Genomic DNA, 57,671 nt, shown 5'->3' with positions numbered 1-57,671 from the left:
CAGGAGCCGCCGAGCCTCAAGCTTCAGCCGCTGCAGCCGGTGCATCGCCCGAAAGCCATCGGCCGCGCAGAACGCCACGCCTGCGCCGGAGCGTAAGATACCCTCCGTCACCGGCAAGGCCGCGCCCGGATGCGCCTCGATGAAGGCTCCGAGCCCTGCCCAGCGCTCGGCGACCCACGGGCCGCCGTACAAAATGTCGGCCGCCTCGGAGAACAGCCCGATATCGACGTACCCCACGGGCATTCCTAACGCCTCGAGCCGCGCCACCGACGCCTCCCATGCGCTGCGATACGCCTCCGCATATGGGCCGTAGAAGGCCAGCGGATGCTTCGGCACATACAGCTTACGCGGAAGCTCCGGCCTCACGGGCGGAACGGGCCGCGACCACGGATCCTCCGGGTCCTCGCCCCGGACCAGCCCGTCGACGACAAGCGCTTCGTCCAGTTCGCCGGCGAATACCGTCACGCAGTCGAGGCTGGCGCAGGCAGGGACGACACCCGCCGTCGGCCAGGCGCCGACGCTCGGCTTCCACCCGACCAGGCCGTTCAGCGCGGCCGGGACGCGGCCGGAGCCGGCAGTATCCGTGCCGAGCGCAAATACCGCCTGCCCCCTGGCGACGGCAACGGCCGAGCCGGAGCTGGAGCCGCCGCTGATCAGCTCGCTGCGCAGCGCGTTGTGCGTCTCGCCGTAAGGGCTGCGCGTGCCGACGAGACCGGTGGCGAACTGGTCCAGGTTCGTCTTGCCGACCGGGATGGCGCCGGCCGCCACCAGCCGCTCGACGACGGCGGCATGCCGCTGCGGCGTATAGGCGTACTCCGGGCAAGCGGCCGTCGTCGGCATGCCCGCCACGTCGATATTATCCTTCACGGCGAACGGTATCCCCCACAGCGGAGCATGCTCGGGATCGATATCCCGCAGCCGGTCCAAATAAGGCTGCAGCCGCTCCATCGCGGGCGGCAAAATCCAGATGTTCATCCCCCGGTCATCCTCGGCGCGGCGTATCACCTCCCGAATGACTTCCTCCGGCGTCAGCGCCCGCTGCAAATACATTTCCCTCAGCCTTGTCAACGACAGCTTGAACGGAATAGTCTGCTGCACTTAGTTCACCTTCTTTTCCTCATATCCTCCTGCCGCGAAGCCCGTTCCCGCTTCCTCGCGCTTGCCTTCGGCAGGCCGCATTTCCTCCAGCTTCACCGCCAAATGCAGCTGGAGCATCTCGTCGCCGCTCTCCGTGTCGATGCCCAGCAGCTCGCAAATCCGCTCGATCCGGTAATTGACTGTATTGTAGTGCGTGAACAGCTCCGCCGACGTTTTTTTCGCATTCCGGTTATGCTTGAAATACGTCTTCAGCGTGTCCAGCAGCGTCGTGCCATTCTTGCGGTCATAGTCGAGCAGCGGCAGGATATACCGGTCGCGAAACTCGCTGACCTCCTCCGATTCCGGCAGCAAATAGAGCAGTTGGAACGCGCCCAGCCGAGCATAATCGACGCACAGATCGCGCAGGTCGCAAATCGCGCTGATGTGATGTATTTTCCGGGCCTGCTGAAAGCTCGCGCTCACCTGATCGGCTCGCTCCACCCGGCTGCCCAGACAGACGGAACAGCCGCCGGACGCAGGCGTGGCTGCTTTCAATTCCGCCGCAATCGCCTCGACGATCCCCTTCACTTGATCCTGATACGGCACGGTAACAAGCAGCGCAAGCTCTCCCTCGACAATCGTCGCATAGACGCCCCGGCCCTTCAGACCGGAGCGAAGCCGCTTCACCAGCAGCTGCAGCTTCTTCAGCGGCGGCTTTCCGCTAATCCAGCGCACCAGACCCGCGTACAAATCCTGCCCTTCCTCAATCGGGCAGCCGCACGCCTCCGCCCGAATGTTCAAGTCCTCTAGCGTCACGATTCGGCCGGACAGCCAATCCTGCAGAAATTGGTCGATATACTTCGCTTCGACCTCCTTCCGTGCACTCGCATTGATCATCTCCAGCCCGACGAGCACGCCGACGCGATCGATCGTCAGCTGATCCACCACCGAATGCTCCTGATTCCATTCCAGCAGCAGAAGGAGAGAATTGCCGTAACGAGCGTTCACCGCTGAAATATAGACGCGGATGCGGCGCTCGCCGATCGTCAGAAAGCTGACGCCGAGGCCGCTGTCGTCCCGGAGCTGCGACCAGTTCATGGCGTATCCCATCTGCCGGACGGCCTGCTCGGCCTGCGGGGATAGAAGGACGTGATCCTCGTCGTCCAGCAAAATAACCGGATTGTTCAGCATGCGGTCCAGCGTCTGCAGAAATTCCTCGATGCCTTCGCCGTACAGCAGCTGCTGCGACAGCTTCTGAAACCGGCTTTGCAATAGGGACAGCTCCCGCGCCTCCTGGACGAGCACCCGCTCCATAATATCGCGCACCACGTCAGAGAAGACGGTCGACGCCGGCAGCTCGAATACCGGAAAATCGAGCTGCTCCGCAATCTCCAGCGCCCGCTTCGGAATGTGCTCGATATAGCGCTTCGTCTTGATCCCGAGCGCCGAGACGCCGCGGGCCGCCAGTTCGGGGATCATGACTGTGATGCCGTCCGGGTTGTCCCGGAACGGGAATCCGCTCGTGATCAGAAACTCCCCGGGCCGCACCCAATCGATCACGTCGGGCACTTCCATGACATTCACGCGGGAGATCGGGCGGTGCAGGCCGTTCGCTCCGGCAAGCACAACCGCTTCCTTGAAATCGGGAATCAGCAAAATGTCCCCGCAGGTAAAGCCGATCTTATTGCTGCTTGCCATGGTCATGACCGCCTGTCTTATTTATTGGCCGTATACACGTCTTCCACCAGCACCGTCCCGAAAAAGGCGTTGCGCGGCGCGGCCGGCTCGACCGGCACGAAAATGCTGATCTGCTCGCTCGGCGTATCCCCGTCGTTCGCTACCGAATGAACGACGCCAGCCGGCACGTGGAACGTATCCCCCGCCTGATACGACTTCCATTCGCCGTTGCAGAGCAGCTTGACCCGACCGACCGTAATATGAATGATTTCCGCGACGTCATGGTAGTGGGGCACGACCTGCCCTCCGACGCCGATCTTTTCCCACAGCACCGAGCTCATCCGAATGCCCAGCGCATCCGCCTGTGCGGCGGACACAATCTCCCGGTGATACAGCTCGATATGGTTCGGCATCAAATCCCAATTCATCGATTCGCCGGTAAGCACTTCCGTTCTTTTCGTCATCATCTATCCATCCTCCGGTTCAAAATATTCATTGTCTGCGAAACACGGCCGCAACAGGCCCGCCGCCGGCAGGCCCCTGATGCTCGGCGCCGCCCGACACATAGATCATCGGATCGCCGCATACGTAAGCGAGCACGCCGCCGACCACCGCGCGGGCATGCCGCGTATGGTTAATATCCGAGTCGTTCAGCATCGTATGCCGCCGCTCTCGCACAAGCCCGGACGGAGCCGCCTCCGCCTTGGCCATCACCTGCACCAGCTCCGCGTCCGGATGCGCCTGCAGCATGCGCCGCAGGGCGTCGCCGTCGATCGCATCCTGCATGACGCCGTGATCGATGAAGTACGGCCCTTCCGCCTCCGCCGAATTGCCGAACACAATGATCTCGCAGCAGGACAGCTCGCTGCCGGCCGACGTCGACGCTACCGCGCTGTACAGCTCCCACGAATGGCAAATATCTTCCTCGGTCAGCGCGGCGGCATCGATCTCGCCGAGCGCCGCCGCTACGCCAAGCGCGGACGCCCCGCGGGAGAAGCCCATCGACTTGTACGTATCTTCCGTGACAACATGCTTCCCGCGCCGGACCGCTTCATGAATCGCGTCCGTCGTCAGCAGCGGGCACTTGATCTGCACGAAATGCACATCTTCCGGCCCTGCGATACCCGCTTCCTTCACGGCGCTGCGCACGGCCTCTGCCACCGCTTCCACCTGCGCCATCCGCCCGAGCTCCTCCGGGAGAAAATCCCGCGTGTGCGCCACGCCGATCGCCAGCGACTTCCCGCCTGAAGCGGCTGACGATGCCGCCCGCCCGCTCCCGCTGCGGCTGATTACCGTCAGATGCGGGCTGAGCACCCCTTCGGTGCCGCCGGACATGACGTAGGAGATGCCGGAAGCGGCATCGCCGATCCGCCGGGTGAAATAATCCCTTAACGCGTGTACCGCGTAGCCGCGGGTAAAATCGTTCACGCAGCCGTTCCCCTCCGTCTTTCCCATCACCGCAACGACATCCTCCGGCACGATCCGGCCGGCCTTCACATATTCGTCCAGCGCCTGTGTATCGCTTGGCGAGCCGGTCGGCACCCGTACAACAGCACATTTCACAGCTCATCCACCCTTTGCCAAAAAATGATTTTTTTCTCGAGCCAGGCAATCGACCAGAACAGCAGCAGGCCGCACGCGGCGGAAGCGAAAATGGCCGAGAACATGATCGGCGTATCCATATGATAGGAAGAAACGAGAACGACGTACCCGAGGCCCTTGTTCGCCCCGACAAATTCGCCGACGATCGCGCCGACAATCGCCAGCGAGCTGGAAATTTTCAGCGCGGACAGCACATACGGTAGACTCGTCGGCAGCCGCAGCTTCCAGAACATATCCCATTTGGTCCCTTTGTAGGTGGAGAACAGCTCCCAGGCCTCGTATTCGATCGCCTTCAGCCCCTTGACGCTGTTGACCAGAATCGGAAAAAAGCAGATCAGCATCGAAGCGATGATCTTCGACGAATAGCCCGTGCCAAGCCAGACGACGAGTAGCGGCGCCAGGGCGACGAGCGGCGTCGTCTTGAGGGCGATCGCTAGCGGGAACGCCCCCTTCTCGATCGGCTTCGAATGAACGAAGATGACCGCTGTGACAAGCCCGAGAATGTTGGCGATAACGAAGCCGGCCAGCGCTTCCAGCAGCGTCACCATCATATGCGAGCCGAGCGTCCCGTCGATCGCCGCCAGCACGGCTGTCGGCGCCGGAAGCAAATAAACCGGAATTTCAAACAGTCGAACCGCCAGCTCCCACAGCACGACGAAGGCAGCGGCAAAACCTAACGGATAAAGGGCGTTTTTCAGCGGTTCTTTCATTGATGCTTCACCATCTTTCTCAGCTCGTTCACCGTCTGATAGAAGCCCGGATGCTCCTCCATCCCGACCTCGCGCGGACGGGGAAGCGGAACGTCAACGATCTTCTCGACGCCCGCCGGCCTTGGGGACATCATCACGACCCGGTCCGACATCATGACCGACTCCTGGATCGAATGAGTCACCATGACGACAGAGCTCAGGCTGTTGTCCGGGCTTTCCCACAAGCGCAGCAGCTCGAAATTCAGCCTCTCCCTCGTAAACTCGTCGAGCGCGCCGAACGGCTCGTCCATCAGCAGCACCGTCGGGTCGGCGGCGAGGGCCCGCGCGATGGCGACCCTCTGCTGCATCCCCCCGCTCAGCTGGTGCGGAAAGTGATTGCGGAAATCCTGCAGGCCGACGAGCTGCAAGGCGGACTCGGCTTTGTCCCGGCGCTCCTCCTTCGGCATCTCCCGGTTCGGACCCATGCTCAGCGTCAGCTCGATATTTTGAATGGCGGAGAGCCACGGCATGAGCACCGGCTTCTGGAACACGATGCCGATGGAGGGCTTCCCGGACGGGAAGACCACTTCTCCGCCGGCGTTCGGCGCAAGCAGCTCCAACATGAGCCTAAGCGTCGTCGACTTGCCGCAGCCGCTCGGTCCGAGAATCGAGACGAATTCGTTCTTGTAAACATCGAGCGACACATTGCTCAGCACCTTCACGTCGCCGAAGGAAAGGGAGCACCCCTTCAGCGACAGAGCGATCTCCCGCTGGTCAGGACGCGCCGCGCCCCGGACTCTGCTTTCCTGCAAATCGTTCGTCGTGAATAACATCCGAATCGCTCCCTTCTATTCCAAAAACTCGTTCGTGAACACATCCTTCAGCGACTGCTCTTTCTTCAGAAACTTCAGATCGATCAAGCTCTTCTGCAGCGTCTCCCACGCCGCGGAATCCATCTTGCCGAGCGGCAAATTGTCCGGCTGCAGCAGCGGAACGCTCGCCTTCATCATATTGACCTCATGCTCAAGCTTCAGATTGTCGGCGTATTCCAGACCGTAAGACGCCGCTTCCTCCGGGTGCTCCAGCGCGTAAGCCCATCCTTTCATCGAGGCTTGCACGAAGCTTTTGACGAGCTCCGGATCTTTATCGATCAATTCCTGCTTCGTAAACAGCGTATCGGCATAGAAGTTGATTCCATAGTCGGCGGGCTTGATCAGGTTGACCTCATGACCGAGCTCCTCTACTGCCAGCACTTCGTTGATGACATAGCCAGGCCATGCCTTCACTTGTCCGCTGAGCAGCGGGCTCAGATCGTATTTCACCGGCATCTCGTCGATCTTCGAGCCGTCGACGCCGGCGCCGGCCACCATCGAGCGGAACGTCAGCTCCTCGTTGCCGCCGAGCTTGACGCCGACCCTCTGTCCAGCCAGATCCTCCATCGAGGCGATTCCCGATTCTTTGAGGCTGAACAGCACGAACGGCGTTTCCCGGTAGATGGTAGAAACGGCCGTTACCGGGACGCCCTTCTCGCGCGCCAGCAAAATTTGGTCCGCCCCGGTCACGCCGAAGTCTTCGCTGCCGGAGGCGACCATTTGCACCGACGGAAAGTCCGAGCCGCCCGGCCGAATTTCGACGTCCAATCCCGCATCCTTGTAATACCCTTGCTTCGCGGCGGCATAGAAGCCGGCGAACTGCGCCTGATGCACCCATTTCAAGCGGAGCACGACCTTCTTCAGCGGCTTGTCGCCGCCGGAATCGCCGTTCCCTGCGGCCTGTTCCCCTCCGGATGAGCCGCTCGTGCCGCAGGCCGAAAGCAGCACCAGCATGATAGCGAACAATAACAGTATGGATTTCCCGGCTCTTTTTCTCATTGCTCCCACTCCGTTCGTTTATGTTTAGTGAGACGCCTACGACGAATGAATGCTTCATCGTCGGGCGTCGCCTTCGGCTGTTGAGGATTCGCCAACGGTCATCGTCAAATTCTCAGGCTAGGTGCCGGGCGCAAACGATTCAAGCGCCTGAAGCACCTGCTGCGAGCTGCTGACGCAGCCGAATACGCCTCCCTGCATCGTCACCATTTTCAAAGCGGCCATATGGTTTCCTTCGTCCGTCGCCCCCGTGCAATCTTCCAGAATGAGGCATTCGTAGCCCCGATCATTGGCTTCGCGCATCGTGGTATGGACGCAAACGTCCGTCGTAATGCCGGTCAAAATCAGATGGGTGATGCCTCTGTTTTTCAGAATGAGGTCCAGATCGGTCGCGTAAAAGCTACCTTTGCCCGGCTTGTCGATGATCGGCTCGCCCGGGAGTGGCGCAAGCTCCTCGATGATTTCCCACCCCGGCTCGCCCCGGACGAGAATGCGGCCTGCCGGTCCGTTCGAGCCGATCTCCGCCCCGGCCTGCTTGCTTCGCCACCGCTTGTTCGCCGGCAGGTCGGACAAGTCGGGTTTGTGCCCCTCCCTCGTATGAATGACCGTGAACCCGTCGATTTGCCTGACCCGCTGCAGCAGGGCCTGAATCGGCCGAATCGCCCTTCGAGTCAGCGAAATATTGTAGCCCATCTGCGCCACATATCCCCCGCTCCCGCAAAAATCCGTCTGCATGTCAATAATGAGCAGCGCCGTCCTGCGGGGATCGAGATTCCCGTCGTACGGCCAGCGGTACGGTACCGCTTCGATTTGAACCATGACGCTTGTCCCCTTTCGCCATCAATTATGTCATTTAACCTAACATAAATGGAGATTTAATTTTGTTATGTGTCACATTATATTACAATAAAACAAGATTGTCTTTGTATTTTTTATAAATAGAAGACTGTTTTTATTGGAATTTTCACAACTTCGAAATTTTATGTTATGTTTTATTACAAATCATCATTGGAAAGCGGCGTTTTTTGCTATAGATTCACATTACCGGAATCCAAAAATACAAGCAGCATCAACGACAAGCCGCTCGATTTGCACGAAAACGGCAAAGCAAAGAGCCCCCCTGCTTAGGGAAGGCTCTTTTTTCCGCTATCGCGGCCACTAGCATATTACTGCTTGAGAAGGCGTTCCGCCTCTTTCTTGAACGTGTCCAGCGTCGACTCGATATTGCTGTTATCGTACATGATCGCCTGAATCGCTTTGAAAAATTCCTGCATCACCTGCGGCCAGGCGACATGCTTGTTCGTGTCGACGGCATACTCCAGCTGATCGTAGGCTACCTTGCGGTTCGGCTCCTTCGTCCACAGCTCCTTCATCGGCGCGGATTCTACCATCGCCTTCGTAAACGGCAAATAGCCGGAATCCAGAATAAACTGCTGGCCGCCCTTCGGGTCCGTCATCATCCAGCGAACGAATTCCCACGCCGCCTCCTTGCTGCCGGAATTGGCCAGCATGGCGATGTTGGCGCCGCCGGTCGGCGTCGCATAGACCTGGTCCATCGGCAGATACGCTGTCACATAGTCGAAGTTGACGCTGCTTGCCAAGCCGCCGATCACGCCCGTCGACTGGAACATCATGCCAATCTTGCCGCTGGTGAACATCTGGTTGACGATATTGCCGGAGTCTTGCGCCGGCGGGTAATAGAGCGCTCCCGAATTTTGCAGGTCTTTCAGGAACTTGAACACCTTGACGCCTTCTCCGCCCGCGAACCCGATCGAGGTGCCTTCGTCGTTGAAAAACTTGCCCTTCGCCTGGCTGATCATCGCAATCGGGTACCACGTATCGTATGGCATGCTGAAGCCGTACCGTTTGAACTCGCCGTTCTCTTTCACCACCAGCGCCTCAGCCGTCTTCTTCAGCTCGTCCCATGTCTTGGGAATGGCCAGGCCCTGCTCATCCAACATCGTCTTGTTAATGTGCAGGATCGGCGTGGAACGGTTGAATGGCAGGGAAACGAGCTTGCCGTCAAAAACCGAGTGGCCCATCAGTCCAGCCGCAAAATCGTCCTGGCTCATATTGGACTGCTTCATATAAGGCGTCATATCTTCCAGCACTTCCGCATCCGCGAACATCTGGACGTAAGCCCGCTCGAGCATCGTGATATCGGGCCCTTTCTTGGCCGCGATCGCCTGCTGCAGCTTGGTCACCGTCTCGTCGTAAGAGCCCTGGAACTCGCCGACGACCTCGATCTTGTCCTGCGATTCGTTGAACCGCTGAATCATCGAGCTGATATATTCCCCGTTTTTGCCTCCCAGGGAATGCCAGAACAGCACTTTCGTCTTGCCCGATTGCCCCGAGGCCGACGGCTGGCTGCCGCTTTGCGAGGCGCTTCCCTGCTGCGATTCGCCCCCGGAACAGCCGGCCAACAGACCGGGAACAAGGGCGGCAGTGAGCATCATGGATGTAAGCTTCTTTTTCATGGAACCATCCTCCGTTTATGTTTGGTTTGCGCGGGCCGGCTGGCCGCATGGCTTTACTTGATGCCCGAGTACACGAACGCTTTGACGATTTGCCTGGAGGCAAACAGATAGACGATCAGAATCGGAACGACCAGCACGACGTTGCCGGCCATGATGATGTGCCAGTTGCTGATTCCTTCCGTCTCCCGAAGCATTGCGATGCCCATCGTCAGCGGCCGGACGGCGGCCGAGTCGGTCATGACGAGCGGCCAGAAATAATCGTTCCAATGGCTGACGAAGCTGAACAGGGCGATCGTGGCCAGCGCCGGCATCGACATCGGGATCATGATTTGGCGCATAATCTTGAATTCGCTGGCGTTGTCCAGGCGAGCCGACTCGATAATCTCCTGGGGAATCTGCATAAAATATTGCCGCAGCAGGAAGATGCCGAAGGCGTTGGACATGAACGGAATGATTTGCGGCCACAGCGATTGAATCAGCCCCCAGTCCGCCAGCATCAGATAGACCGGGATGAACGTCACCTGACCGGGAATCATGAACGCCAGCAGCACCATGGAGAACAGCAGCTTTTGGCCGGCAAACTTGTACTTCGCAAATGCGTAGGCGGCCGGGATCATCACCGCCATTTGCAGGACGATGATCGAGACGGTGACAATGACGGAATTTTTGGCATAGGTCACGAAAGGACCGGCGCTCATCGCCTCCGCAAAGTTGATCCACTGCGGAACGACGGGCAACCACGTCGGCGGGAAAGTCATCGTCTCCTCGAACGTTTGCAGCGACGTGGAAATCATCCATAAGAACGGGAAAACGAACAGTGCGAGGACGATGACCTTCAGCGCATAATTCAGAGTCCGCCGGACCGCACCGAATGCCATTCCCTCTCTCACCGCTTCCGTTTTCTTCACCTGCGGCGCAAGCATCAGACAGACACCTCCTTGTCATCATTGCTCAACAGCTTATTGATAATGGATTTTTTGAGACAGCAGCCGGAAATAGACGAAGGTCAGCAATGCGATGATCGCCATCAGGACAACGCCGGTCGCGGATGCGTAGCCGATGCTGTTCGTCCGGAATTCGTAAATGTAATACACGAGCGTCGTCGTCGAGCCGTTCGGGCCGCCGCCCGTCATCATTTTGACCGTATCGAATACCTTGAAGGAGCCGATCGTCATAATGATCAGGATGAAGAACAGCTGAGGCGAGATCAGCGGCAGCGTGATCTTGGTGAACACCTTGAACTTGCTGGCATTGTCGAGCGCGGCGGCCTCGTAAATGGTCGGCGGGATGCTCTTCAGCGCGGCGACAATGATCAGGGCGTAATACCCGACGTTCTGCCATACCGAGACCATGATGACAGACATCAGCGAGGTGCTTGAGCTTTGCAGCCAAGGCAAGCCGGGCAGCCCTACCGTCTTCAGCACGAAATTGAACAAGCCGTAATTCGGCTCCATCAGCCACATCCAGACGAGAGCGATCGAGACGATCGAGATGATGTGCGGCGTGAAAATGCCAGCCTGCACGATGGCGTTGATGCGGGTGTTTTTGCTCAGCCATACGGCGATCAGCAGCGACAGCGCCATTGTCAGAACGACGACGCCGACCGTGTAGATAACCGTGATGGAGAGCGCGTTATAGAAATCGTCCCGCGAGAAAATTTCCTTGAAATTGTTGAGGCCGACGAATTTGCTTTTGTCCTTGTTGAGCAGATTGTACTGATACAGGCTAAGCTTGACCAAGTAAAAAATCGGATACATGACGAACAGGATTATGCCCGTCATCGCCGGCAAAATCATGACATAGGGACGGACAGCTGGCCAAATAGACCGTTTAAACATAGACATTCCCTCGCAGCGCCCTCAAGTAATCGTCGACGCGCCGATCGCTCGGAGCGATGCGGCTGCCGTCCTCCCCGAAGAAGAACAGCTTGTCTGAATCGACGGAAAGGTACACTTCCCGATCGGCCGTGAACAAGTCTTCGGTGCATTTGATCATGAAAGCATGCGGTCCGGTCTTCACCTGATAAATCGTCTCGGAGCCGAGCATTTCCCGGGTCACGATCGTCCCCTTGACGCAATAATGCGCACCTGTCCGCTCGTCCGATAGGACGCCGCTCTCCGGCCGGAATCCGAAGCTTACGCCGTCTGTCCCGAGCTTCCCGATATTCATCGGAGGCACGCCGATAAACTGCGCGGCGAACAAATTGCTCGGCTGGCGGTATATCGTCTCCGGCGCGGCTTCCTGCTGGATGCGGCCTTCGTTCATGAGCACGATCGTATCCGCCATCGACATCGCCTCCACCTGATCGTGCGTGACGTACACGAACGTCGTGCCCAACTGCTTGTGCAGCTCGATCAGCTCGATGCGCATCTGCACCCGCAGTTTGGCATCCAGGTTGGACAGCGGTTCGTCCATCAGAAAGACGGACGGCTTCTTGACCATCGCCCTGGCCAGCGCCACTCGCTGCCGCTGCCCACCGGACAGCGTCGACGGCTTGCGGTCGAGGTAAGGACGCAGGCCTACAGTCTCGCTGATGCTCTCCACCAGGCGGGTGCGTTCCTCCTTCGGCACCTTGTTGTTTTTGAGGCCGAACTCGATGTTTTCCCGCACGGACATCGTCGGATAAATCGCGTAGTTCTGAAACACCATCGCCACGCCTCGTTGGCCTGGAGGAATGGAGGTGACATCCTTGCCGTCGATCAGCACCGAGCCCGACGTCTGGCGGTCCAGCCCCGCGATCATGCGCAGCAGCGTCGTCTTGCCGCAGCCCGAAGGACCGACCAGCACCGTAAACTTCCCGTCCTCGATGCGCAAATTCATGTCCTGAATAATGACGTTTTTATCAAAAGCTTGCGTGACGTTCACAAATTCGATGGATGCCAAAGGGTCTCTCCTCCCGTCGTCGTTGATTCTTTTTGTTTATTTTTGCCAAATTGGAGAAATGATTCGGCTCATAAATGCTCATTTGTGCACGAAGCTATTGTATAGATTCAATGTAATCGAAATGTTATGCGCATATTAATTGTTTGTAAAACAATGGTTGCGCTTTCAAATTTGCTTCGGAATAAACGGCTTCGTCGTCTTTAGTTATCGAACGATGTGCCGTTTATCAAGGTCTTGCCAAGCATATGAGCCATAGCGATATAAATTCGATGTGACCGGAGATGCGGAGGTAGGCTGTGCTTGCCGATCGGGCTCCATCCTCCGCTGGAAACCGGTTATATGTCATTTCATGATTCATGCCGAATGGCTTCGTCTTTTTCGCTTGCTTACCAATGGAATTCGAGGTACGTTTTTTTCCAGTCGCGATGAGCCAATGCCGCTTCAAGCGCGACGGCTAGGTCGTCCGCCTTGTTTACCGCGATATAAGCGTCGGGCACGAGCCGGCGCAGCGTATGCTGGCAATCAGCCTGCTCCATCACCTTCAGCACTTCGCGAAAATCGCTGTCCGAGCTGCGGCTGCTGCCGTACAGAGTGATCCCCTTCTCCAGCACATCGCGCGTATTGAGCGGAACAAGCTCCTCGCTTACCCCCATGGCAATCAGATGACCGCCGTACTTCAGCAGATCGATCCCTTGATTCAGGGCGCTTTCGCTGAACCGACCTCCCGTACATTCCACGACGATATCGGCCCTCTCGCCGGAGAGAAAGTCGTAGCTCTGCACCATCTCGGTTCTGGCAAACGCGAACTGGTCCAGCTTCTCGCGAATGGCGCCGAATACGGTCAGGCGATCGGACGACACCCCGAAGGCGTGATGGAGCATCGCCGCCGTCAAATAGCCTACCGGCCCGTCGCCGAACACGGCGACCCGAGCATGCGTTAGCTTATCAGCGACCGGCCGCAGCGCCCGATACGAGACGCTGCACAGTTCCGCCAGCACAGCGATGTCGTCCGGGATGGCATCCGGGATCGGGATAGCGCATTTCTCCGGAAGGACGAGCCGGCTCTGAGCGATCCCGTCCGTGCCGCTTCCGAGGAATCGGCCGCGGGAGCAGTAATTGTCCGGAATGTCCCCTCTGCAGGCGGGACAGCACTGCTCAGGCGGCACATCGTTCAGCAAATAGCCCGGCAGGTTAGGCACGATAACCACTCGCTGCCCTTTCGCCAAAGCGGCCGAATGGCCTCCGGTCACGGTTCCAATGCCTTCGTGAAGCAGGGCCATCGGCAGCTTCCTGGCGAGCACCTCCGGTCTCCGCTGGCCTCCGAAGTAACGCAGATCGGCATGGCATATGCTGGCCAGCGTCGGCTCAACGACGACAAACCCCCGGGGAACCTCCCTTTCGATCGTCTGCTCTTGTACGACATGAGGTTCAATCAGACGCATCGTGCGCGAATATACTTGTTCTGTTTCCGTTAGCGTGGTACTCACCAACAGAACACCTCCGTTTTCAGGGATAAATATATATGAACTCCAGACCGCGCGTGACGGCCGAAGAGCTTCGCCGGGGCTGCTTAACACCGGAATCGGCGGTTCGTTCGCGCACGTATGCGCGGTTATACACTCATATCAATCGGAATTATGTTCATTTGCGATCATTTTAACACGCGTTTTTGCGCATTACAATACATTTTTGCGCGAAAGTTTGCAAATAAAAAAACCGCTCAATGACTTGGTCAAAGTCACAAGCGGTTTCGCGTTTGGTCGGCCGTTCTCAGTTAAGCCTCATCAAGATTTCGTGTTGCTTTTCTTGTTCTTAAGAATCCCGTAGATTGCGTATGCAAGAAAAGCGAAGCTTACGGTAAGTCTTTTTATAAGTTGCCACATTATTTCGTCGTAATCCGGCCCGTTTCCAACCGGACCGACTCCGGGATTCGCTTTCGCATATGCACTCAAACATGCAGAAAGGATCATTCCCAATGCACCTACGAGCATGATGTAGAAACGAACCATAACACCCCTCCCTTTCCTACTATTTACATATATTAATTCAGCAAAGCATGTTTTTCCACAAAATTTCTGACTCAGAACCGCAATCAGTGCTTGGTAACATATACCGTGGGCTATTATGAAAATGGACCTTCTAGATCACAATATAATCTCTAACGCTTATGTTAGATGCTATTTTGATGAATCGCATGTATTTAAAATTGTAACGAAGCTGAGAAACGTTATTTTGCCGGAAACCCTGAATTTGATCGCCAAAAATGCAGATTAAGGTTTCTCATAAGCGTTAAAAAACCAAATCAGGCATTTCGAGACGAATAAGCTTTGTGACAAGCGTTAGCCCAGCAAAGCAAACTTCGAAGGCTAGCGAGCATAAAAAACACCGATTCGCACAGAATCGGTGTTCATTTAAAGTTTGTTATTTAATTTATGGCGCTTTGCGCGGAACACACCTCGCACCGAAGGCGAGGATACAGTCGGGGCGCTTGTGCGCGGTGCCGCGGCCTACCGGCCTACCCGGCCCAGCTTGAGCCAGTCGCCGCTGTCACCCGCGTTATCCCCGCGCTCTGACCGTCAGACAGTCGAACAGCACACGGGCCGCCATGCTGCTCGTAATGTTCTGCGGGTCGTACAGCGGGTTGACCTCCGCGATATCCATGGCGTGAATATGCGGGTACAATTCGTCCAGAATCGCGAAGCATTGCACCGGCGTCAGTCCGCCCGGCTCGTTCGCGCCGGAGCCCGGAGCGAACGCCGGATCGAGCACGTCGATGTCGAATGTCAGATAGATCTTGTCCACGCCCTTGCAGGCGTCGAGCGCGCGGCGGACGACTTCTCCCGCGGTCATCCCGTGCACCTCGCGAGCGGTCAACTGCACAATGCCGGTTTCCTGCAAATATTGGCCGTACCACGGATAGTTGTAGCTTCGAACGCCAATCTGGACGATATGCTCCGGCTGGACGCGGGGCAGCTCGAGCGCCCGGCGCATTTGGCTGCTTTGCGAAAACTTGCCCTGCACGGGCGAATCGTCAACGAGATCGAGATGGGCATCGAACTGGATAATGCCGATTTTGCCTTCCGTCCGGTCATGCAGCGCCTTGATCCCCGGATACGAGATCGAATGATCGCCGCCGAGAATGAACGGAAAGTCGCCGCGGTCCAGCACTTCGCCGATTTTCCGCTCGGCGCCTGCGAATGTCGCCTCCGTGCTGTAAGCCACGATATCGATGTCGCCGCAGTCGATCACTTGCGTGTCGCTGAGATCGATCAGCTCGCGCTTCTCGACATTGTATACTTTGCCGTCCTGAATCCGGTTGATCAGCCACTGCGCGTTCTCGCGAATCGCCTTGGGGGCGTACCGCGCGCCGGGCCTGCCGAGCGAGGCGCCGCCGTCCCATGGAAATCCGATGATGCCGAAGTTTTGTTTGCTCACTTCCATGCGCTTCCTTTCTTACATTTCCAAATATTTGTGAATGGCGAATTTCTTCTCGAGTACAAAAATGACGATGAACGAAAGCATGATCGTCAGTCCTGCCAGCGCCGTCACGACCGGATTGATGTCCAGCGAGACGAGCTGGTATATCCGCACCGGCAGCGTGATCGTATTCGCCTGGATCAAAAAGCTGGTGACCGTATACTCGTCGATCGAGACGAGAAACGCGAGCAGACCGCCGGAGATCATCGCCGGTACGAGCTGCGGCAGCACAACCGTCCGGAACGCGTAGCCTTCCTTCGCACCGTGCACGATCGCCGCCTCTTCCAGCACCGGGTCGAGCTGGCGCAGCGAAGCGGTCGCGATTCGGATCACGTACGGGCAGATCACGACGGAATGCGCTAAGGCGATGCTCACCGGCGAGCCGACGATGCCCATCGGCACGAAAATAATCAAAAACCCGATCCCTGTTGTGACGAGCGGCACGATCAGCGGGCCGAGGAAGAACGATTCGAGCATGCCCTTGAACGGAATGCCGCCGCGCGCGATGCCGACGGCCGCCAATACCCCGACCAGCACGGCGATCACGGTCGATGCCGCGCCGATGCCCAGGCTGAGCCCGATCGAAGACATGATGCGGTCGTCCGCAAACAGCTGGCCGTACCGTTCCAGGGAGAAGCCGCTCGGCGGGAACTGGAACATTCCCGAGGAACCGAACGAGACCGGCACAATGACGAGCATCGGACCTAATATGAACAGCAGCAGCAGCGCGATCGCCAGATAGCCTGCCGCGCGGAGAGCGCTACGCATGGTGCCCCCTCCTCTCCAGAACGCCCATCAGGACGAGCACGATGACGACGATCGCCAGCAGCACGATGGACAACGCCGAACCGAGCCCGAAATTCCCGATCGTAATCGTGGCGTCGTAGGCCATATTGGACAGCAGGTTCGTCTTCGGGCCGCCGAGCATGAGCGGAACGAGGAACGTATTGGCCGCCAGCGCGAAGGCGATCGACCCGCCGGCGAATACGCCCGGCAGCGACAGCGGGAACGTCACGCGCCAAAATGTCCGCGCGGACGACGCCCCGAGCATCATCGACGCTTCGAGCAGAGACGGGTTCAGCTTTTTCAGCGAGGTATAAATATTCAGCACGACGAACGGCAGCACGTAGTGGACGATGCCGACGATCACCGAGAAATTCGAGAACAGCAGCGACACCTCCTGGCTGAAGCGAAGCGCCCTGGAGACCGCGGCGACCGGCCCGTCGTTGCTGAGAATAATCAGCCAGCCGTACAGCCGGACCGTCAGGCTCATGAACATCGGCGAAATGATCAGCATCAGCCAAATGCCCTGCGAGCTCGGGCGCCGCGAAGCGATGAACCAGGCCAGCGCATAGCCGAGCACGAGCGAGATGACCGTGCTGACCGCGGCGATCCCCATGGTCCGCCCGAGCACCTTCATGTAGACGGCGGAAGAGAACACTTTCTCGTACTGCTCGAGCGAGAACGATCCCCCGGACTTCAGGCTCGTCGTCAGCACGTTCAAGAGCGGATAAAGAAACAAGGCCGCCATATACGCTATGGCGATCCATCCAAGCACACTATAAAATCGTTTCATTCTCGGCATCAAGCTCACCTACTATTCCTGAAAAAAAGCGATCGAATCCGGGATGAAACGAACCCGAACCTTCGCCCCTTCGGCCGGCAGCGGCTGGACAAGCCGCGGCACGACGGCCGATATATCGTCCGACGGGTACCCTTCCAGCTTGAGCCGGTATTCTGTCACGCCGCCGTAGTAGCGGCTGTCGACCACCGTCGCCTCCGCCGTATCGCCGGACACGCTATCCTCGGCGACCTGCACCGCGTTCGGCCTCATCAGCACGACGCCCCGGTCGCCGGGCTTGCCGCCGCTCGCGACATGCCCGACGGGCACTGCGACCGGTCCGATCTGTGCCCTGCCCTTCTCGCTCAACTGCGCACCCTCGAGCCGGTTCGTATAGCCGAAGAAATCGGCGACGAACGGCGTTGCCGGACGGATAATAATCTCCTCCGGCGAGCCGAACTGCTCGATATGGCCTTTGTTCAGCACGGCGATCTTGTCCGCGAGATACAGCGCTTCGTTCTGGTCGTGCGTAACGAAGACGGCGGTGAAGCCAAGCGTGCGGTGAAGCTCGCGGATCTCCTTGAGCATCAGCTCCTTGAGGCGGGCGTCCAGGTTGGACAGCGGCTCATCGAACAGCATCAGCACCGGCTCCACGGCAAGCGCCCGGGCCAGGCTGACCCGCTGCTGCTGGCCGCCGGAGAGCGCCTTCGGCTTGCGCTTCGCCAAATGCCCGAGATCGACCAGCTTCAAGTACTTCTCGACCTTCTCCTTGATCACCGCCGGCTTCTCGCCGCGCGCCTTCAGGCCGTAGGCGACGTTGTCCCACACGGTCATATGCGGGAACAAAGCGTACTGCTGAAAAACCATGCCGAAATTCCGCTTGTTCGCGGGTACGGAGACGATATCCTTCCCGTCCAGCAGCATCCGTCCTCCGTCCGGCTGGACGAGGCCGGCGATCATCCGCAGCAGCGTCGTCTTCCCCGAACCGCTCGGTCCAAGCAAGCAAAGGAATTGGCCTTCGGCCAATTCCAGATCGATGCTCTCCACGACGACGTTGTCCTGGTAGACTTTTTTAATTTGCTGGAGACTTAAACCTTTTACTGCATCGTTGCCTCTGTCCATTGGGTCAGCCAATCCTCTCTCATTGGTAGCAGCGAGTTCCAATCCGGGGTCAGCAGGCGATCCAGGCTTTCCTTTCCGTATACGACTTTCGTCTTCAGTTCTTCCGGCAGCTCGACCGTCTGGTTGGTCGGGCCATAGAACAATTCTTGGGCGAAGCCTTTCTGCGCCTCCGGCGTCAGACTGAAATCGATCAACTTTTGGGCGAGCTCCTGATTTTTGCTGTTCTTGAGGACGCCCAGCCCGCTGCGGATCAGAACGCCGCCTTCCTGCGGGATGACGAAATCGACGCTTTTGCCGGCTTCCTTGAGCGCCATGGCCCGTCCGTCAAACCAAGCCGCCATCGTAATTTCGCCGGTGCCAAACAGCGATTCCGGTGCCGAGAACGACGAATAGTATTGCGCCACCGAAGGAGTGATTTTCTTGAACGCGTCCCAGACCGGGGCCATGTTGTCATCGCTGGCGTTCACCGCCTTGGCGGTCAGCAAAATATCCGGGATCCACTGGCTCATCATCGCCACTTTGCCCTTCACTTCCGGCTTCCACAGATCGTTCCACGACGCCGGCTTGTCCACCTTCTCCGGGTTGTAAGCAATGCCCCAGGAGCCGAACACGTTCGTCAGGCCGTACGTTTCGTTGTCGGAGCCCTTCAGAAACGCCTGCTCATAGAGGTTGTCCCAATGGGTGAACGATTCTTTCTTCAGCGGCTGCAGCAGCTGCTTGTTGCCCGCTTCAATAAGATCGAAGTCGTCCAGCTGCACGATATCGATCGAGTCGCCGCCGCCCTGCGACAGCTTCGCGATGCCGGTATAAGGCGCCAGCGTTACTTTTACGCCGGGATTGGCCGCCTCGAACGGCTGCACGACATATTTATTGAACACTTCGTCATATTTGCCGCCAAACGATGTTACCACAAGCTTCGCGCTGTCCGATCCGCCTGACGCTCCCGATCCGGAGCCGGAACCGGCGCCGCCGCAGCCCGCAATCACTAAGATAAACGCTAAAACACTCGATAATATTGCCGTATGCTTCTTCTTGCCGCCTGCCCGCACCTTGCTGTTTCCTCCTCGCGAAATGCACATTTATTCTTTTTGCTGCATATTCATTAGCACTTATACCAGACTAAAGTATATGAAATGCATTGTCAATAATAGCGCAGCGAGAAAAGTCACAGTTTTGCGTATTAAATATCATGTATTTCAGGTAATTTATGTAAAACCATCCGATCACCTGCCCCGCCGCCGCTCCCGAATCGACGACGCAGCATACCTGCCGTGATTCAACAAAACGAACGTTCGTGTTTGTTGAGAATCTTTTCCTTATATATGTAGTCGGCTCGTCTCTCGCATCCCGCTGATTTTATGCAAAGCAGGAGCGCGTCCATCTATGTTAATTAAGTTGACAAAAAATTCTGATTTTAGTATGATTATGTACAAAACAAGAACATTAGGTCACATTAATGTCATGAATGTTAACATTTTATGCTTTTGGAGCAGCTGAAGGAGGCGGCTTCCATGTCTACGGCCAGACCGTCGCGATCGCATTATTACGATTCCCGATCCTTCTATGACGAGATGTTCGACAAGGACTTCTCCGTTCGACCGCATTACGATGCGGTTCACCGATTTTTCGCCAGGATGAAGCCTACGGAGCTGCTGGCGCGCGAGCACGCGCTCAACCAGCGGATGATGGAGGAAGGCATTACGTTTACGCTGTACAGCCCGAATCAGAGCGAGCCGCTCGAAAGAACGATTCCCTTCGATTATATTCCCCGCATCATCCCGAAGCATGAATGGGAGACGATCGAGCGCGGCATCGCGCAGCGGGTGAAAGCTCTCAACGCATTCATTCACGATATTTATCATGGCCAGCAGATCGTATCCGCAGGCATCATCCCCCGCAGCATGATCGTATCGAACACGTACTTCCGGCCGGAGATGGCAGGAATCGACGTCCCCGGGGGCGCCTACATCACTGCATCCGGCATCGATATTATCCGCGACGAGAAGGGACGCTATTATTTGCTCGAGGACAATTTGCGGTCGCCGTCCGGGTTTTCCTACGTATTCAAAGGCCGCACGCTGATGAGTGAAATTTTCCACGATTTGTTCCCTTCATCTATGGTACAGAGCATCGAACGCAGCCTGAACTGCTTTTTGACTTCGCTCCGCACGCTTGCGCCAAACGGCAAGCGCGATCCGTTCATCGTCCTGCTGACGCCGGGCGTCTACAACTCCGCTTATTACGAGCACGCCTTTCTGGCGCAGCAGCTCGGCATTCATTTGGTGGAAGGACGCGATCTCGTCTATAAGGATCATAAAATTTATTTGCGCGATTTGCGCGGCTTGCGCCAGGTGGACGTCATCTATCGCCGCATCGACGACGACTTCCTGGACCCGCTGTCCTTTCATCCCGATTCGCTGCTGGGCGTGCCCGGCCTGATGAACGCATACCGCGCGGGCAACGTAGCGATCGCCAACGCCCCCGGCACGGGCGTCGCCGACGACAAGGCTGTATATGCCTACGTCCCGGATATGATTCGTTTTTACTTGGGGGAAGAACCGATTCTGCACAACGTGCCGACGTATATTTTGACCCGCAAGGAAGAGAGAGAATACGCGCTGGAGCATCTGCATCAGCTGGTGGTGAAGGAGACGTCCCTCTCCGGCGGCTACGGCATGCTGATCGGACCGGCCGCCACGGCCAAGGAAATTGCCCAGTTCGCCGACGCGATCCGCAAGGCCCCGGGCCGGTACATCGCTCAGACGACTATGCAGCTGTCGCGCGCCCCGGTCATGCTTGGCGGCGAGATGTCGCCCCGCCATATCGATCTTCGCGCTTTTGCCCTGATGGGCAAAGACATTCATGTCATCGCCGGCGGGCTGACGAGAGTGGCGATGCAGGAAGGCTCGCTCGTCGTCAATTCGTCGCAGGGCGGAGGCGTCAAAGATACCTGGGTGCTGAATCGATAGAACGCGAAGGGAGGACGCATGCATGCTGAATCGAACGGCTGAAGCGTTGTTTTGGATTGGACGTTATATGGAGCGGGCGGAAAATCACGCCAGACTGATCGACGTGCATTATCATCTCCAAGTTGAGGACGATGCCGCGGACGGTCGCGCTCCGGACAGCGATGCAGACAACCGCCTGTGCAAATGGAGGCGCATCGTGGAGACGCTGGGCAGCCGGGAATCGTACGAGCAGCGCTACGGCGTGTATGCCGAGCAGGAGGTGCTGCGCTACGTCACGCTGGACCGCGAGCACGACAATTCCCTCGTCTGCTGCGTCAATCACGCGCGCGGCAATCTCCGCTCGCTGCGCGAGAAGCTGCCCTCCGAGCTGTGGGACGTCGTGAACGCGTTCTATCTGTGGCTCAGAGACAAGGAACCGGAAGATATGATGAAGGAGTCGCCGCATCTGTTCTTCGGCAAAATCAAAGAATGGACCTCCTTGTTCCAAGGGTTCGGGCAATCCGTCATGCCGCGCGAGAACGAGTGGCATTTCATCGAGTGCGGGCGTTATCTGGAACGGGCCGAAAACACGCTGCGCATTATCAAGACAGTCGGCGGCGCGGCCGGCGCGAATGACTTGAGCTCCGCAGGCGGCTATGCTTATTTGCTGGCCGTGCTGAAATCGTTAAGCGCCTATCAGCCGTTTCGGCGGTATTACGCGGACGCCTTCTCAGTCGAAGCGATTCTGGAATTTGTGATGCTAAATCGCGCGTTCCCCCGCTCCGTCCATTACGCGTTCCATGCGCTGGACGGCCATATGCGTCAGATCGAGCTGCAGGACAAACAGCTGCGCACGGCCCATGAGCGAATGATTCGCCAAGTGGGCAAGGTGAAGGCGGAGCTCGATTGTCTGGAGCGCGACGACCTCGCCGCGGACCGGAGCGGCGCGATCGTCGGGCACTGGATGGAATCGTGCCGCCAGCTCGGCCATGCGTTCGCCCAAACCTTCTTTCGACTGGGGGAGGTCAGCGCATGAAGCTCAGCATCTCCCACGTCACGCAATACGAGTACGATGCCCCCGCGGCGGACAGTGTCAATGAAATTCGGCTGACGCCGAGCACGAACGAACGCCAGTCATGCTACCATCAGGCGATAGCGATCGAGCCGAACGCTTCCCTCTTCAGCTACGAGGATTATTTCGGCAACCGGGTGCATGCCTTCTCCGTCAACGAACTGCATCGCAAGCTGACGATTCGGACACAGATGACAGTCGTCACCCGGGAAGAGCCCGCCCCCGGAGAGGCGCCGCGGCGAGCTGCCGGCAGACCGGCGCAGGAAGGCTGGCTGTGGCTGACGAGCGAGGAGGCGAAAAACCGCTTTGCCGAGTTTTTGCTGCCGACGGCTTATACGGCGATGACTCCGGAAATCGAGCGGTTTGCGCATTGTGTTGAAGCGGCGGCCGGCGAAGGCGGGCGAACGCTCAGTGTCCTAGGCTGGCTAGAAGCGTTGTCCGGCAAAATCCGCAGCGACTTCGCTTACGATCCGGAAGCGACGACCGTCACGACGAAGGCAGCCGACCTGCTGGATAACAAGCGCGGCGTCTGCCAGGACTTCGCGCATCTCATGATCGCCTGCAGCCGGGCGCTCGGGGTGCCCGCCCGTTACGTGAGCGGCTATCACTTCGTCGGCGACCTGCAGGGCGGCACGCACTTCGAGCAGGCGTCTCACGCCTGGGTGGAAGCCTACGTGCCTTGGCTCGGCTGGCGGAGCTTCGATCCGACGAACGAGACGCCGGTCGGGGAGCGCTACGTCAAGCTGGGCCACGGCCGCGACTATCACGATATCGTCCCGGTCAAAGGCGTATACCGCGGCAGCGGCGGCCAGGCGCTGAAGGTTACCGTCGACGTTAGGAAAGTCGAAGACTAAGGGGCCGCCATGCGGCCCGGATGGCCCCATTTTACAGCAAGCCCGCCAAACCGTCCGGGAGATCGAGTCTCGCCTGGCGGGCTTTGGCCGCATGCTTCTTAGCCAAGGCCTCGTTCGCAAATCCCGGTTCGTTCACATAAATGGAGGCCAGCTCGATATGAGCCTGCGGATAACCCCTTTCCCATGCCTCTTGAAAATAAGCGATCGCCGCGCCGACATCTTTGGCCGTGCCTAGCCCTTCGCGGTGAAAAATCCCTAGATTGTAAGCCCCGACATCGCTGCCTTCCTCGTAGTCAAGCCGGAAATAATGCAATGCCTTCTCCAAGTTCCCCAGGCTGTCGTGCAAGTATCCGAGCCACCCATAATGGGGAGAGCCCAGCCGCTCGCCCTCCTCGAAATGAACAAGCGCCTCGCCTATATTTTGCGGCACCAGCTCTCCGTCGTAATATATTGCCGCCAAGTTGTTGTGAGCCAGGGCGTTTTCGTTGTCTGCGGCTACGCCCAGCCAATACATCGCTTTGTCCGCATCCGGCACCGTCCCGATCCCGTGCTGATAGCACATGCCCAGACCGTTCATCGCGTAGGGATGACCCGCCTCGGCCCCCTTTTGATACCAATAAAAGGCTTTATCGTCGTCCCGATACCCCTCTATCGAAGAGTAGGTCTCCGCAAGATTGTTCATGGACGGGGGATAGCCTTTTTCGGCCGCAATCGTATCATAATGGATCGATCGTTCGACATCGCCGTTGTCGAGGGCTTCTAACGCCAGGTTATAGAGCGTCCTCACCAGCGTATGCTCGTCGATGCCGTCGGCTTCAAGAGCCGGTAACAGAGCGTAATCCAATAGACGCTGGCGTACGTCGTCCCCAAAGTAATAACCGGAAATTTCGTCCTCGGCATCCTCCAGGACCAACGCCGGATCAGCCCTTTTGAGCTTTCATCAGTTATTTTCCCTTTCTTGAATGGAAGATGGTTGAATGTTTCGTATCCTTGCGCAGTGCGCAGCGCTTCTTACCGGTGAGCTCCCTGCTTGCCGCCGGTCAGACGAACGATCAGGCCGAAAGCCAGCGATACGAACAATATCGCAAAGCCGTACACGACCCCGGCTGCAGAAGCGAAGCCTACGCGCGATTCCCCGCCGCCCCCGAACGCATAGCGGTAAATGTACACGTCCACCATATCGGTCGCGAAGGACGGGCCGCCGCCGGTCATCGATTGGACCAGGTCAAACACATGCAGCGCGTTGACGGCCGACAGCAATACAATGACACTCCCGACCGGAACCAGCAGAGGAACCGTAATATACCGAAAACTCTGAAACGGAGTCGCCCCATCGACTTTGGCCGCTTCATAGATATCCTTCGGCAATGTGGCAATCCCCGATAACCAATAGATCACTTTAATGCCGAAATACTTCCATATCCCGACGATCACGACGATGAGCAGAGCGGTATCCACGCTGCCCAGCCAATCGACCGGCGCGCTAAGCAGTCCGAGCTTCATCAACACTTCGTTGACCAATCCTTTATATGCCCCGAAAATAAAGCGCATCACCAGCCCTACGATAGCCGTTGTAGTGACGACAGGCAGAAAAAAGATCGTGCGGTAAGCAGTGGCCCCCTTGAGCCAGGAAGCGCTTAAGAGCAAGGCCAGCAGCAGCGCCAGAGGCACCTGGACCAGCACTAGAGACGACATATAAATAAAGCTGTTCTTGAATGCGTTCCAAAATAACGGGTCCACTAACGTTTCAACGAAATTGTCCCATCCGACAAATTCATCCATAGGGCCAATGCCGCTCCAATCGTAAAACGCGTATACATAACTCATGATCATCGGGTATAGGGTGAACGATAAATACAGTAATGCTTGCGGCAGCAAGAACAAATAGCACCACAGCCACCTTCTGGTCTTGAGAGAAACGGCTTTGCCGGCTGCCTTCGCTGCCGTGCCGCCGACGGTGTGATCGATCCTCGTGTCCTTCACAAAATCTCCTCCTTACCTGTGATTGTAACCGCTATCAAACCAACCATAAACGCGCCATTTTTGACTTTTGTAAGGGCTTTTTTTGAGGTGCAGCGCGATGATTCCGCCCTCGGGCGGCGCGAACCTCGATCCGCCGCGGCAAATGGGCCAAAACAAGCGACGCTCGTATCCCGGCATCGCTTGTTTTCTTCCAATCGCCACTATCCGGAAGATGCGGATTCACTTATTCGACAGCGCCTTTTTTAAGCCAATCCTCTTCCTCAGCAGATGAACAGCAACGACGATGAGCAATGGAACGGTAAATCCGCTAAATTTCCAAAGAGGAAGTATGACCGTAATATGCTCGGTCAATTTTGCTTCGCTTCTTTGAAAAATAAAAGCGAACATCATATTGAAGAAGGTCAGAGGCAGTATGAACACTTTCTCATCCTTTAATTTACATGTTTGGACAACTAACTGATTTAATATGAAGAGGGTAATGCAAGCTTTCATGTAGGAGCTTACGATCAAAACGAAGCCAATAATAAACTCTACCCGCTGAATAATCGGCTGCACGTCAATCATGCGTGCAACCTCTACCATCGAATACTTTCTTTCCCCGGCTAAAGGTCCGAAAACGAGAATGGTGGAAAGCGTGACCGTAATCAATGTGATCACGCTGATCCCGAACACCACCACCAGCTTCTTATGTAAACTCCCCGCCGGCCGACGAACAAAGGGCAGGAGCATGCCCAGCAGGACCGGTTCTGCGTGGGTGAAGCCAAAGGACATATAGGCGCCATGCAGTACAGGCTTGATGCCGTCAGGAAGAATAGGCAGCAGAAATTCAAACTGATAATTAGGAACGGACAACAGCAAATTTATGATCGTGAACAGCATCACAATGAAGATTAAAATAGCAAACATTCGGCTCATGACCTCGATCCCCGCTCGTACCGTGATGGCCACTGTGGCGAAGATAAAGATATCGAAGATGTATTGGGGAGTTTGCCTCATCAACGAGCTGTTTACAAATTTGCCGACTTCATGTACGATTCCCGTAGTCATCTCAAATAAGAGCGAAATAAAGGGAATCAGAATCGCGATGGCCGGCCAGGTTCCTAGCAGCGTCTGGCTATATTGGCAAAAGGACAACCCGGGATATTCCTTGTCCAAGTAAAGAACAAGCAGCAATTGAATCAGGGCGGCCGTGCCGGAGAGCAGCAGGGATATCCATACGCCGTTTTGGGCGAATCCGATTAACGGACCGGGAAGGTTGACAATGACAGAGCCCGTCAAATAAACAAAGAACAATACGATCAATTGTTCTTGACTGATGATGACTTTATTCATACGTGGATGCTGGCTCCTTTGCTAAGAAGTCTCTTCCAGATACCGGGCGATCATACGGCCCAAATCTTTATATAGCCATGCGGCGATATCCTGAAGGATCGGCATTCCCCATTCCCCGACATACTCAACGCCAAGATAAACTGAGACAATCACGCTCACCCCATAGGCGATCTTGTCGCGCGGCGCCATTTTTTCGGTATTGGCCAGATTATAGATGGTCAGGACCAAATAGCTCGAAATCACAACGACCATTTTCTCAACCATCCGTTCGCTCTCCTTCGCTTACTTGTCCTTTGAAAGCGGTTTGGGCGTTGCCGTTCCGCTATTCTTGATTTCGACATGGGCTTTAACCTCGATTTGAGCTTTCGCGAAACGCTCTTCCCAGTTGTTCCGCCAACGTTTCCATATAGCCGGATCTTTACGATAGATCCGGTCTCCTAATCCGATGAGGTCCAATTTTTTTTGCTTCATTCGGTTCAACGTTTTCGTTAAAGATTGTTCAATGGTCCGGGCGGCGGCTTCAGCCAACTTATTCTCGTCCTCCTGCGTTTTTAAATTCGCGCATCTCATCTCTCCAATGGCGGTCGAGAGGTGGACGAACACTTGAAGCTTGACAGCTTCGCCTTCCATGCGCGGTTTTAATCGGGAATGGAAGGATAATACTTCCAGGGAATTGCTTGCTTTGCTTGGCGCCTCGCACGGCACGCGAATCATTCCGCCCTTGTACTTGTTATGCAGCATTTGGATCATTTGCGAATCTTGCGGAGAAACAACCCCCTTCCACATTCCCTTTTTCAAGACGGCCATTCCGGTTGCCACCAGCCCTTCTCCCTGGTTTCCGCCTGCCGTGACGTAAGGGACAAGCGATATCCCCGTCTGGCTGCGAAGACCGACGAACAGATCAAGTAACGAAGTGTTGGTCGTTTTGTAATTGTAGCGATCGGAATTCTTGGAAATTTGCAGCAACTGTTGACTGACTGTTTTTTCGATAATCGGTTTCTTTTTCAAATATTGCGATGCTTTCCCGTGGGCGATGAAAAACGAAGAGCTCAGTCGGGCCTCATAATCCCGATAAAAATAATCCAGGATCTCGCTGATCGGATAAGTTTGCACTAACTGATCCTCGACGATGATCGCCTGCAAATGGCTCCACTGTGCTTTGCGCCCTACATGAAGGATAATATCCCGAATCCCGTCGTACATCGTGTTACCCTTCGTTTGCAAATTGACATAGGAAATCTCTCCGCCCGACTTTCCTTCCATCCCGCCGGAATGAATGGGCTTGTAGATTTGCACGGTAAGATCGACCAATTCATGATCGGCTTTGTCGATCGCCAGCCCCAAGATGAGGGAGCGATCCGTCAGTTCGATCCGGTCCCAGCAACCCGGCAACAACAGAACGCATGCGATCAAACAGCCGGCAAAGACGATTTTTCGCATAACCTGATCCTTCTTTCGACAAATGGCCTTTTATTATTTTTTCGCTCCGGATATTTGCTTGCTGCGCGATGCACGCATTAACATTTTTAACGGGGCCCGAATGAAAGTATCCAATAACTGGTTTGGCCGAAGCGGCGCTAATGGGTTCAGATAGGGCTGCCCGAGAGATCTGAGGCTCGTTAGATGCAGCAAGAGCCAGAGATAGCCGATCATCAGACCGAATCCGCCCAGAAATGTGCTTAAAATCATAAGAGGAATCTTGATGATTCTTAAAGCGGTTGCCATGTTGTATTGAGGAACGGCAAAAGAAGCGATCCCGGTTAAGGCAACGACCACGACCATCGTCGGAGAGGCAATACCCGCAGATATGGCCGCTTCGCCAATAACGAGAGCGCCGACAATGCTGATCGTCGCGCCAATCTGTCTGGGCAATCGCGCTCCCGCTTCCCGGAGAAGCTCGAAGAAAAATTCCATAATGGCCGCTTCATAGAATGCAGGAAAAGGAATTCCCTCCCGCGCATTCATAATGGCAAGCAGCAGGACGGTAGGGATCAATTCCGGGTGAAACGTCGTTAACGCAATATAGATGCTGGGCAGGCTGAACGCGATAAAAAAGGCCACGATCCTCATGAGGCGAATGAGGGAGGAGATGATACTTCTCTGGTAAAAGTCTTCCGCGGATTGATACATTTCCGTAAAAAGTCCCGGGCATATCAGAATCGAACCGGTGCCTTCGGTGAGCACGATGATTTTGCCATCCAGCATGGCCGCAACCGCGGTATCCGGCCGCTCTGTGTAGCGGTATTGAGGGAATGGGGAAAAAGTCGAGTCCTCCACCCACTCTTCAATATAAGAGGCGTCAAGAACATTCACCTTCTCCATCTTGGAAAGCCGCCTTTTAAGCTCCGCCAAAACCTCCATGTTCACGATATTGGCCAAATAAGCGATATTGATTTCTGTTTTGGTTTCTACCCCGAGCGTAAACTTTTCCAGTTTAAAATTGGGCGTTTTTAAACGCATGCGCAGCATGCCGATATTTTTTTGCAAGTTTTCTACGGTACTCTCCCGCGGACCATGAACGACGGATTCGGCAATCGGTTCGGTCACTTGCCTGGTTATCAGGGAAGCAAACTTGTAAGACAACGCTTGATTCCAACCGTCAAAAAAAATAAGAAGATGCCCTGTAACAATCTCATCTGCCGCTTCATTCAGATCGTCGATCAGCTTGGCAGATTGCGAGGAAATGCCGTGGTTGCCGAAAAAATGAATGACATCTTCAGGAGTGACAGATAGGGCAGGCCCTACTTCGTGAGGAACAAGGTCCTGAAGCGATGCCTTCATATAATTGACGGTCTTATCTTCAAATAACGATTCGAAATAGACGGAGTAGGCGGTATACCGGAGCTCCAGTCCAAAGCGCCACTGAAAAAAGGTTAAATCTTCGCAGTGTTCAAAATGCTTTTCGAGCCACTGTAAATTCGTCTCCAGCTCGGGTGAAATGGGTTGTATCTCTGTTTCTGAGCGGCTACCGTCCAAGCTCGTTTGGTTCATAGGTTAACCTCCAGAAGAAAGAACTGTCGCTCTCATTATTTTCAAATCGGACCAAATTTATTAATACCTGGACGAAGTTGTCGTGGAATGGAACTGTTGCAGGGGCGCCTGTCAGAAAAGCGGAGCGAAGGACGCCCTAAATACGAAAAAGCGGCCCGATTAGGCCGCTTGTCCTGCATCGCCGCTTATTCCAGCTCCGCCTTGAGCGCTTGAATCGATTCCGCGCTGCCGCTGACCAGTAGACGGTCCTGCGCAAGCAGCTGCGTCGCTCCGTGCGGAACGATGAACGATTCTCCGCGATAGATCCGCAGAATCAAGGCATCGCCGAGAAAAGGCAATTCCTTGAGCTGCACGTTATTGTATTTCGGATTCTGAACCGTGATTTCCTGCAAGGAGTCGTCCTGGGTCATCAGCATTACGGCGCTCGGATACTGAATCAGCCCTTTGAGCAGCATCCGGGAGGCGAACAGCGTCGAGAAGACGTTGAACGCCTCGGCTTGCAGCGACTGGATGAGTTCCGGGCTCTCCGCCCGAACGATAATCTTGTCGATGCCCAGGGACTTGGCCTTTCGGGCCAGCTTGGCATTCTGAAGCTCGTCCATGGAGCCGAATACGATCACATCGGTATTAAACGCGCCTGCCTTTAGCAAGGTATCCGCTTCTAAATCGGAAACGACGGTAAGCGGAAACCGTCCGTAGTCCTGCTTGGATTGTTCGTCCCCAACCGAAGCGTCTGCGCTGTATATTGCGATGTCAAATCCGTCTTTCAGCAAATCCTGAGAAACCGGCAGCGTCACGTGATTGGCTCCGATCAAGGAGGCCCGCACCCGCGCGCCCTGCGCTCTGGGCACCTGCTTATTAAAGAGCACGGGGAAAAGCAGGCAGTTGATCACGCAGACCAAAATCACGGCCCCCTGCAGTTCGGCCGAAATAATCCCTAATTCATACGCTACGGAAGCCGCGGCGATCACCAGGCTCAAGGTGCTGGCCATCAGCAGACCGCCGGAAGAAGCGTATTTGAAGCGGAACCAGAAGCCGAGCAGCAGCGTAGGAACATACCGCGCCACAAAAATAAGTCCGATCAGCAGCGGAATGAGCAGCACAATCTTCCAGTCGGTGACCAAGGCGGGAATATCCAGGTCAACCCCGACCATGATGAAAAAAATCGGAACGAGAAACCCGTAACCGAACGACTCCAGTTGATGGACCATCTCGCGCGAAGGCCGCAGCAGAGATACGATCACCCCGGCCAGGAAAGCGCCGAGAATACTTTCCACGCCAAGCGTCTCGCTAAGCACGACAAGCATGAGAATGAGCGCGAAGATTGCGCGCGTGCCCAACTGGGCCGTGCCTCCGCCGCTAATCCTGCTGATGAATCTGGAACGCATGAACCGGGCGGCAAAACGGTAGATCACGAAGACGAGCACGAAGAACAAGCCGAGCAGCCATAAGCTCTCCGTACTGCCGGCCTGCATGCTGATATACACGCCCAGCAATATCATGGTGATGAGATCGGAAAGGATCGTAATGAGCAGCAGCGTTTGTCCGTAAGCGTGCTCCAGCAGTTTTTTCTCTTTTAATACCGGCACGACCACCCCGAGGGAGATCGAGGCAATCATGATGGTGAACAAGTAAGGCTCGGTAATATAGTTTAATTGCTGCAAAAATACCGCACAACCATAAGAGACAGCCGCGATCAGCAGGAAGACGATACTCGACAGCAACAGCGGGTTCGGCGGCTTTCTCTTGCTCAGCTCGTCCTTAAAATGATCCTTCGGCAAGTTGTCCAAAATCGCCCGCGACGTCTTTTTCGGCTTGAAGAGGGACACGTCCAGTTCAAGCCCGCTCAAAAACATAAGAAAGATCAGCCCCAACGTCGAAAGCTGGCTAACCCACCCCTCCGGCACAATAAGATTGAACCCGGATTTGCCTATGATCAGCCCGACGAAAATCTCGGCGACCACCACGGGAATGACCCGCAGATTGAAATATTGCAGCGCGATAGGAACCAAAAAAGCAAGGGCTACAACAAGCAACAGGGATGTCAGATCGTTATGCATGATTGCTCCTTCCGTTCAAATTTTTTCTTAATATTACCTTGTTTTAGTTAAGGAATGCAAAGGGAAGATGCAGAAAACCATTCCGGAAAAGCGATTTATTTGATCCTGAATTTCGAAAGTATCGTACCTTGAAAATATGAAAAGGGCTCCAAATCTTTGGTAGAATGGTGTTTGCCCAAAACAACATCACCCAAAGAGAGGAGCACCTTTTCAAGCACCCTTTACTTTGTCATAATAAGGTTACATTGAACCCGTGATTTATCACGTTGAAGAATTTGATCCCAGAAGAGTAGTCCTTGTGACTGCTCTTTTGTCGTAATTAGTGATGTTCTGCATAGAATAATAACACATTGAACCCGTAGCAAAATGCTACGTTATTCTTGATCAAGGAGTCCCTTATTTTAGGGGGCTCCTGTTTAAGTTCAGTTTACCATTGTCAAGAGATGCGGTGATCCTTATCATCCATCAATTCACCAACCCTTTTTACAAAAACCGAACGACATTACAGTTCCGTACCACCCCGTACAGCATCAGAAATATTTCTTATTCAGTTTAATATCTGCTTTTATAGATTGCAAAAAGCACCCTTTTGGGTGCTTTTTCAAGTATTATGGAGACGAGGGGAGTCGAACCCCTGTCCGAAGATAACGCCACACAGGCTTCTACGGGTGTAGTCACAGTTTTGATGTCACTCGAGCGAACGCCCCGTAACCGGCTTTCACTCAAGTCAGCCTGATTGTCTTCTTCAGCCAGCCCCAGGCGGAGACTGGACAGCGTATCCCACTAAGGTTGAGCCCCTATCCCGGCACATGGGCGATGCAGAGTAGGAGCACGCTCACAGGTTATTAAGCTGCGAAAGCGTAGGATTGTTGTTGTTTGCCATTTAATTTGGCGTTAGCGTTGATGAAGTGGACGCGTCCCCACTACCCGCAACCCATGCTCGAACTATCCCCGTCGAATCCTAAGAACGTCCCCGCATGAGAAGCTTCCCGCTGGGAAGAGACGGGAAGCCAATAATGAAAAAGGTTATGAAGAAAAGCATCTGCTGTTGCTCTCGATGCTATTTCATTATACCACATTTTCGAGCAAAAAGAATATCGAAGTGATGGAATCTGAGGTCTCTATGCCCAGTATTGGCATAGCATTCACCCGGAACACCGGGAAGCCGCCGTCCGATTATCGGGCGACCTTCTGCTTCTCGCGGAGCGCACGCTGGATGTCCCGCTGCGCATCGCGCTTGGCTGCGCTCTCCCGCTTGTCGTATTGCTTCTTGCCTCGGCCGATGCCGAGCAGCAGCTTGGCGTATCCGTTGCGCGTGTACACCTTGAGCGGCACAAGCGTATAGCCTTCCTGCTTGACCGTTCCGAGCAGCTTCATGATCTGCGACTTGTGCAGCAGCAGCTTGCGGGCCCGGGTCGGGTCCGAAGGATTGTGCCGGTTGCCCTGCTCGAACGGGCTGATATGCATATTGTGAATGAACGCTTCGCCGTTGCGAATCGTCGCGAAAGCGTCGCTGATGTTGGCCTTTCCCTGCCGGAGCGACTTGATTTCCGTTCCTGTCAGGACAAGGCCGCACTCATACGTATCCTCTATAAAATAGTCATGGGACGCTTTCTTGTTCTGCGCAAGCAGTTTCCCTTCGGTCGTCGATTTCTTGCTCATCGGAACTGCACTCTCCTTCCCTGCCTACAAACCGGTGCACATTCAGGGATGGAGCTTATTTTACCAACTACGCGGCAAGAAATCAAGGGGCGCCACACCGAATGCTCATCGAATGCAGGGCGCATGCAATGATGCCCCGGCCGCAGTCCTTAAGCCGCTAAGAGCCCGCGCCAGACTGCCAAGGCAGCACAGGCGGCATAGGCGGCACAGGCGCGAGCCGCGGCCCGCTCCCGCCGGCGCCGCGCCCTCCGGCGAAGCGCCAGCCGCCCCGCTGCGGCTAGCGCTTCGCCGCGCGCTTCCGCTTCCGCTTCGCCCCGGAAGCGGCAGGCTCCGCCGCCTTCGCAGCGCCCTTGCGGCTAACCGGCCGCTGCGGGATCGCCACGACGGCGGCTCCGCCCTTGCGCGGCTTCCGTCCGCCGCCGCGCGCAGTGATCGCGGCGGCGGACGCTCCGCCGCGGCCCTTGCGGCCGCTGCGCTTGCCCTTGCCCGCCGCGTTCAGCGCGTCGACAAGGCTGACCTTCTGCGGCCGCGGCTTCATATTCACCATCTCGAAATCGATGGTGCGCTCATCCATATTGACGCGGGAGACGCGTACCTTGACCTCGTCGCCCAGGCGGTAAATCCGCGACGTCCGCTCCCCGATCAAGGCATGCTGCGCTTCGTGGAAATGGTAATAGTCGTCCGTCAAATTGGACAGGTGAATAAGCCCCTCCACCGTATTGTCCAGCTCGACGAACAGGCCAAAGCTGGTCACGCTGCTGATAATGCCATCGAACTCTTCTCCGACCTTGTCGAGCATGAACTGCGCCTTCTTAAGCGACTCCGTCTCCCGCTCCGCATCGACCGCCACCCGTTCCCGCTCCGACGATTGCCGGGCGATATCGTCCATCCGCGAAGCCAAATAGTCCTGCCGTTCATCCGTCAAAACACCGGAATCCAGCACCTCGCGGATCACGCGGTGAATGACCAGGTCCGGATAACGGCGGATCGGCGAGGTGAAATGCGAATAAAATTCCGCCGCCAGGCCGTAATGACCGAGGCTTTGCGAATCGTACTTCGCCTGCTTCATGGAGCGCAGCATCACTGTGCTGATGACCGTTTCTTCCTTCTTCCCCTTGATCTCTTCCAACAGCGTCTGCAGCGCCCGCGGATGTACCGTATTGCCCTTGCCCCGCACGACATATCCGAAATTCGTAATAAACTCCAGAAAATGCTGCAGCTTCTCCGCATCCGGTTCCTCGTGAATCCGGTACAGGAAGGGCACCTTCAGCCAATGAAAATGTTCCGCCACCGTCTCGTTCGCCGCCAGCATGAATTCTTCGATGATCATTTCGGCGATCGACCGCTCCCGCTTCACGATATCCGTCGGCTTGCCATTCTCGTCCACCAAAACCTTTGACTCCTGGAAGTCGAAATCGATCGCCCCGCGCCGCATCCGCTTCGCGCGCAGCTTCATGGCCAGCTCTTCCATAAGGCGAAAATCGCCCAGCAAGTAAGAATACTTCGCCTGCAGCTCGGGCTCCAGCTCTTCCTCCGTCAGCAGCTTGCGGACATTCGTATAAGTCATCCGTTCGCAAGTCCGAATAACGCTCGTAAAAATATCGTGTCGCACAAGGTTCGCGTTCTCGTCGAACTCCATTTCGCACGACATCGTCAGGCGGTCCACCTGCGGATTCAACGAACAGATGCCGTTCGACAGCCGGTGCGGCAGCATCGGAATGACTCGGTCGACGAGATAGACGCTGCAGCCGCGGTTGTAAGCTTCCCGATCGAGCGCCGAGCCTTCCTTGACATAATAGCTGACATCGGCGATATGAACGCCAAGCAGGTAATGCCCGTTCGGAAGCAGTTCCACATTGACGGCATCGTCCAAGTCCTTGGCATCTTCTCCGTCGATCGTCACAATGCGCTTATGCCGCAAATCGCGGCGTCCCTTCAGCTCTTCCTCCGCAATCGTATCCGGCACCGCTTCGGCTTCTGCCATGACCTCGTCCGGGAACGTTTCTGGCAGCTGATGCTTGCGAATAATCGACAGGATGTCGATGCCGGGATCGTTCTTGTGACCGAGAATCTCGATCACTTCGCCTTCCGCCGCCGCCCGGCCTTCCGGGTAGTTGACGATTTTGACGACGACCTTATGCCCGTCCATCGCCCCATGGAAGGAATGCTTCGGTACGAAAATATCGCGAATCACCCGCTTGTCGTCCGGAATGACGAAGCCGTATTCCTCATGCGATTGGAACAAGCCAACGATTTGCGTATTGCCGCGACTGACGACGCGCACAACCTCGCCCTCCAACCGGCCGCCGTCCCTGCTTTTCGAGTTGATCCTAACCAGCACGATATCGCCGTTCATCGCCGTGCCCATGTCGTTCGCATGAATATAGACGTCCGGATGATCGCGATCCTCCGGAATGAGGAATCCGAAGCCTTTGGCATGCGCCTGCAGCTTCCCCCGCAGCAAATTCATCCGCTCCGGCACCCCGTAACGGTCATTCCGCGTCCGCAGAATGAGGCCTTCCCCTTCCAGCTCGTTCAGCAGCTTCAGAAACTGCTTGAACTCTTCTGCGTTCTCCGTCTGAAAATGCCGATTCAATTCGTTATACGTCATCGGCTTATACGCCGTTTCCTTCATAAATTCGAGCAATTCTTCTCTAGTTACCATTCATTGCTTCACCTGCCTTAGTTCGTCATCTGTAAGGATCGATATAAGACTATGGCGACAGGCAAGCCGCCGCCTGTTTCCATGCCCCATACGATTCCAAGTTTCGCAAAAATCCATGAATTTCCGTTTGCACCCGCTTTTTTTGGCAATGCTTCGGGCAGCTATATAAGAAAAACGTCTATCGATGTCCATTCATGGATGAGCGACCGCGTTTTAGCGGTTGTTTTTCTTGGTACAGAAAGTCGCACTTCGCTTTAATCCTTTCGCAAAGTTAAACTTTCTGTAGCGATAAAAAAACAGCAGGAGTAGTTTGCTCCCGCTGTTGTCATTTTATCATTAGGTTTGTTTTACAAAGAAAGCCACAACCGCAGACAAAACAAAGAACGCAATCGCGAGTCCGATCGTCAATCGAGACAAGAACAGCTCCAGACCGCGGGCTTTCTGCTTGCCGAACAAATGCTCCGCGCCCCCGGAGATGGCACCGGACAATCCTGCGCTCTTGCCCTTCTGCAGCAACACGACCGCGATCAACCCGAGCGATGCGATGACCAGTATGATCTTCAAAGCCACTTCCATGAATTCCACCTCCCGGCAAACGTTGAACGAAGCTTGTCGTCAAGCCATGTCCGAAAATAGCCGCCTATGACGAGCGCTGGCACTTCCCTTCGTCTATCGGACGTCACCTTCGGTGTTGAAAATTCGCCGAAGGGCTTCGTCGAATTTTCATGATAGACCCCCATGCCGCTGGCGCAGCACCATCAGATGGTGAAAATTGGGCCGCGGGCCCCGCGCTATTTTCAAGATAGGCAGTATGAGTATAGTACCATAAAATGCACCGAATGACAAATCGAAATGCCTGTTAGAGCGCATTGACGACTAATGCAGAAGCTTATCGGGACTGTCTGCTTTCATAAGGCGCGTAATCGTACTCTCCGCCGCCTGGCCTCCGGCGCTGTCCCCTGCTAAGGAACGATTGAATGGCCTGTTTGGCGCACCAGAGCGAGAACAAGACGAACACGAGCGCCCAGCCGACAGCCGGCATCGGCGTCACCAAGCTCAGATTGGTCGCATCTCCCGCCTGTGTCGGGTCCTGCCAGGCGTACATTAGCAGCGAGATCGGGCCGAACACCGATTCCTCCAGCGTGAGGAAGGCGAGCAGCAAGTAATACATATCCCTCAGCCATCTCGGGACAAGGGCAAGCATGATCAGATTAAGCAAAATAAAACCGACAAGCCAGATCACGCCATACTCATTTCTGACGAATAGAACGAGCGACAACAGCGCCAGCAGCGTCATCATTTGCAAGCCGAGCCGCTGCTTGCCCCGCGCCCTGGCATGAAACATAAATACCGCGAAGAGCGAAGCGCCAATGTACCCGGAAAGCGCAATCGGAATCAGGCTCCAGGGCTTCGTTACCTGCGAGTAGGTGACGCCGCTGTGGTTGCTGTACAGCTCGATATACATCACCTTGCCGGACAAAGCGAGCGTGACGGCGGCGTGACCGAATTCATGAATCATCGTATCCAGCGTGCGGAAGAAACCGGATCCAGGGATCAAATGCGTCAAAAAGGCAGATACGAACAATAATAAGATTGTGATCAGCCAATTGCCCATGCTGACTCTCTCCCATCCTGGGGCGGCGCAAGCTCCGGCCCTGAACTTTCGGGCCCAAGCGCCGATAAGCTGACGCAATCGGCCCCCGTTGGTTATACCATTTCGGCGTTATCTTCTTATTATACGCTTCCGGTTGACGGAACACCAACCGCATTTGGCCCCCGTGCCGACTGACTAAAGTAAAAAGGCAGCGATATCCGGTCCCATTCACGGAATCGCTGCCTGGCATGGCTTTATCGGGATCATAGGCTGACGGCCGTCAGCCCATGATCCGCAACCGAAGCTGACGAACGAAGTCAAGGCTTCGCGTTCTGTCCTCTATGAAGCGTTTATTATTTGAAGTTTTTCAGGTTATAAAACGCTGTTTTGCCGGCATATTGCGCCACCGACTTCAGTTGGTCCTCAATGCGCAGCAGCTGGTTGTACTTGGCTACGCGATCTGTCCGGGAAGGCGCGCCTGTCTTGATTTGGCCGGCGTTCGTCGCCACGGCGATATCGGCGATCGTGCTGTCTTCGCTTTCGCCGGAGCGGTGCGAGATAACGGCGGTGTATCCGGCCCGTTTGGCCATCTCGATCGCGTCGAACGTCTCGGTCAGCGTGCCGATCTGGTTGACCTTGATCAGGATGGAGTTGCCGATGCCTTGCTCGATGCCTTGGGACAAGCGGTTCGTGTTCGTTACGAACAGGTCGTCGCCGACCAGCTGCACTTTGCCGCCGAGCTTATCGGTCAGCAGCTTCCAGCCTTCCCAGTCATCCTCGGAGCAGCCGTCCTCAATCGTAATGATCGGATATTTTTCCACCCAGGAAGCGAGGAAGTCCACGAACTCTGCCGAGGTGAACGACTTACCTTCGCCTTCGAGGTGATATTTGCCGTCTTTATAGAACTCGGTGGAAGCGACGTCCATGCCGAGGAATACGTCGACGCCCGGTTTGTAGCCCGCTTTCTCGATGGCGGCGATGATCGTCTGAATCGCTTCTTCGTTGGAGCCGAGGTTCGGCGCGAAGCCGCCTTCGTCGCCAACTGCCGTGTTCAGGCCTTTGTCCTTCAGCACCGCTTTCAGCGCGTGGAAGATTTCCGCGCCAGTGCGCAGCGCTTCCTTGAAGGAAGGAGCGCCTACAGGCAAAATCATAAATTCCTGCACGTCGACGTTGTTGTCTGCGTGCGCGCCGCCGTTGATGATGTTCATCATCGGCACCGGCAGCGTCTTGGCATTGAAGCCGCCGAGGTATACGTACAGCGGAACGTCCAGCGCTTCGGCTGCCGCGCGAGCGACGGCCATCGATACGGCGAGGATGGCGTTGGCGCCGAGCTTGCCTTTGTTCTCCGTGCCGTCCAGCGCGATCATGCGCTTGTCGATGCCTACTTGGTCAAGGGCGTCCATGCCGATAATTTCCGGAGCGATGACGTCGTTAACGTTCTCGACAGCCTTCAGCACGCCTTTGCCGAGATAACGCGACTTGTCCCCGTCGCGGAGCTCCACGGCTTCATAAGCCCCGGTCGAGGCGCCGGACGGGACGATGGCGCGGCCGCGGGCGCCGGATTCCAGATGCACTTCCACTTCAACGGTCGGATTGCCGCGGGAGTCGAGAACTTCACGTGCGTATACATTACTGATCGTCGTCATTGGTTTGCTACTCTCCTTTTGGATATGGTTCTGCCGGGATGGCAAGCCGGTCAGCGCGCCGTTAGCTGGTGCGTCCGGCGATGATGGTTTTGCCGGTCATTTCCGCCGGCTGGCTGACGCCAAGCAGGCTCAGCACCGTTGGAGCGATATCGGCCAAAATCCCGCCATCTCTAAGTGTAACAGATTTATCCGTGACAATAAAAGGCACGGGATTCGTCGTATGCGCGGTGTTGCGCGAGCCGTCCTCGTTCGTCACAATGTCCGCGTTGCCGTGGTCGGCCGTGATAAGGGCCACCCCGCCCTTGGCCAGCACGGCATCTACCACTTTGCCGAGACATTCGTCGGTCGCTTCCACCGCTTTGATCGTCGGCTCCAGCAGACCGGAGTGTCCGACCATGTCCGGGTTGGCGAAGTTGAGGATGATGACGTCCTGACGCTCGGCCTCGATCTCCCTCACGCACGCCTCCGCCACCTCGTAAGCGCTCATCTCCGGCTTCAGGTCGTACGTGGCAACCTTCGGCGAGTTGATGAGAATCCGCGTCTCGCCCGGCAGCTCGACGTCGCGGCCGCCGCTGAAGAAGAAGGTTACGTGCGGGTATTTCTCCGTCTCGGCGATGCGCAGTTGCTTCAGGTTGTTTTGCACGAGCACTTCGCCAAGCGTGTTGTCGAGGCTCTTCGGCTCATAAGCGACATAACCGTCGATCGTCTCGCTGAACAGGGTGAGGCATACATAATGCAGATTTTTCGGCAGCTTGTCGCCCCGGTCGAAGCCGCGGAAATCGCTGTTTGTGAACACCTGCGACAGCTGAATCGCCCGGTCCGGACGGAAGTTGAAGAACACGACGGAGTCGCCGGATTCGATCAGGCCGACCGGCGAGCCGTCTTCCTTCACGATGACCGTCGGCATCACGAATTCGTCGAATACCGATTTTTCGTACGATTCCTTGATCGCTTTCAGCGGATCGGTATACTTGGGCCCTTCGCCGTATACCATCGCGCGGTACGACTTCTCGGTGCGCTCCCAACGCTTGTCGCGGTCCATCGCATAATAGCGCCCCTGCACCGTGGCGATGCGCCCTGTGCCGAGCTCGGCAATCTTGTTCTGCAGCTGCTCCATGTAACGCACGGCACTGTCGGGAGCAACGTCCCGGCCGTCGAGGAATGCATGCACGTACACCTCGCTTAAGCCCTCGCGCTTGGCAACCTCCAGCAGCGCGAACAGGTGGTCGATATGGCTGTGCACGCCGCCGTCGGAAAGCAGCCCGTACAGGTGCAGCTTCTTGCCGTTCGTTTTGGCGTGGCGGACCGCGCCGAGAATCGTTTTATTGTCAAAAAATTCGCCTTCGCGAATCGACTTCGAGATGCGGGTCAAATCCTGATACACGATGCGGCCTGCGCCGATGTTCAGGTGTCCGACCTCGGAGTTGCCCATCTGCCCTTCCGGCAAGCCGACCGCTTCGCCGCAAGCGGTCAGCGTCGTATGCGGATACTCCGACCAATAGCGGTCAAAGTTCGGCTTCTTCGCCTGCGCCACCGCATTGCCCTGAACGTCCCCGCGCAGCCCGAATCCGTCGAGAATAATCAGCGCTACCGGTTTCGGTCTGCTCATCTTACTTGGCCCCCTCGACCAATTGGATGTACGATGCCGGCTCGAGCGATGCGCCCCCGACGAGGGCGCCGTCGATGTCGGACTGCTGCATATATTCGCGGATGTTGTTCGGCTTCACGCTGCCGCCGTATTGAATCCGCACTTGATCCGCTACGCTTTGGCCGAACAGTCCGGCGATGAGCTGGCGGATGTAACCGATCACTTCATTCGCGTCCTCCGCCGTCGACGACTTGCCTGTGCCGATCGCCCAGATCGGCTCGTAAGCGATGACGACCTGCGCTGCCTGCTCGGCGCTCAATCCGGCGAAAGCCGCTTCCGTCTGCACCTTGCACACGTCTTTCGTCTGGCCGGCTTCGCGCTCTTCCAGCTTCTCGCCGACGCAGACGATCGGCGTCAGGCCGTGCTTGAATGCGGCGTGCACCTTCTTGTTCACAGTGTCGTCCGTTTCCGCGAAGTAGGCGCGGCGCTCGGAATGGCCGATGATGACGTAGTCAACGCCGAGATCTTTCAGCATAGCGCCGCTGATTTCGCCGGTGAATGCACCGCTGTCTTCCCAGTGCAGGTTTTGGGCGCCGACTTTCAGGTTCGTGCCTTTCACGGCTTCCACCAGAGCGGGAAGATTCGTGAATGGCGCGCAAATGACGCTGTCCACGCCGTCAATCTCCGCCTTGCCCTTCACTTCGTTCACGAATGCAACAGCCTCGGAGACCGTTTTGAACATTTTCCAGTTGCCCGCAATGATCGGTTTGCGCATAAATGTTGGCCCTCCTTATTTATCGTTCAGAGCAACGACGCCCGGAAGCGCCTTGCCTTCCATGAATTCGAGCGAAGCGCCGCCGCCCGTGGAGATGTGGTCCATCTTGTCGGCCAGAGCGAACTTCTCGACCGCAGCCGCCGAGTCTCCGCCGCCGATGACGGTATAAGCCGGCGTTTCGGCGCAGGCTTCCGCCACTGCCTGGGTGCCGTTCTTGAACGGCTCCAGCTCGAATACGCCCATCGGTCCGTTCCAGACGACCAGCTTCGAGTTTTTGATCACTTCGGCATATTTTTTGCGGGTTTCCGGACCGATATCGAACGCTTCCCAATCCGCCGGGATTTGATCGATCGGCACGACCTTCGTATTGGCGTCCGCACCGAATTTGTCGCCTACGACGACGTCCACCGGAAGCAGGAAGTTGATGCCTTTCTCGGCCGCTTTGCGCTCAAATTCCTGAACGAGCTCCAGACGGTCGTTGTCGACGAGCGATTTGCCGATCTCCAGCCCTCTGGCTTTGAAGAAAGTGTAGGACAGGCCGCCGCCGATGATGATGTTGTCCGCCAGGTTGATCAAATTGTCGATCACGGCAATTTTGTCTTTCACCTTCGCGCCGCCGACAATGGCCGTAAACGGACGGTCCGGGTTCGTCAGCGCTTTGCCGAGCACATCCAACTCCTTCTCCATCAAGAGGCCGGATACGGCCGGCAGATGATGAGCGATGCCTTCCGTCGACGCATGGGCGCGGTGAGCGGCGCCGAATGCGTCGTTCACATACACGTCTGCCAGCTCGGCAAAAGCTTTCGCCAGCTCCGGATCGTTCTTCTCCTCGCCAGGGTAGAAGCGCACGTTCTCGAGCAGCAGCACGTCGCCGTCGTTCAGCGCCGCCACTTTCGCCTTCACGGCGTCTCCGATCGCTTCATCCGCTTTTTGCACAGGCTTGCCAAGCAGCTCGGACAGTCTTGCAGCGACCGGTGTGAGTCGCAGCTCATCCACCACTTCGCCTTTCGGACGGCCGAGATGGCTTGCCAAAATCACTTTCGCCCCGCGCTCGATCAAATAGCGGATTGTCGGCAGTGTCTCGCGAATCCGCGTATCGTCGGTAATGCTTCCGTTCTCGAGCGGCACGTTAAAGTCCACCCGCACAAATACTCTTTTGCCGCTTACTTCGATGTCACGAACGCTTTTCTTGTTCATACCTTCGTATGCCTCCTTCGCCTTTGGCTCGCTCATTTCCTTGCTGCCCGTCCGTACACAAAAATTGTGGTATGTCTTGTTCGTTCCCTCGCCGGAAGCGGCGAAGCAGGAAGGATGCGCGTCCGCTTTCTGTTTGTTCAGTGGCTGGTTCCGTACCCCATAGCGCGTAGCGTCCCATCACTGTATTACAGAACCGGTTGCCGTCCTCTGCTTCGGACTTCCGGCGAGAGTCAAACTAGATCATGCCACAATCATGCAAAGCTTACAGTCCTTTTTTCGCGATATAGCTAACCAGATCCACAACGCGGTTCGAATAGCCCCACTCGTTGTCGTACCAGGAAACGACTTTCACCATGTTGTCGCCTACGACCATCGTGGACAGCGCGTCGATCGTGGAGGAAGCCGGATCGCCGTTGTAGTCGCTCGATACGAGCGGCTCTTCGGAGTAGTTCAGGATGCCTTTCAGCGGGCCGTTAGCCGCTTCTTTCAGAGCAGCGTTAACTTCTTCGACCGTCACGTTCGTTTTCAGCTCGGCTACCAGGTCGGTCACGGATACGTTTGGCGTCGGCACGCGCATGGCCATGCCGTTCAGCTTGCCTTTCAGCTCCGGCAGCACGAGGGATACGGCTTTCGCTGCGCCCGTCGTGGACGGAATGATGTTCTCGGCAGCGGCGCGCGCACGACGCAGGTCTTTATGCGGCAGGTCGAGCACTTGCTGGTCGTTCGTGTAGGAGTGAACGGTCGTCATCATGCCTTTCACGATACCGAACTTGTCGTTCAGCACTTTCGCGAACGGAGCCAGACAGTTCGTCGTGCAGGATGCGTTGGAGATGATCGTGTGCTGGGTCGGATCGTACTTGTCTTCGTTAACGCCCATAACGATCGTGATATCTTCGTCTGTCGCCGGAGCGGAGATGATGACTTTTTTGGCGCCGCCTTTCAGGTGCAGGGACGCTTTTTCCTTCGCTGTGAAAATACCGGTCGATTCAACAACGATCTCTACGCCGTTGGCTGCCCAAGGAAGCGCGCCAGGGTCGCGTTCTGCGAATACTTTGATCGATTTGCCGTTGACGATCAGCGCGCCCTCGGTCGATTCAACCGTTGCGTTCAGTCTGCCGTGCGTTGTGTCGTATTTGAGCAGATGCGCCAGCGTCTTGACGTCTGTCAGGTCGTTGATCGCGACAACTTCGACGTCCGGGTTGTTCAGAGCTGCGCGGAAAACGTTGCGGCCGATACGGCCAAAGCCGTTAATACCGATTTTCACCATGTGAGTAGCCTCCTAATGATTAAAAATTTGTATATGTCAAGACGGACAAATGTCCGTCAAGCGCCCATTCTTGTTGCCGGGTTGTTGCCGGACTCCGCTTGCTAGATGCCGCAGCTTCGGACAATCTCCTCGGCCGCCGCTTCGTCGGTAATGAGCACATCCTCGTGCCCGTTGTTCAGCACCGCCGCAATCGCCTCGCCCTTGCTGCGGCCGCCGGCAATGCCGACAACCCAATCCATTGCTTGAATATCTTCCAATCTCAGACCGACCATAGGCATCTTATGTAAGATTCGCCCAGTCCGGTCGAAATAATACCCGAAGGCTTCCCCAAGAGCCCCGTCCTCGCGAAGTGCGGACGTCAGTTCCTGATCGACCTTCCTTCTGCGCGCCATGACCATCGCTTCCCCGATGCCGTGGATTACGATATTCGCCTGGCGGATAAACTGAACAATCTCGGCGATGCTGCCCTCCTGCATCAGCGTCTGGTACGCTTCCTCGCCAAGATGATCCGGCACGTGCAGCAGCCGGTAGCGCGCCCCCGTCTTCTTCGCCATGTTGGAGGCGATCGTATTGGCCTGCAGATCGACGCTCTCGCCCAGCCCGCCGCGGGCCGGAACGAACCAGCACCCCTTCAGCGCCGAGGATGCGCTCAAATGGTGCGCGACCTCCGCCATCGTCGAGCCACCCGTTACGGCGACAACCTCGTCGCTCGTCACGATCTTCCGCAGCACAGCTGCACCTGCCCGGCCGAGCTCCTTCTTGATCAGCGGCGACGAATCGGAATCGCCGGGTACGACGACGACCTGCTTCAAACGAAAATGCCGCCTTATGCGCTCTTCCAGGTCGGTCAAACCGAACAAATCCTTGACCATCGGCTCCAGCCGCTCCAGCAGCTGGCGACCCGCCTCGCTAATTCGCATGCCGGAAGACTCCACCTCGATCAGGCCTTGCTGCTTCAAAAACTCGACCTCGGCGCGGAGAATGCGCTCCGTCGTGTTCAGCTCGGCTGCCAGCGTTCGCCGGCCTACCAATCCTGACACCAGAATATGGTGCAGAATCGTGTACCGTTTGCGCATCGTCTCCGTAACGTCCGGCAGAAGCTGCTTCTGAATCTCAAGAAATTCCCTCATAGCTCATCTCCCGATGGCGCTGGACTTTTTTTGTCCCGGTGATGCATTTTGAGTCCCACATCGGCCAAAAAAAGAACTAAGCGAACTTAGCTGTAGTAATTATACCTTATGCATCAATACACTTCAAGTGACCGTTGTCCAAAAAACGACTTTTTTCCCGAATGTCCCCGAATCGCTGTCGGAAACGGCAAGCCACAAAGCGGCCGCCCGACCGCCACCTTCGGTGCTGTAAACAGTTTTTCGGCTAGTCACCGCCAACTTTTTAAGAAACACGCCTATCGAAGTTCTTTCGAGGATGGGCGGCCGCGGGTTAGCGGGTGTTTTTCTTGGCTTGAAATCATAAACCGAGGACGACTAGCGATCCATGGTGCCGCCATGAGCCACAATATCCTCTCTAACGCAAGTGACAAACGCTATTTAGCTGAAACGCAGCCTTTGCAAAATGTAACGAAACGTCGTATCGCTATTTTGTCAAAAACGCGGAATCGGGTAGCCAAACATGCGAAATAAGGCTGCTCACTTGCGTTACAATTTCAAATCGGACGTTTCGAGGGAAATAAGCTCTGTGGCTAGCGTTAGCGCTGCCCTCCCGGGCACACCTGGGCACATGAGGCGGCGAATCCTGCAAAAAATACAACATTTTCCGTATTCTTCGCGCAAGTGGAGGGTAACGTTGCATTTTGTGCAACAATTTGGGCGGGATGAGCTTCAAAGCGAGGAACACCGCGCTCCATGTTGCACTTTCTACAACATTGAGCCGCTACTGCGGTATATTTCCCCGTTTTTGTTGTACAAATTACAACTTTGCAGGCTCTCTTGCAGCATACGCCTGATCGGTCGGCCTTCGCTGCTCGCACCTGTTCGATCCACCGATGGGAGCCTGTGAAATCGGCTCGAAAGTGCGCAGCGGATTGGCGTGCACGGGGCACAGGGGACACACACGGGAATCAGCCAGAACGCGGAACTAGGGGCACGGGAACCAGCCCAAGGCTGCGGAACCCACTTCGGGCACAGTGGTACAGGAACCAGCCAGAACGCAGAACCCTCCTCGGGCACAGGGGCACGAGCCAGCCGAGGCATGGAACCCGCCCTGAAGCACGAAACCCAGCCCGGGGCCTGTGCCCGGCCCATTGACGCGCCGGACGCCTATGACGAACGAATCCTTACGTCATCGCTCATCACCTACGGTGTTGAAATTTTGCTGACATCAACGACAAATTTTCAAGATAGACTTGCTTTTTTGAATCGTATCCCCTATAATAAGTTTTGCTGTCATTCCTGTGAATGACTGAGCGTTAATTATAAGCGCCCGTGGTCCAATGGATATGACGTAGGCCTCCGGAGCCTGAGATCGAGGTTCGATTCCTCGCGGGCGCGCCACTTTATTAAAGCAAACGAAGATCAGTTCCTGGAACTGGTTTTTTTATTTTTTATGTTTGACCTTTCTTGACCTTTGTTTGATTTTTCGTTATATTGGTTATATAAATAACCGTAGGCATACAATGGTACGGTTCGTGTGGACCGGCGCGCAGGGCATGGCCGGGCTTTGAAAGCCGGAACGATGCGCGGACGCCGCGAACACTTTGCCGCTATAGAAGCCTGCGGAACATTCCGCAAAGGAGGCTGCACGCCATGAGTTTCATCCCTATGGTAGTTGAACCGGATGCGAGAGGCGAACGCGCTTACGATATTTACTCGCGTCTGTTGAAAGACCGCATTATTTTTTTGGGGACTCCGATCAACGATGTTGTAGCCAATTCGGTTATCGCCCAGCTGCTCTTCCTGGCCGCGCAGGATCCGGATAAAGACATCCATCTGTACATTAACAGCCCGGGCGGCTCCATTACCTCCGGCATGGCCATCTTCGATACGATGCAATTCATCAAGCCGGACGTCTCGACGATCTGCGTCGGTATGGCCGCTTCCATGGGCGCGTTCCTGCTGGCCGCAGGGGCCAAAGGCAAGCGCCTCGCGCTGCCGAACAGCGAGGTCATGATCCATCAGCCGCTCGGAGGCGCGGAAGGCCAGGCGAGCGACATCGAGATTCGCGCCAAGCGCATTCTGAAAATGCGCGACAAGCTCAATCATATTTTGTCCGAGCGGACGGGACAACCTCTCGAACGCATTGAGAAGGACACCGATCGCGACTATTTCATGACTGCTCATGAAGCGCAAGCCTACGGCCTCATCGACAAAGTCATCGAAAAAGTATAAGCGTTCCGCTATGCAAGAGCCCGGTCTAACGCGACCGGGTTCTTTTTGCTGCCGCGGCGCTGCCGCTGGCTGCTGCCTAGCTAGGCCAGGCCAGTTGCCGCTGCTGGCTGCTGCCAGGCTAGCTGCTGCCAGGCCGGTTACCGCTTAGCTGGCTGCTGCCAGGCTAGCTGCTGTGCCAGGCCGGTTACCGCTTAGCTGGCTGCCGCCAGCCAGCTAGCCGCTGCTAAGCTAGCTAGCGCTACAGGAGGGCAAAGAGACGGCCGCTCCCGCTGCCAAGATCGCTGTTTCGTATACCGGCAGCAAACCGTACGGGATACCGACAACAAAACGTACGGATAACCGCAAATAAACCCCGCCGATAACGGCCAAAGCCGAACCAGCGGGGTCTTAGCGCCAATTATTTATCTTCCAGCGGATAGAAGATCAAATCGATCGGGAAGGCCGAGCCTGCCGGCGGGCTGAACTCGATATCGAGCGCTTCTTCCTTGCCGGTCGTTCTGGCAACGATCTGCATGCCGTCGAAGGCGGTCAGGACGCCGGATTCCGGCACAAGGCGAATTTCGCCGTTGATTTTGATCGGGCCTTTGAACACGCCGCCCTTGGCCAGCAGCATGATCGCCATCTTCCGCGGCTTGTCGGCATGAATCTTATACACGACGCCGTAATTGCCGTCGTTCTTCACTTCCTGCTTGCGAATCGTGTCGTAGCCAGGCTGGAACGGATCGGTGACATTATCGCCGATCACGAGCCGCGACGGCACCGTGAACGAGCTCGCATCGATCGTCCACTGCACCTCTGACACCGGGAAGGAACCGCGGACATGGCCGTCGAAAGCCAGCTTGGGCAGCGTCAGCGAGTTTTGCGATATTTGATGGTCCGCCACGAACGTGAATTCAACCTTGCCGTCCGTCTCGACATCGTAGAACAGGTTCACACCTTGACCCGGATAAAAATCGGGGAATTGGGAGTAAATGAACGTGCGATGCGGCGGAATCGTCATCTTCTCGTCCAGCGGGTCGTTCATCAGAAAATCGACCGTCGCTTCATTGCCGATCAGGTTGGCGTACACCGACGGCCATACCTCGCCTTTATTCGTCGTTTTGATCGTGACCGGCTTGTCGCTCATGTTCGTCGCCAGAATGGCGAAGGACACCTTTTCGTTCGTCCCGTTAATATGATCGGCGTACAGCCTGCCCTTGCCTTCAATGCTGTCCTGATACAGAATTCCCGTCGTTTTGAACTCCTCCGGGCTGTCGCTGACGAGCAGCTTGCGGGATTTGTCCTCTGTCACGCTCAGCTTGCTGAGCTGGGGCAGCTCCCAAAAATGCCCCCACAGCGTGCGCCAATCCGTCTTGATGAAGCCGCCGACCGGCTTCTTGTAGATCGGATACTCCAATTCGCTCAAATAGACATCGTTCTCAATGATCAAATTGCGCGTATACGTATTGCTCTTGTTGCCGTGCTTATCGAATACGGTAAGCGAAATCGGATACGTCCCGGGCTGGAAGAAGGCCTCCTGCCGTCCGCTCCATTCATACTTGACAATCCCTTCCGCATCGGGGTCGTAGCTGAGGTCGACATAATCGATCGGCTCGCCGATCCGGTACGTCGGCTTGGCGAAAGTAAACTTGGCTACGGGGCTCGAGTTGTTCGTATTCGGATTATAGATGCCGATCGGGCTTCGCACATGAAGCACTTCGACCCGTCTCAGCTCGCCGTCATAAGTGTACCTGGCACCCATATAATCCGCGAGCCAGGTAAGCTTGATCAGCAGCCGGCCGTTGACGATCGCCGCGACATCGTCGAAATTTTCAAGCATGCCGTTAATCCAGACGGACTTGTGGTCGCTGTCGAGGATGATGCTGTAGCCCGGCGTCTCCATCAGGATCTGCCGCGTTTCCTCGTTCCACTCGACCTTAAGCCCCATGGCGTCGCCGAGAAACTTGGCAGGAACGAATGTTTTGTCCTTGATAATGGTGGCCGGCGTATCCAGCGTCACCTGTTCCCCGTTCAGAAAAGCTTCCGCTTTATCCAGATACAGCAGCACATGCGTCGTCCGCGACGATACACTCGTCTCCGTATCGGCGGCCATCGCCGCGGGGACGGCGGGCAGCGCTGCCAGCAAACAAACGATCAGCAGCATGGACAACTCTTTCTTGAGCATCTTCATTTCTCCGACTCCTCATTGCTTCTTGTGTATTTTATCTTGTTGTCTTGTTCCCCCATTTATGAGGACATGAACAAAAAACCTTTACAAAGGGAAAAGACACGTCTAAATAGACGCATCCCCCTGCAAAAGGTTGCGTTCACGGCGCCAGAAAAAATGAAAAAGCTTCCCCGAAGGAAGCCGTATGCGAGGTTACTGGTTCTCCAATTCCTCTTTGCTGACCAATGTGACTAAAGCGTTTACAGCCTGTTCGGCGTCCGATCCTTCAGCACTAATGTAAACTTCGGTCCCGGTGCTGATCGCCAAACTCATGATACCCATAATGCTCTTGGCGTTGACTTTCTTCTCATCCTTCTCCACGAAAATCTCGGAAGAAAACTTGTTGGCTTCCTGCACGAAAAGTGCGGCCGGTCTGGCATGAAGGCCGGTTTTCAATTTCACGACTACTGGGCGTCTCGACATGCACTGTATACCCCCTACGATCATAAGATTGCAAAATTTGGAAGGGCGTAATTGCCCGTAAAAGCGATTTTTCCACTATTATATCATTTTTCGGCAATTTGCACTAGAAATATTGATAAATTACACAAAAAATCTATATTTACAGCGATCCCTACGAATTGCGAAGCTTTTGAGCCATTTCGTCGATCTTTCGCAGCCGGTGGTTGACGCCTGACTTACTGACATTTCCTTTCAGCATATCGCCGACTTCCTTCAGGTTCAAATCCGGATACTTGAGCCGAACCTCCGCCACCTCGCGCAGCTTCTCCGGCAAATTGTCGAGGCCGACCTTCTTCTCGAGCAGCCGGATGTTGTCGATCTGCCGCACGGCAGCGCCGATCGTCTTGTTCAAATTAGCGGTTTCGCAATTGACGAGACGATTGACCGAGTTGCGCATATCCTTCATGATGCGCACATCCTCAAAGCGGAGCAGCGCTTGATGGGCCCCAATCAGGTTGAGGAACTCGATAATCTTCTCGCCCTCCTTAATATAGAATATGAAGCCTTTTTTCCTTTCAATACACCTGGCGTTCAAATCAAATTCACCCGCCAGCCGGCACAGCGCCTGGCAATGTTCTTCGTACATCGAAGCGATCTCCAGATGATACGAGGAGCCTTCCGGATTGTTCACCGACCCTCCGGCCAGGAAAGCGCCGCGCAAATAAGCGCGTTTGCAGCACTGCTTGCGGATGATGGTCTTCTCGATGCCCGGCGTGAATTGAAAGCCTTCGGATACGATATGCAGCTCGGACAAGATGTCCTGCACCTGACTCGGGACCCGCACGATATATACGTTGTTCTTCTTAAGCCGCATCTTTTTGCGCACCAGCAGCTCCGTATGCACCTGAAACATCTTTTTCAGCAGGCTGTAGATCCGGCGAGCGATCGCCGCATTTTCCGTGGAGATGTCAAGCACGATGCGTTGATTCGTAATTTGCACGGCGCCGTTCATGCGAATGAGCGCCGATAGCTCGGCCTTCTCGCAGCAGGCATCCCCTTCGATCATCGTTAGTTCTTTCTTGGTTTGTGCGGCGAAGGACATGGAACATCACCTCTTTTTGAACATCCAGCTCTCCACCAGCTGATAAATATGCTGACTCAGCTTCCGGGCGTCGTGCCGCAAATAGGTGCGAAACAATACCAGCCTGTCGGCAATCACCTTATACCCTTTGCGCGTTACTTCATCCAGGTCGAGATGGACCGCCTTGGCGCCCTTCTCCGCATATTTGCTCTGTACCTGCTCCGGAATTTCGCCGTTATTGACGATGACGTAATCGAACAAGTCCTGGCCGACGTGCTCCTTAACCGCGTCCAAATGATCGCTTACCGTATAATTATCGGTTTCGCCGGGCTGCGTCATGACGTTGCAAATGAAAATTTTGAGCGCGTCGGATTCGGCGATTGCCTTCGTAATTCCAGGCACAAGCAGGTTGGGCAAAATGCTGGTATACAGGCTGCCCGGTCCGATCAGTATGGCGTCGGACATACGGATCGCTTCAAGCGCGTCGGGGAGCGGCGCGACATCAGCCGGCTCGATGGATACGCGGCGAATTTTGCCCCCGGCCAGCGGAATTTTGGACTCGCCCACCACGACGGTGCCGTCCTCCATCTCCGCCCGCAGCACGATGGCCGTGCCTGACGCCGGCAGCACGCGTCCGCGCACCGCGAGCACGCGGCTCAGTTCCCTCACTCCGGTCACAAAGTCGCCCGTAATTTCCTGCATTGCCGCTAAAATCAGGTTGCCCAAACTGTGACCGGCTAATCCGCGGCCGCGCTTAAAGCGGTATTCCAGCATTTTCCCGAGCAGCGGCTCGGTATCGGCAAGCGCAGTCAGCACGTTGCGAATATCGCCGGGGGGAACCATGGACAGCTCCGAGCGCAGGCGCCCCGAGCTGCCGCCGTCGTCCGCTACGGTCACGATCGCCGTTATATCGACCGGCTTTTCCTTGAGACCGCGCAGCATCACGGATAGCCCCGTGCCTCCGCCAATGACGACAATCCGCGGCCTGTATTCGGCCGCTTTGGCAGAGCCCGTCATTTTTTCACCTCGACCCGGTCCCTGTCGACATCCCGATGGCTGACCCGCACCATTTCGGTTTCGCTATTGCCGAGCGTTTTGCCCAAATATTCGGCAATCGCCACAGACCGATGCTTTCCTCCGGTACATCCGATGCCGACGACGACCTGGCTCTTCCCTTCCTTCTTGTACTGCGGCATAAGAAAATGAAGCATATCGAGCAGCTTGTTCAAAAACTCCTGCGTCTCAGACCACTTCATCACATATTCATATACGTCGGAATCTTGCCCTGTGTGCGGGCGCAGCGATTCCACCCAATGCGGGTTGGGCAAAAAGCGCACGTCAAAGATCAAGTCAGCATCGATCGGAACCCCGTACTTGAACCCGAATGATATGACGTTGATGGAGATGCCCGCCGATTCGATATTGGTGAACCGGGATATCAGGTTTTCCTTCAGCTTGGCCGGCTTCAGGTTACTCGTGTCGATCACCTGGGTCGCCAGCCCTTTCAGCTCCTCCAGCAGCCTGCGCTCCTGCTGAATCCCTTCGAGCGGCGGACCGCCGGGATTGAGCGGATGCTTGCGGCGGCTTTCCTTATAGCGTTGAACGAGCACCGAATCGGTCGCATCCAGGAACAAAATTTCGTAAGTTAACGCATTGCTTTCCTTCAAGTACCGCAGCGACTCGGACAATGAAGTGAAAAACTCGCGGCCGCGCAGATCGATCACCAGCGCCACCTTCCCGATGCGTCCTTTGGACTGCTCGATCAGCTCCGCGAACTTCGGGATCAGAATCGGAGGAAGATTATCCACGCAAAAAAAGCCCAGGTCCTCCAAGCTCTGGACCGCGATCGTCTTGCCGGCTCCAGACATGCCGGTGATGATGACCAGCTTGCCGAGGAAATGCGTCTCCTCCATGGGGTTAACCTCCTCCAAGCTTTGCTGGAAGCAAAGCTGCTTCGTAAGGATAAGCTTGGGCTTTCCGTAGGAAAGCCCGCTTCGTAAGCGTAGGCTTAGCTTTGCAAGGCAAAGCTACTTCGTAAGGATAAGCTCCGTTATTTCATTTACCCGCGCAGATTGAGGCCTGCCGCGCCTACGATGCCGGCATCGTTGCCAAGCACGGCCGGCACGATATCGACGCCCTCCCGGGCGGTTTCCTGCGCGCAGGCATGATAATGCTTGCGGATCGCATCGAACAGAATGTCTCCCGCTTTCGATACGCCTCCGCCCACGATGAACCGCTGCGGATTCAATATAACGGAAATCAGCGCCATCGACTTGCCGATGTACATAGCCGCCCGGTTCACGATGCGAAGCGCCACCTCATCCCCGGTTTTGGCCGCATCGAATACATCCTTGGCTGTAATGTTGGGCACCAGCGCCAGCGAAGTGTGCTCCCCGCGCTCGACCGCTTCTTTGGCCATGCGAATAATGCCTGTCGCCGAAGAAACCGTCTCCAGGCACCCTCTCTTGCCGCAGCCGCAGTCGATCGATTCCAGATCGGGAATGACGTTCATATGGCCAAGCTCGCCGGCCGTTCCGTTATACCCTTGATAGATCCGTCCGTTGATAATAATGCCGCCTCCGACGCCGGTTCCAAGCGTATAGCAAACGCAGTTGGCGATTCCGGCCCCCGCTCCGCTCCAGGCTTCGCCGAGAGCGGCGATGTTGGCGTCGTTGTCGATCTTTACCGTTTTGCCGAGCTTCGCTTCCAGGATCTGCTTGACAGGCACGTTGCGCCAACCGAGATTCGGGGCCAGCTTGACGATTCCTTCAGGGATGTTCATGAAGCCGGCAAAGCCCGCTCCGATGCCGGCAACCTGTTCCCATTCGTAAGGCGAGTCATCAACGAGCTTCCGCACATACTGCGCAATATTGTCCAGCACGACATCGGAGCCATGCTCCGTGCCCGTCGGCCCTTCGTAAGTATTCAGCAGCTTGCCCTGATGATCGCAAAGACCGACCTTGATCGTCGTGCCGCCCAAATCGACGCCAACATACACTTGATCTTCCATCCGGAATGCTCACCTCGTACATAAATTCGCGTTAAGCTCTCTGCTTCAACTATAAGCCAACCTATACCTAAGGTCAAGATGAAGCGGCGACGCCGCCCCCCAAGCGCTGCGCCCCTCTTATCCGGCAGCCGAGCGGCTCGCTGCATCCGACCGTACCTGCTGCGGCCGCCACAACTTGGGTAATTTATCCAGAATTTAAAGTGCTGTAACAGCCACCTGCAGCTTGCGCCAATAATGGCCCCCCCGCGCCGATGACGCAAAAACGCGGGACTTTGAGGTAAGTCCCGCGCCTGCATTCACCAGCGGCTCCTTAGAGCGACTGGCTCCAATCGTGCACCATATGACCTTCCAGGAACTTCTCGCAATCGAGCGCAGCCATACAACCGCTGCCCGCTGCGGTAATCGCCTGGCGGTATTTGTTGTCCTGCACATCGCCGCAGGCGAAGACGCCTTCGACGTTGGTCAAAGAGCTGCCCGGCTTCACTTTGATGTAACCGTGCTCGTCCAGTTCGATCTGCCCGCCCAGGAAATCGGTATTCGGCTTGTGTCCGATCGCTACGAAAATGCCGTCGGTCTCCAGCAGCTCTTCCGCTCCGGTCTCGTTGTCCCGCACCTTAAGGGCGGTGACGCCCTTCTCTCCGGCCACCACGGCGATCGGCGTCTTGTTCAGGCTCCACGTGATTTTCTCGTTGCTGCGAGCCCGATCCTGCATGATTTTCGACGCGCGAAGCTCGTTGCGCCGGTGCACCAGACGCACCTCAGTGGCGAAACGCGTCAAGAAATTCGCTTCTTCCATCGCCGAATCGCCGCCGCCGACGACGATGATTTTTTTGCCGCGGAAGAAGAAGCCGTCGCAGGTCGCGCACGTGCTGACGCCGCGGCCGATGTTCTCGCGCTCGTTCTCAATGCCGAGCAGCTTGGCGGACGCGCCGGTAGAGATGATCAAGGACTCCGCCTCCAGCTCGCCCATTCCTTCGACAGTCAGCTTGAACGGGCGCTTCGACAGATCGACGCTGTTCACCCAGCCGGTCTTGAATTGGGCGCCGAAGCGTTCCGCCTGCTTGCGCATATTGTCCATCAGCTCCGGGCCCATGATGCCTTCCGGGAAGCCGGGGAAGTTCTCGACCTCGGTCGTCGTCGTCAATTGCCCGCCAGGCTCCGGACCTTCAATGACGAGCGGGTTTAAGTTGGCGCGGGCCAAATAAATAGCTGCCGTCAGTCCGGCCGGGCCGGTTCCGATAACGATGGTTTTGTACATACGGTCTCCTCCTTTAACTGTTACATTTAAAGTAACTGTTATTTTCTATTTTACAGTTTTATTGACGATTTTCAAGTCCCGTCCATTTCGAAAATATCGCGCTCATCTTTTCCTTCAGCCCGCATGCCTCGTCAATCAGCTTGACGTTGCGGCTCACCGTGCCGATCGAGACGCGGTATCGCTCCGCGGCTTCCTGGTACGTGATCGGCCGCCGGTGCATCTTCGCGGTCAAATATTCGAGCGCGGCCGCCCAGCCCTCGACCTTCGTAATCTTGGGGACGTCGGGAAAGACCCGGGTCAAATACTCCACCCACAGCGTCTGCAGATCGAATTGCTGCACCATATCGTATCGCCGCGCCATCATCCGCAGCGCCGTCTCCATCACCGCCTGCCAGCGGCGGTCCCAGAACGGCAGGTTCGGCGAGAAGGGCGACGCCGCCACCGTCACCTGCTTGCCGTCCAGCACGGCGCTTAGCGGCTCCTTGACGCCGATGCTGCGCAGCACGAAGATCGCCATCTTTTTCATATCGTCGTCTTCATCCGGCTCCTGCACAAACGAGAGCAGCGTTTCCTTCACTTCATTATCCCCGATCAGGCCGAAAGCTTGCAGCACCTGCAGCTTCGTCTCCGTGTCGCCATGGCGCAGCGCCCAGAAGAAAGAAGAGCGCACCAGCGGGTCCTTCTTCAAGTGCTCGGGAATCCCTTCGCCGCTGCGATCCCAACCGCGAATCTGCTCCTCGAAGGGCAGGTGATAATGATAGCCGATCGGCGGCTTCGTCTGCTCGTGGCGGATATTGTCCAGCAAGCTCAAATAAAACCGGGGAATCTCCGATCCCGGGTCCAGCTTCTCCGCCTGCTGCCAGGCCCGTTCGGCCTCCTCGTATCTGCCGGTATTATACGCCGCGACCGCGGAGTAGTGATGCAGGCACGGATCTTGCCCCGCTTCCCTCGTCCTCAGCAAGCGGCGGAACAATCGGTAAGCCTTCTCGTGCTCGCCGAGAATCCCCATCGTCGTCGCCAGCTTGAAGGCGTGGTCCTGGTGGAAAGGATACGTCTTGTTCAGCAAGGCGATCAGACGCTCGAGCGCCTCCCGGTCGCCGAAATGCTGCAGGAATATGGCCAGATTGCACAGGGCGTGCAGGTTGCCAGGCTCAAGCTCCAGCACCTGGCGGATCATGCTCACCGACTTGTCGAACTGCCCCATATAGTAATAGGCCAGCGCCAAATTGTTGCGCGCCGCCATAAAATCCGGATGGCTCTGGACGATTCCCTCCATCAGCCGCGCCGCTTCCGAAAATTTCCCTTCCTCCAGCAGCGCCCGCGCCTTATCGTGCTGGAACATCGCCTCCCGGCTTTTGATCGTCGTCAGCTTGGGCGTTCGGTCGAGCTCATAGCTGAGAAATTCCATCATTTCCTCGGATTCCTCGAGAAATTGACCGTCCGGGTCGTTCTCGAGATAATCCACAATCGCTTTTTCGGCCGATTCGTAGTTTTCCATATTGGCGAAATTGTTAGCCATATAAAAATAACATTCCGTCATGCTCGGATCGATCTGCTCCAGAACATGCTGCAAAATGCGGTTCGATTCCTCGTAGTTGCCCATCTCGGACAGAAGGCCCGCCAGGTTGCAGTGGTTCACCGGATTGTCCGGCTCGAATTCGGCGGCACGGCGAAAATATTTCAATGCCTTATCATAATGGAACCGGTCCAAGGACTGAACGGCTTTTTCAAAGAAAAAGGTGGCATCCATCGTCACCGGAATGACCTTTCCGTTCGTTTTCGACGAGACCGTTTGTTGTTTCTCCATGAGTCGGGCACCTCCGTGTTCCGTCCGGCAACATCGTGGTAACCGGGTCATTGTATCAGTTCTCAGTATAACACAAACCGGCCTAAAACCGTAACGGTTTAAAAGGCCGGCATGCACTCGGAATATAGATGTCTGTCTTGAAAATAGCGCCGGGGTGCGCGGCCCCTTCCTGCGCCCCTGCCGAAGCTTCCAAATCTCTAACGCTCGTGACAAACGCTATTTTGCTGAATCGTACCTTTTTTAAAATGTAACGAAACGTCGTAACGCTATTTGGCCAGAAACGCTGAATCGGGTAGCCCAAAATGCCGAAGTAAGGCTGCTCACTTGCGTTAGAATGTCAAATCGATCGTTTCGAGCGAAATAAGCTCTCTGGCTAGCGTTAGCCCGGCAAAACAGCACCCCAGACTAGTGAGCATGAAGAGACGCTCCACGTCAGCGTTCGAGCTCCGCATTAGCGCGGCCCCTCCCCGGGCACACCTAGGCGCGTGAGGCGACA

The 57,671-nt window shown here is 56.1% G+C and carries 48 protein-coding genes, 1 tRNA gene and 1 other RNA gene (1 of these 50 running past the window's edge); 6 read left to right on the top strand and 44 right to left on the bottom strand.

Annotated elements, in window-relative coordinates:
- The 18 genes from atzF to F591_RS0104195 all read right to left on the bottom strand — a co-directional run.
- Positions 1-1,098 carry the 5' portion of an allophanate hydrolase gene (atzF, locus tag F591_RS0104285; RefSeq protein ID WP_019533353.1) on the bottom strand. Its footprint begins 627 nt before the window's first position, so 1,098 of the gene's 1,725 nt are visible here — the first part of the coding sequence; its start codon is at positions 1,096-1,098; its stop codon lies beyond the left edge, outside the window.
- Positions 1,099-2,775, bottom strand: a complete 1,677-nt coding sequence (locus F591_RS27350; RefSeq protein WP_019533352.1) for a PucR family transcriptional regulator — start codon at positions 2,773-2,775, stop codon at positions 1,099-1,101.
- A gap of 17 nt (positions 2,776-2,792) precedes the next feature.
- Positions 2,793-3,221 (bottom strand): cupin domain-containing protein, encoded by a 429-nt coding sequence (locus tag F591_RS0104275; RefSeq protein ID WP_019533351.1) that lies wholly within the window; start codon positions 3,219-3,221, stop codon positions 2,793-2,795.
- Positions 3,222-3,246: 25 nt separating this feature from the next.
- Positions 3,247-4,317 carry a cyanuric acid amidohydrolase gene (gene atzD / locus F591_RS0104270; RefSeq protein ID WP_019533350.1) on the bottom strand — a complete coding sequence of 357 codons (1,071 nt, stop codon included), beginning with the start codon at positions 4,315-4,317 and terminating at the stop codon, positions 3,247-3,249.
- On the bottom strand, positions 4,314-5,066 hold the full coding sequence (locus F591_RS0104265; protein WP_019533349.1) for an ABC transporter permease: 753 nt from the start codon (positions 5,064-5,066) through the stop codon (positions 4,314-4,316). The genes atzD and F591_RS0104265 overlap by 4 nt, the downstream gene beginning before the upstream one ends.
- On the bottom strand, positions 5,063-5,878 hold the full coding sequence (locus F591_RS0104260) for an ABC transporter ATP-binding protein (protein ID WP_019533348.1): 816 nt from the start codon (positions 5,876-5,878) through the stop codon (positions 5,063-5,065). The genes F591_RS0104265 and F591_RS0104260 overlap by 4 nt, the downstream gene beginning before the upstream one ends.
- A 15-nt stretch (positions 5,879-5,893) precedes the next feature.
- Positions 5,894-6,916, bottom strand: a complete 1,023-nt coding sequence (locus tag F591_RS0104255; RefSeq protein ID WP_019533347.1) for an ABC transporter substrate-binding protein — start codon at positions 6,914-6,916, stop codon at positions 5,894-5,896.
- A 117-nt stretch (positions 6,917-7,033) separates the two neighbouring features.
- A complete protein-coding gene (gene biuH, locus F591_RS0104250; protein ID WP_019533346.1) occupies positions 7,034-7,732 on the bottom strand; it encodes a biuret amidohydrolase in 699 nt (232 codons plus the stop codon).
- Between the two features lie 347 nt (positions 7,733-8,079).
- Positions 8,080-9,390 (bottom strand): ABC transporter substrate-binding protein, encoded by a 1,311-nt coding sequence (locus tag F591_RS0104245; RefSeq protein ID WP_019533345.1) that lies wholly within the window; start codon positions 9,388-9,390, stop codon positions 8,080-8,082.
- A 53-nt stretch (positions 9,391-9,443) separates the two neighbouring features.
- Entirely contained in the window at positions 9,444-10,268 is an 825-nt protein-coding gene (locus F591_RS0104240) for a carbohydrate ABC transporter permease (RefSeq protein WP_026326365.1), read from the bottom strand.
- Positions 10,269-10,349: 81 nt separating this feature from the next.
- Complete coding sequence (locus F591_RS0104235) at positions 10,350-11,228, bottom strand: carbohydrate ABC transporter permease (RefSeq protein WP_026326364.1); 879 nt, start codon at positions 11,226-11,228, stop codon at positions 10,350-10,352.
- Positions 11,221-12,273 (bottom strand): ABC transporter ATP-binding protein, encoded by a 1,053-nt coding sequence (locus F591_RS0104230; RefSeq protein ID WP_019533342.1) that lies wholly within the window; start codon positions 12,271-12,273, stop codon positions 11,221-11,223. Before F591_RS0104230 ends, F591_RS0104235 begins: the two co-directional genes overlap by 8 nt.
- A gap of 386 nt (positions 12,274-12,659) precedes the next feature.
- Positions 12,660-13,760 (bottom strand): alcohol dehydrogenase catalytic domain-containing protein, encoded by a 1,101-nt coding sequence (locus tag F591_RS0104225; RefSeq protein ID WP_245580978.1) that lies wholly within the window; start codon positions 13,758-13,760, stop codon positions 12,660-12,662.
- 1,069 nt (positions 13,761-14,829) lie between these two features.
- Positions 14,830-15,714, bottom strand: a complete 885-nt coding sequence (locus tag F591_RS0104215) for an agmatinase family protein (protein ID WP_019533339.1) — start codon at positions 15,712-15,714, stop codon at positions 14,830-14,832.
- A 12-nt stretch (positions 15,715-15,726) separates the two neighbouring features.
- On the bottom strand, positions 15,727-16,518 hold the full coding sequence (locus tag F591_RS0104210) for an ABC transporter permease (RefSeq protein ID WP_019533338.1): 792 nt from the start codon (positions 16,516-16,518) through the stop codon (positions 15,727-15,729).
- Complete coding sequence (locus tag F591_RS0104205) at positions 16,511-17,326, bottom strand: ABC transporter permease (RefSeq protein ID WP_169445833.1); 816 nt, start codon at positions 17,324-17,326, stop codon at positions 16,511-16,513. The genes F591_RS0104210 and F591_RS0104205 overlap by 8 nt, the downstream gene beginning before the upstream one ends.
- A gap of 21 nt (positions 17,327-17,347) precedes the next feature.
- The gene (locus F591_RS27345) at positions 17,348-18,433 is read right to left on the bottom strand and encodes an ABC transporter ATP-binding protein (protein ID WP_019533336.1); all 1,086 of its coding nucleotides are present in this window, start codon (positions 18,431-18,433) and stop codon (positions 17,348-17,350) included.
- Positions 18,409-19,482, bottom strand: coding sequence for an ABC transporter substrate-binding protein (locus F591_RS0104195; protein WP_019533335.1), 1,074 nt, complete (start codon positions 19,480-19,482; stop codon positions 18,409-18,411). Before F591_RS0104195 ends, F591_RS27345 begins: the two co-directional genes overlap by 25 nt.
- A gap of 462 nt (positions 19,483-19,944) precedes the next feature.
- On the opposite strand from F591_RS0104195, the gene F591_RS0104190 reads away from it, so the two are divergent.
- From F591_RS0104190 to F591_RS0104180, 3 genes are read left to right on the top strand one after another with little or no spacing between them, the layout of a single operon-like run.
- Entirely contained in the window at positions 19,945-21,402 is a 1,458-nt protein-coding gene (locus F591_RS0104190; protein ID WP_019533334.1) for a circularly permuted type 2 ATP-grasp protein, read from the top strand.
- Positions 21,403-21,424: 22 nt separating this feature from the next.
- Positions 21,425-22,417 carry an alpha-E domain-containing protein gene (locus F591_RS0104185; protein ID WP_019533333.1) on the top strand — a complete coding sequence of 331 codons (993 nt, stop codon included), beginning with the start codon at positions 21,425-21,427 and terminating at the stop codon, positions 22,415-22,417.
- Complete coding sequence (locus F591_RS0104180; protein WP_019533332.1) at positions 22,414-23,307, top strand: transglutaminase family protein; 894 nt, start codon at positions 22,414-22,416, stop codon at positions 23,305-23,307. Before F591_RS0104185 ends, F591_RS0104180 begins: the two co-directional genes overlap by 4 nt.
- 31 nt (positions 23,308-23,338) lie before the next feature.
- Here the strand turns inward: F591_RS0104180 and F591_RS0104175 are convergent, their stop codons facing one another.
- From F591_RS0104175 to rnr, 10 genes are all read right to left on the bottom strand, one after another.
- Positions 23,339-24,220, bottom strand: coding sequence for a tetratricopeptide repeat protein (locus tag F591_RS0104175; protein ID WP_019533331.1), 882 nt, complete (start codon positions 24,218-24,220; stop codon positions 23,339-23,341).
- Positions 24,221-24,318: 98 nt separating this feature from the next.
- Positions 24,319-25,290, bottom strand: a complete 972-nt coding sequence (locus F591_RS0104170; RefSeq protein WP_019533330.1) for a carbohydrate ABC transporter permease — start codon at positions 25,288-25,290, stop codon at positions 24,319-24,321.
- A gap of 219 nt (positions 25,291-25,509) precedes the next feature.
- On the bottom strand, positions 25,510-26,622 hold the full coding sequence (locus F591_RS0104165) for a GerAB/ArcD/ProY family transporter (protein ID WP_019533329.1): 1,113 nt from the start codon (positions 26,620-26,622) through the stop codon (positions 25,510-25,512).
- A gap of 21 nt (positions 26,623-26,643) precedes the next feature.
- Positions 26,644-26,886, bottom strand: coding sequence for a hypothetical protein (locus F591_RS0104160; protein WP_019533328.1), 243 nt, complete (start codon positions 26,884-26,886; stop codon positions 26,644-26,646).
- An 18-nt stretch (positions 26,887-26,904) separates the two neighbouring features.
- Positions 26,905-28,062: a Ger(x)C family spore germination protein gene (locus tag F591_RS0104155; protein WP_019533327.1), complete on the bottom strand. Its 1,158-nt coding sequence runs from the start codon at positions 28,060-28,062 to the stop codon at positions 26,905-26,907.
- Positions 28,063-28,095: 33 nt separating this feature from the next.
- Complete coding sequence (locus tag F591_RS0104150; protein ID WP_019533326.1) at positions 28,096-29,613, bottom strand: spore germination protein; 1,518 nt, start codon at positions 29,611-29,613, stop codon at positions 28,096-28,098.
- Positions 29,614-29,798: 185 nt separating this feature from the next.
- Entirely contained in the window at positions 29,799-31,673 is a 1,875-nt protein-coding gene (locus F591_RS0104145; RefSeq protein ID WP_019533325.1) for a monovalent cation:proton antiporter family protein, read from the bottom strand.
- Positions 31,674-32,281: 608 nt separating this feature from the next.
- Positions 32,282-32,648: a transfer-messenger RNA gene (ssrA, locus tag F591_RS29995) on the bottom strand.
- A gap of 201 nt (positions 32,649-32,849) precedes the next feature.
- Complete coding sequence (gene smpB, locus F591_RS0104140) at positions 32,850-33,335, bottom strand: SsrA-binding protein SmpB (protein WP_019533324.1); 486 nt, start codon at positions 33,333-33,335, stop codon at positions 32,850-32,852.
- A 277-nt stretch (positions 33,336-33,612) separates the two neighbouring features.
- Entirely contained in the window at positions 33,613-36,000 is a 2,388-nt protein-coding gene (gene rnr / locus F591_RS0104135) for a ribonuclease R (RefSeq protein ID WP_019533323.1), read from the bottom strand.
- A 51-nt stretch (positions 36,001-36,051) separates the two neighbouring features.
- On the opposite strand from rnr, the gene F591_RS31220 reads away from it, so the two are divergent.
- Complete coding sequence (locus F591_RS31220; RefSeq protein ID WP_156829445.1) at positions 36,052-36,258, top strand: hypothetical protein; 207 nt, start codon at positions 36,052-36,054, stop codon at positions 36,256-36,258.
- A gap of 78 nt (positions 36,259-36,336) precedes the next feature.
- On the opposite strand, the gene secG is transcribed toward F591_RS31220, so the two are convergent.
- The 8 genes from secG to F591_RS0104095 all read right to left on the bottom strand — a co-directional run bounded on the left by secG (position 36,337) and on the right by F591_RS0104095 (position 45,197).
- Complete coding sequence (gene secG, locus F591_RS0104130) at positions 36,337-36,576, bottom strand: preprotein translocase subunit SecG (RefSeq protein ID WP_019533322.1); 240 nt, start codon at positions 36,574-36,576, stop codon at positions 36,337-36,339.
- Between the two features lie 313 nt (positions 36,577-36,889).
- The gene (locus F591_RS0104125) at positions 36,890-37,615 is read right to left on the bottom strand and encodes a M50 family metallopeptidase (protein WP_019533321.1); all 726 of its coding nucleotides are present in this window, start codon (positions 37,613-37,615) and stop codon (positions 36,890-36,892) included.
- Between the two features lie 332 nt (positions 37,616-37,947).
- Positions 37,948-39,240, bottom strand: coding sequence for a phosphopyruvate hydratase (eno, locus tag F591_RS0104120; RefSeq protein ID WP_019533320.1), 1,293 nt, complete (start codon positions 39,238-39,240; stop codon positions 37,948-37,950).
- 61 nt (positions 39,241-39,301) lie between these two features.
- A complete protein-coding gene (gene gpmI, locus F591_RS0104115) occupies positions 39,302-40,849 on the bottom strand; it encodes a 2,3-bisphosphoglycerate-independent phosphoglycerate mutase (RefSeq protein WP_019533319.1) in 1,548 nt (515 codons plus the stop codon).
- A 1-nt stretch (position 40,850) separates the two neighbouring features.
- Positions 40,851-41,603 carry a triose-phosphate isomerase gene (gene tpiA / locus F591_RS0104110; RefSeq protein WP_019533318.1) on the bottom strand — a complete coding sequence of 251 codons (753 nt, stop codon included), beginning with the start codon at positions 41,601-41,603 and terminating at the stop codon, positions 40,851-40,853.
- A 15-nt stretch (positions 41,604-41,618) separates the two neighbouring features.
- Positions 41,619-42,800, bottom strand: coding sequence for a phosphoglycerate kinase (locus F591_RS0104105; RefSeq protein WP_019533317.1), 1,182 nt, complete (start codon positions 42,798-42,800; stop codon positions 41,619-41,621).
- A 262-nt stretch (positions 42,801-43,062) separates the two neighbouring features.
- The gene (gene gap / locus F591_RS0104100) at positions 43,063-44,067 is read right to left on the bottom strand and encodes a type I glyceraldehyde-3-phosphate dehydrogenase (RefSeq protein ID WP_019533316.1); all 1,005 of its coding nucleotides are present in this window, start codon (positions 44,065-44,067) and stop codon (positions 43,063-43,065) included.
- Between the two features lie 101 nt (positions 44,068-44,168).
- On the bottom strand, positions 44,169-45,197 hold the full coding sequence (locus F591_RS0104095) for a sugar-binding transcriptional regulator (RefSeq protein WP_019533315.1): 1,029 nt from the start codon (positions 45,195-45,197) through the stop codon (positions 44,169-44,171).
- A 1,305-nt stretch (positions 45,198-46,502) separates the two neighbouring features.
- On the opposite strand from F591_RS0104095, the gene F591_RS0104090 reads away from it, so the two are divergent.
- Both F591_RS0104090 and clpP read left to right on the top strand, forming a co-directional pair.
- A tRNA-Arg gene (locus tag F591_RS0104090) sits at positions 46,503-46,577 on the top strand.
- A 252-nt stretch (positions 46,578-46,829) separates the two neighbouring features.
- Positions 46,830-47,411, top strand: a complete 582-nt coding sequence (gene clpP / locus F591_RS0104085) for an ATP-dependent Clp endopeptidase proteolytic subunit ClpP (protein ID WP_019533314.1) — start codon at positions 46,830-46,832, stop codon at positions 47,409-47,411.
- 397 nt (positions 47,412-47,808) lie between these two features.
- Here clpP and F591_RS0104080 read toward each other — a convergent pair whose 3' ends face one another.
- The 8 genes from F591_RS0104080 to F591_RS0104045 form a co-directional block, all read right to left on the bottom strand.
- Positions 47,809-49,581: a copper amine oxidase N-terminal domain-containing protein gene (locus tag F591_RS0104080; RefSeq protein ID WP_019533313.1), complete on the bottom strand. Its 1,773-nt coding sequence runs from the start codon at positions 49,579-49,581 to the stop codon at positions 47,809-47,811.
- Positions 49,582-49,770: 189 nt separating this feature from the next.
- A complete protein-coding gene (locus tag F591_RS0104075) occupies positions 49,771-50,040 on the bottom strand; it encodes an HPr family phosphocarrier protein (RefSeq protein ID WP_019533312.1) in 270 nt (89 codons plus the stop codon).
- Positions 50,041-50,191: 151 nt separating this feature from the next.
- Positions 50,192-51,121 carry a DNA-binding protein WhiA gene (whiA, locus tag F591_RS0104070; RefSeq protein WP_019533311.1) on the bottom strand — a complete coding sequence of 310 codons (930 nt, stop codon included), beginning with the start codon at positions 51,119-51,121 and terminating at the stop codon, positions 50,192-50,194.
- A 6-nt stretch (positions 51,122-51,127) separates the two neighbouring features.
- A complete protein-coding gene (locus F591_RS0104065; RefSeq protein WP_019533310.1) occupies positions 51,128-52,117 on the bottom strand; it encodes a gluconeogenesis factor YvcK family protein in 990 nt (329 codons plus the stop codon).
- Positions 52,114-53,013 (bottom strand): RNase adapter RapZ, encoded by a 900-nt coding sequence (gene rapZ / locus F591_RS0104060; RefSeq protein ID WP_019533309.1) that lies wholly within the window; start codon positions 53,011-53,013, stop codon positions 52,114-52,116. Before rapZ ends, F591_RS0104065 begins: the two co-directional genes overlap by 4 nt.
- 146 nt (positions 53,014-53,159) lie before the next feature.
- On the bottom strand, positions 53,160-54,110 hold the full coding sequence (locus F591_RS0104055; RefSeq protein WP_019533308.1) for an ROK family glucokinase: 951 nt from the start codon (positions 54,108-54,110) through the stop codon (positions 53,160-53,162).
- Positions 54,111-54,420: 310 nt separating this feature from the next.
- Positions 54,421-55,368, bottom strand: a complete 948-nt coding sequence (gene trxB / locus F591_RS0104050) for a thioredoxin-disulfide reductase (protein ID WP_019533307.1) — start codon at positions 55,366-55,368, stop codon at positions 54,421-54,423.
- 58 nt (positions 55,369-55,426) lie between these two features.
- Positions 55,427-57,175 carry a tetratricopeptide repeat protein gene (locus F591_RS0104045; protein ID WP_019533306.1) on the bottom strand — a complete coding sequence of 583 codons (1,749 nt, stop codon included), beginning with the start codon at positions 57,173-57,175 and terminating at the stop codon, positions 55,427-55,429.
- Between the last annotated feature and the right edge of the window lie 496 nt (positions 57,176-57,671).

The sequence above is a fragment of the Paenibacillus ginsengihumi DSM 21568 genome, assembly GCF_000380965.1.
GTDB lineage: Bacteria > Bacillota > Bacilli > Paenibacillales > NBRC-103111 > Paenibacillus_G > Paenibacillus_G ginsengihumi.
This window is presented reverse-complemented; position numbering and strand designations above follow the sequence as displayed.

Bases quoted from the DNA above. Each gene is read 5' to 3' on its own strand.
- F591_RS0104125 (WP_019533321.1), bottom strand. From the start codon at position 37,615: ATGGGCAATTGGCTGATCACAATCTTATTATTGTTCGTATCTGCCTTT.
- F591_RS0104245 (WP_019533345.1), bottom strand. From the start codon at position 9,390: ATGAAAAAGAAGCTTACATCCATGATGCTCACTGCCGCCCTTGTTCCC.
- smpB (WP_019533324.1), bottom strand. From the start codon at position 33,335: ATGAGCAAGAAATCGACGACCGAAGGGAAACTGCTTGCGCAGAACAAG.
- F591_RS0104240 (WP_026326365.1), bottom strand. From the start codon at position 10,268: ATGGCATTCGGTGCGGTCCGGCGGACTCTGAATTATGCGCTGAAGGTC.
- tpiA (WP_019533318.1), bottom strand. From the start codon at position 41,603: ATGCGCAAACCGATCATTGCGGGCAACTGGAAAATGTTCAAAACGGTC.
- F591_RS0104145 (WP_019533325.1), bottom strand. From the start codon at position 31,673: ATGCATAACGATCTGACATCCCTGTTGCTTGTTGTAGCCCTTGCTTTT.
- eno (WP_019533320.1), bottom strand. From the start codon at position 39,240: ATGACGACGATCAGTAATGTATACGCACGTGAAGTTCTCGACTCCCGC.
- F591_RS0104055 (WP_019533308.1), bottom strand. From the start codon at position 54,110: ATGGAAGATCAAGTGTATGTTGGCGTCGATTTGGGCGGCACGACGATC.
- rnr (WP_019533323.1), bottom strand. From the start codon at position 36,000: ATGGTAACTAGAGAAGAATTGCTCGAATTTATGAAGGAAACGGCGTAT.
- secG (WP_019533322.1), bottom strand. From the start codon at position 36,576: ATGGAAGTGGCTTTGAAGATCATACTGGTCATCGCATCGCTCGGGTTG.
- gap (WP_019533316.1), bottom strand. From the start codon at position 44,067: ATGGTGAAAATCGGTATTAACGGCTTTGGCCGTATCGGCCGCAACGTT.
- rapZ (WP_019533309.1), bottom strand. From the start codon at position 53,013: ATGGAGGAGACGCATTTCCTCGGCAAGCTGGTCATCATCACCGGCATG.
- F591_RS0104105 (WP_019533317.1), bottom strand. From the start codon at position 42,800: ATGAACAAGAAAAGCGTTCGTGACATCGAAGTAAGCGGCAAAAGAGTA.
- F591_RS0104215 (WP_019533339.1), bottom strand. From the start codon at position 15,714: ATGGAAGTGAGCAAACAAAACTTCGGCATCATCGGATTTCCATGGGAC.
- clpP (WP_019533314.1), top strand. From the start codon at position 46,830: ATGAGTTTCATCCCTATGGTAGTTGAACCGGATGCGAGAGGCGAACGC.
- F591_RS27350 (WP_019533352.1), bottom strand. From the start codon at position 2,775: ATGGCAAGCAGCAATAAGATCGGCTTTACCTGCGGGGACATTTTGCTG.
- gpmI (WP_019533319.1), bottom strand. From the start codon at position 40,849: ATGAGCAGACCGAAACCGGTAGCGCTGATTATTCTCGACGGATTCGGG.
- F591_RS0104075 (WP_019533312.1), bottom strand. From the start codon at position 50,040: ATGTCGAGACGCCCAGTAGTCGTGAAATTGAAAACCGGCCTTCATGCC.
- F591_RS0104045 (WP_019533306.1), bottom strand. From the start codon at position 57,175: ATGGAGAAACAACAAACGGTCTCGTCGAAAACGAACGGAAAGGTCATT.
- F591_RS0104160 (WP_019533328.1), bottom strand. From the start codon at position 26,886: ATGGTTGAGAAAATGGTCGTTGTGATTTCGAGCTATTTGGTCCTGACC.
- F591_RS0104260 (WP_019533348.1), bottom strand. From the start codon at position 5,878: ATGTTATTCACGACGAACGATTTGCAGGAAAGCAGAGTCCGGGGCGCG.
- whiA (WP_019533311.1), bottom strand. From the start codon at position 51,121: ATGTCCTTCGCCGCACAAACCAAGAAAGAACTAACGATGATCGAAGGG.
- F591_RS0104065 (WP_019533310.1), bottom strand. From the start codon at position 52,117: ATGACGGGCTCTGCCAAAGCGGCCGAATACAGGCCGCGGATTGTCGTC.
- F591_RS0104255 (WP_019533347.1), bottom strand. From the start codon at position 6,916: ATGAGAAAAAGAGCCGGGAAATCCATACTGTTATTGTTCGCTATCATG.
- F591_RS0104190 (WP_019533334.1), top strand. From the start codon at position 19,945: ATGTCTACGGCCAGACCGTCGCGATCGCATTATTACGATTCCCGATCC.
- F591_RS0104265 (WP_019533349.1), bottom strand. From the start codon at position 5,066: ATGAAAGAACCGCTGAAAAACGCCCTTTATCCGTTAGGTTTTGCCGCT.
- F591_RS0104095 (WP_019533315.1), bottom strand. From the start codon at position 45,197: ATGAGGGAATTTCTTGAGATTCAGAAGCAGCTTCTGCCGGACGTTACG.
- F591_RS0104150 (WP_019533326.1), bottom strand. From the start codon at position 29,613: ATGAACCAAACGAGCTTGGACGGTAGCCGCTCAGAAACAGAGATACAA.
- F591_RS27345 (WP_019533336.1), bottom strand. From the start codon at position 18,433: ATGGACAGAGGCAACGATGCAGTAAAAGGTTTAAGTCTCCAGCAAATT.
- trxB (WP_019533307.1), bottom strand. From the start codon at position 55,368: ATGTACAAAACCATCGTTATCGGAACCGGCCCGGCCGGACTGACGGCA.
- biuH (WP_019533346.1), bottom strand. From the start codon at position 7,732: ATGGTTCAAATCGAAGCGGTACCGTACCGCTGGCCGTACGACGGGAAT.
- F591_RS0104155 (WP_019533327.1), bottom strand. From the start codon at position 28,062: ATGCGAAAAATCGTCTTTGCCGGCTGTTTGATCGCATGCGTTCTGTTG.
- F591_RS0104185 (WP_019533333.1), top strand. From the start codon at position 21,425: ATGCTGAATCGAACGGCTGAAGCGTTGTTTTGGATTGGACGTTATATG.
- F591_RS0104080 (WP_019533313.1), bottom strand. From the start codon at position 49,581: ATGAAGATGCTCAAGAAAGAGTTGTCCATGCTGCTGATCGTTTGTTTG.
- F591_RS0104235 (WP_026326364.1), bottom strand. From the start codon at position 11,228: ATGTTTAAACGGTCTATTTGGCCAGCTGTCCGTCCCTATGTCATGATT.
- F591_RS0104180 (WP_019533332.1), top strand. From the start codon at position 22,414: ATGAAGCTCAGCATCTCCCACGTCACGCAATACGAGTACGATGCCCCC.
- F591_RS0104165 (WP_019533329.1), bottom strand. From the start codon at position 26,622: ATGAATAAAGTCATCATCAGTCAAGAACAATTGATCGTATTGTTCTTT.
- F591_RS0104275 (WP_019533351.1), bottom strand. From the start codon at position 3,221: ATGATGACGAAAAGAACGGAAGTGCTTACCGGCGAATCGATGAATTGG.
- F591_RS0104205 (WP_169445833.1), bottom strand. From the start codon at position 17,326: ATGAAACGATTTTATAGTGTGCTTGGATGGATCGCCATAGCGTATATG.
- F591_RS0104210 (WP_019533338.1), bottom strand. From the start codon at position 16,518: ATGCGTAGCGCTCTCCGCGCGGCAGGCTATCTGGCGATCGCGCTGCTG.
- F591_RS31220 (WP_156829445.1), top strand. From the start codon at position 36,052: ATGGCGACAGGCAAGCCGCCGCCTGTTTCCATGCCCCATACGATTCCA.